Below are 57671 nucleotides of genomic sequence, written 5' to 3'. Positions count from 1 at the left end.
CCCCGCCGCACCCGCCCAGGACGACGGCGCACACCTGGAGCAACTGGCGACGTACGGCGATCCCGGACGTGACCCCCGGATGCGGGTGGTGAGCGTCGCCCACCTCGCTCTCGCCCCCGACCTGCCCGCACCCCGGGCGGGCGGTGACGCCAGCAACGCCCGCTGGGCACCGGTGGGAGAGATGCTGGAACGCGGCGGCCACGGCCGCGACGGCGAACCCGTGGCACCCCTGGCCTTCGACCACCACCAGATCCTGGCCGACGGCGTGGAACGCGCCCGTTCCAAGATCGAGTACTCGTCGCTGGCCACCGCCTTCTGCCCGCCGGAGTTCACCGTGGGCGAGCTGCGCCGCGTCTACGAGGCGGTGTGGGGCGTGGCCCTGGACCCGCGGAACTTCCACCGCAAGGTCACCGGCACCCCAGGGTTCCTCGTGCCCACGGGTGGCACGACCACGCGCCAGGGCGGCCGTCCGGCCCAGCTCTTCCGGGCCGGCGGAGCGACACTCCTGAACCCGCCGATGCTGCGTCCGGAGGTGTGAGGGGCGAGTCCTGGGCCACGACCGTGCGCCGCCAGAAAAACCGGACATAGCGCGTTATCTTGCTTCGGGTGATCCAGGCCATCGGACTGACCAGCAACCCCCGCAAAGAGTCTCCCCCCGCCGTCGACGACGTCTCCTTCGAGGCGTGCGCGGGCCGCGTCACCGTGCTGCTCGGAGCGTCGGGCGCCGGCAAGACGACAGCGCTCAGACTCATGCTCGAACTGCAACACGGCCGCGGCGTCACCTACTTCAGAGGCCGCCCCCTGCGCCGTATCGCCCACCCCTCCCGCGAGGTCGGTGTCCTGCTGGGTGACGTGCCCGGCCACCCCGCCCGTACGGTCCGCGGCCACCTCCGCATGCTGTGCGCGGCGGCCGGCGTCCCGGTGCGGCGCGCCGACGAAGTCCTGGAAGCGGTCGGGCTCGTCAGCCTGCGCGACGAACGCCTGGGCACCCTGTCCCGCGGCATGGACCGCCGCCTCGGCCTCGGCTGCGCCCTGCTGGCCGACCCGCACACGCTCGTCCTCGACGATCCGGCCGCCGGGCTCTCCGCCCGCGAGAGCCGATGGCTGCACGGCACACTGCGCGCGTACGCGGTCCAGGGTGGGACGGTGCTGCTCACCACGGCCGATCCCAAGGAGGCCGCACGCGTCGCCGACCACGTCGTGACACTGGAGCACGGCAGGCTCGTCGCCGACCAGCAGGCGTCGGACTTCGCCCGCACCCGGCTGCGCCCCAGGGTCGCCGTCCGCAGCCCCCACGCCGCCCGCCTCGCCGCGCTTCTCACCAAAGAGGCCCGCGCCACTCATCGCTCCGTCGAGGTGGTCCACGAGGGCGGCAACCGCCTGGCCGTGTACGGCAGTACCTGCGCTGTCGTGGGCGACACCGCCTTCCGTCACGGAATCCTCGTCCATCAACTGGCGGACGAGATCGGCGACATGGGTGCCGGAGCCGGTGCAGGAGCCGGCGCCGGGGCCGATGGGGATGCTGACGACGAGGAGGCGGACGGCACGGACGCCGCCACCGCCACCACCTCGGTCGCAGGCGGGAACACGGCGGCTGCGGCGGCGGGCGAGCGGGACCGAGACCACTGCCCGGCCGGCCGCCCGGAAGCGGCCGAGGTAGCGGCCGAGGAAGGGGCGGAATCCGCCCAGCCCGCCCACTCGTCCCCGGCGCCCCGGCCACACCTGCGTGCCGATCCCGGCGACGCGCTGTCTCCCCTCCCGCCCCCCATTTCCGTCCGCTCCGCCCCCAGCCCCCTGCGCCCCCTGCGCTACGAGATCCGGCGGACCGTCGGCATCGGTACCGTATTCCTGACGGGCGCTGTCGTACTCCTCGTGTCCGCCGTCACCGCCGTCATCCTGGCCCGCGTCGGGCACACTCCGCAGCCGCGGCTGCTGGCCGCCTGGCCGAGGGAACTGCCACTGCCGCCCGCGGCGCTCGGCGCGGGGCTGCTGGGGGCGCTCGCCTTCGGCGACGAGTTCCGCCACCCCGCGCTGGCGGTGGACCGGGGCACCGTGCCGCGCCGGCTGGGACTGCTGGGCGCCAAACTCCTGGTCTCCGCAGTCGTCGCGCTGCTGCTGGCCGTCCTCACGGTCGGCTGTGACGCCGAAGTGCTCCACGTGTTCTACGGACAGGAGTTCTCCAGGGTTCCCGCCGACTGGGTCGCACTGAGCACGGGTTGGGCCGGCCTGGTGATCGGATGCGCCTGGGCGGGCGTGCTGGCCGCGGGCGTCTTCCGGTCCACCACCGCCGGTCTCGCGGCCGTGGTCACCGTTCCGGTGCTCGTCGTCCCGCTCGTGCGCGAGGTCTGGGACGGCGGTTCGGTACGGACCGCCGCCGGTCTCCCCCTGCGGGTGCGGGAGGTACTCCTGGCGCAGTGGCCCTTCGGCGGAGAGCGCTACGTGGCCGCCGCGCTGCGCGCGCTCGGCCAACCTGTGGCCGGCGCACTGGCGTTGTCGCTGACCGCTCTGCTCTGCGCTTATCTGCTCACCTCCCGGCGCGGCAGAGTCCGATGACGACCGTCCGGGGCGCCGCCGGTCCGGGCCTGTACGCAACTCCCCCGGGGAAAGCCCATTTCTTTCCGATAAGGCGTCAATTGCGACGGGGTGAGCGATCACCCTTTCGTGTGCTTTTCACCAAAGACCTCAAGGGAGTTGAGCTGAACGCCGACAAAGGAAGCGTGAGTACCCTTGCGCACACCATGATGACCGCCGCCCGCTCCGCCGACTCCGGCCTCGCGTCCCCGGGCGAATTCGACCGCTACCCCTACGCGGAGGCGCCCGCCGTCGACCGCGTCGGGATCCCCGCCTGGGAAGGAGTCGATGCCGAGCTGGGCCGCGTGGGCCGGCGCACCGCGGGCAACCGCGGCCGCGGACTGCACGGGCAACTTGTTCAGCAGCTCGGTCAGATGATCGTCTCCGGCGACCTGGGTGCCGACCGCCCGCTGGTGCCCGAGGAGATCGGCCAGCGTTTCGAGGTGTCCCGCACCGTCGTCCGGGAGTCGCTGCGCGTTCTGGAGGCCAAGGGCCTGGTGAGCGCCCGCCCCAACGTCGGCACGCGCGTGCGCCCCGTCAGTGACTGGAACCTGCTCGATCCCGACATCATCGAGTGGCGGGCCTTCGGGCCACAGCGCGACGACCAGCGCCGCGAGCTGAGCGAGCTGCGCTGGACGATCGAGCCGCTCGCCGCGCGCCTGGCCGCCGGACACGGGCGGGAGGACGTGCAGCAGCGCCTCACCGACATGGTCGCCATCATGGGCCACGCCATGGCCCAGGGCGACGCGCTCACCTTCTCCCGCGCCGACGCCGAATTCCACTCCCTCCTGATCCAGATCGCCGGCAACCGCATGCTGGAACACCTCTCCGGCATCGTGTCCGCCGCCCTCCAGGTCTCCGGCAATCCGGTCACGGGCTGTGACCGACCGAACGACGCGTCGCTGGCGCAGCACGGCCGGATCGTCGACGCGGTCGGCGCCGCCGACGCCACGGCGGCCGAAACGGCCATGCGTCAACTGCTCACCGTCCACCCCGAGGTGGAGCGGGTGGTGCCCGCCCCCCGGGAACACTGACCGCGTTCCGCCGGAGCGGCGCGTTCGGGCACGCCACCCCCCTCCCGTGGCGGTGCCCGGCCGGTTCGCCGTCGCCGCCGACCCCGCAGCGCCGCCCCGGCGCCGCGGGGTCGGCGGTCTGGCGACGGACCCCTGCCCGTTCCGCGGCCTCTCCGTGTCCCGTCGCTTCCCGGTCCCGCTTCTGGCCGGACCGGTGTCGTCTGTGACCCGTTATGTAAATATTTGAAAGTTTCCGCACGCTTATGGGGTGTGACTCGGGCCACGCGGATTGGGCGTAACGCTCGTGGAGGCCACGCGATGACCTAAGAGGCAGCAGCCGCGGAGGGAATACAGGCGCCGTTCACGGCGCTGTGCATCTCCCCGGCCTCCGCCCGCGCCGTCGGCCCATCCCCAAGCCGGCGGTCGGCTCCAGTCCGCCGTGGACGGGGCCGGAAGCCGTTCCCAACGTCCCGAGAGGTTGTTCGTGTCGGCCAGCACATCCCGTACGCTCCCGCCGGAGATCGCCGAGTCCGTCTCTGTCATGGCTCTCATTGAGCGGGGAAAGGCTGAGGGGCAGATCGCCGGCGATGACGTGCGTCGGGCCTTCGAAGCTGACCAGATTCCGGCCACTCAGTGGAAGAACGTACTGCGCAGCCTCAACCAGATCCTCGAGGAAGAGGGTGTGACGCTGATGGTCAGTGCCGCGGAGCCGAAGCGCACCCGAAAGAGCGTCGCAGCGAAGAGTCCCGTCAAGCGCACCGCCACCAAGACGGTCGCGGCCAAGACGGTGACCAGCAGGAAGACCACCACCGCCGCCACTGCGGCGCCGTCCGCCGCCGACCCCGCCGGCGAGGACGAGACCACCGCCAAGAAGACGGCGGCGAAGAAGACCACCGCCAAGAAGGTCGCGGCGAAGAAGACCACCGCCAAGAAGACGGCCGCGAAGAAGACCACCTCCAAGAAGGACGAGGGCGAGCTTCTCGAGGGGGACGAGGCGGTCGAGGAGACCAAAACCGGGGACGAGCCGGAGGGCACCGAGAACGCGGGCTTCGTCCTGTCCGACGACGACGAGGACGACGCGCCGGCCCAGCAGGTCGCCGCCGCCGGTGCCACCGCCGACCCGGTCAAGGACTACCTCAAGCAGATCGGCAAGGTCCCGCTGCTCAACGCCGAGCAGGAGGTCGAGCTGGCCAAGCGCATCGAGGCGGGCCTGTTCGCCGAGGACAAGCTGGCCAACGCCGACAAGCTGGCGCCGAAGCTCAAGCGCGAGCTGGAGATCATCGCCGAGGACGGCCGCCGCGCCAAGAACCACCTCCTGGAGGCCAACCTCCGCCTGGTGGTCTCCCTGGCCAAGCGCTACACCGGCCGCGGCATGCTCTTCCTGGACCTCATCCAGGAGGGCAACCTCGGTCTGATCCGCGCGGTGGAGAAGTTCGACTACACCAAGGGCTACAAGTTCTCCACGTACGCCACCTGGTGGATCCGGCAGGCGATCACCCGCGCCATGGCCGACCAGGCCCGCACCATCCGCATCCCCGTGCACATGGTCGAGGTCATCAACAAGCTCGCGCGCGTGCAGCGCCAGATGCTCCAGGACCTGGGCCGCGAGCCCACCCCGGAGGAACTGGCCAAGGAACTCGACATGACCCCGGAGAAGGTCATCGAGGTCCAGAAGTACGGCCGCGAGCCCATCTCCCTGCACACCCCGCTGGGCGAGGACGGCGACAGCGAGTTCGGCGACCTCATCGAGGACTCCGAAGCCGTCGTCCCGGCCGACGCGGTCAGCTTCACCCTGCTCCAGGAGCAGCTCCACTCGGTGCTCGACACCCTGTCCGAGCGCGAGGCGGGCGTCGTCTCCATGCGCTTCGGCCTCACCGACGGTCAGCCGAAGACCCTCGACGAGATCGGCAAGGTGTACGGCGTCACGCGCGAGCGGATCCGCCAGATCGAGTCCAAGACCATGTCGAAGCTGCGCCACCCGTCCCGCTCCCAGGTGCTGCGCGACTACCTCGACTGACCCGTGCCCGTGCGGGCGACAGGCCCGGTCCCCTGCGGGGGGCCGGGCCTGTCGCCGTGTCCGCCGACCGCGCAGGACGATGGCCGTCGCCCCGGGGGTGCGGGGCGGCGTCGAGTGAATCACTCTGGGTGTTTCCTGACCACCGTGGAGTGAGGAGCCCCTATGCGCCGTCCTTCCGCCCGGGCGCTGGCCCGGCCGCTGGTTCTGGTGGTCGCGGCGTCCGGCATACCGCTCGCGTCCGCCGAGCCCGCCACCGCCGACAGCGTCGTCGTCGGGGGTTTCCCGGTCGACGTGGCCGACAGTCCGTGGACGGTGGCCCTGTCCAGCCGTGACCGGTTCGGGGGTACGCGGGCGGGACAGTTCTGCGGGGGAGTGGCGGTCGGCCGGACCACCGTCCTCACCGCCGCCCACTGCCTCGGGCAGGACGTCCTGGGAGCGGCGCCGCGGAGCATGCGCGACCTGAAGGTCGTCGCGGGCCGTACGGACCTGCTCTCGGAGCAGGGCGCGGAGATCCCCGTGCGCGAGATCTGGGTGAATCCGGCGTACGACGACGCCGGCAACTCCGGCGACTTCGCCGTCCTCACCCTCTCCCAGGCCCTGCCGCCCGGATCCGCCGCCACGGCGGCGGCCACCGGCGACCCCGCCTACCTGCCGGGAACGGGCGCCGTGGTCTACGGGTGGGGCGACACCTCGGGCGCCGGCGACTATCCGAACAGCCTGCGGGGTTCCCACGTGCGCGTCCTGCCCGACGCGCTCTGTGCGCAGGCGTATCCGGGCAGTGCGGAGGGCCGTTACGGCAGCGCGGACATGCTCTGCGCCGGGGAGGGAGCCGGGGGCCGCGACGCCTGCCAGGGGGACAGCGGCGGGCCGCTGATGGCCCAGGGGAAACTCATCGGACTGGTGTCCTGGGGAAGCGGCTGCGGACGGTCGGGAAAACCCGGGGTCTACACGCGCGTCTCCGCCGTCCTACGGAGCCTGGGACGGGCGTCCGGGGAGACGGTCGCGCCGACCGGTCGCAGGGCGCGACGCGCCGCCTGAGGGCCGCCGAGGACGGACCTGAGTCGCATGCGGGTATACGGGCGAGGGCGGTCACCTCCCGAGGGAGGTGACCGCCCTTACACCGGCCTGGGCCGGTCTCGCTCGTCGTCGGACGCGATGTGTCAGCGCTCGTCTTCGGATGTACTTTCCGGAACGGAGGTCAGGCGCTCGCTCTCGTCCTGTATCTCAGCGGCGATCTTCTTGAGTTCCGGCTCGAACTTGCGGCCGTGGTGGGCGCAGAAGAGCAGTTCTCCGCCGCTCAGCAGGACGACGCGCAGGTATGCCTGAGCGCCGCAACGGTCGCATCGGTCAGCGGCCGTCAGCGGGCTCGCGGAAGTCAGAACAGTAGTCACGTCGCCTCTTCTCTAGCTCGACGAGCTGTCGTACCAGGGTCAACATCCAACCAGCCCCAAAACGTTCCCGCTCGTGGCTTTTTCTCGAAAAAACTTTCCGAGAAGGCTGACTGTTGCCGGTTGGCGGCGAATGTGCCGTATTGCGTGTCTCTGTGTCTTACGGGTTCGCGCAGTCGGTCGGGGGTCGGTCCCACCGGCTGGGTTGCCGGGTTGTTCATGAGGACGTGCCCGGAGCCTAAATGGTTCATGCCTCGAAGGGAACGTGATGTGTACTTCACTCCATCGAGGGATCGAACGAGCGTGCGACGCTGGACTAGGGTAAGTCCGCGACGAGGGTGGCGTTACAAGGGCTCTACCAGGGCTGGGTACCCTCTGAGCGGTGAACCAAGCCGCGCCCTTACCCAACAGGGCCCCATCTGAAATTCAGCGAGGAGCGAACCGCGTGACCGCCGAGACGTCCGTGCCGTCCACTGCGCTGCTGGCAGGAGCAGACCGGGACGGGTCCAACTACACCGCGCGGCACCTGCTCGTCCTCGAGGGGCTCGAGGCCGTGCGCAAGCGACCCGGCATGTACATCGGGTCCACCGACAGCCGTGGCCTGATGCACTGCCTGTGGGAGATCATCGACAACTCCGTGGACGAGGCCCTCGGTGGCTACTGCGACCACATCGACGTGATCCTCCACGACGACGGCTCGGTGGAGGTCCGCGACAACGGCCGCGGCATCCCGGTCGACGTCGAGCCCAAGACCGGGCTCTCCGGTGTCGAGGTCGTCCTGACCAAGCTGCACGCCGGCGGCAAGTTCGGCGGCGGCTCCTACGCCGCCTCCGGCGGTCTGCACGGCGTCGGCGCCTCCGTGGTGAACGCCCTCTCCGCCCGGCTCGACGTCGAGGTGGACCGCGGCGGGCAGACCCACGCCATCAGTTTCCGGCGCGGTGTCCCCGGCGCCTTCGCCGCCGCGGGCCCGGACGCCAAGTTCGAGGTCGAGAGCGGACTGCGCAAGGCCAGGAAGATTCCCAAGTCGCGCACCGGCACGCGCGTGCGCTACTGGGCCGACCGGCAGATCTTCCTGAAGGACGCCAAGCTCTCCCTCGACACGCTGCACCAGCGGGCCCGGCAGACCGCGTTCCTGGTGCCCGGCCTGACCATCGTGGTGCGGGACGAGTTCGGACTGGGCGAGGGCGGCAGCAAGGGCGAGGAGTCCTTCCGCTTCGACGGCGGCATCAGCGAGTTCTGCGAGTTCCTGGCCAAGGACAGGGGCATCTGCGACGTCCTCCGCCTCACCGGGCAGGGCAGCTTCAAGGAGACGGTCCCCGTCCTCGACGAGCGCGGCCAGATGACGCCCACCGAGGTCACCCGCGAACTCGGCGTCGATGTGGCGATGCGCTGGGGGACCGGCTACGACACGACGCTCAGGTCGTTCGTCAACATCATCGCCACCCCCAAGGGCGGCACCCACGTCGCCGGCTTCGAGCAGGCCATCGCCAAGACGATGAACGAGGTGCTGCGCGCCAAGAAGATGCTGCGCGTCGCCGAGGACGACATCGTCAAGGACGACGCCCTCGAAGGACTCACGGCGGTCGTCACGGTCCGGCTCGCCGAGCCGCAGTTCGAGGGGCAGACCAAGGAGGTGCTCGGCACCTCGGCGGCCCGCCGCATCGTGAACACCGTGATCACCAGGGAGCTCAAGGCGTTCCTGACCTCCACCAGGCGCGACGCCGCGCAGCAGGCCCGGGTCGTCATGGAGAAGGCCGTCGCCGCGGCCCGCACCCGCATCGCCGCGCGTCAGCACAAGGACGCCCAGCGCCGCAAGACGGCCCTGGAGTCCTCCTCGCTGCCCGCCAAGCTGGCCGACTGCCGCAGCGACGACGTGGACCGCAGCGAGCTGTTCATCGTCGAGGGGGACTCCGCGCTCGGCACCGCGAAGCTCGCCCGGAACTCCGAGTTCCAGGCGTTGCTGCCGATCCGGGGCAAGATCCTCAACGTCCAGAAGTCGTCCGTGACCGACATGCTGAAGAACGCCGAGTGCGGCGCGATCATCCAGGTCATAGGGGCCGGCTCCGGGCGCACCTTCGACATCGACACGGCCCGCTACGGCAAGATCATCATGATGACCGACGCCGATGTCGACGGTTCTCACATCCGGACGCTGCTGCTGACCCTGTTCCACCGCTACATGCGGCCCATGGTCAAGGCGGGCCGGGTCTTCGCCGCCGTGCCGCCGCTGCACCGCATCGAGATCGTCCAGCCGAAGAAGGGTCAGGACAAGTACGTCTACACGTACTCGGACCGCGAGCTGCGCGACAAGCTGATGGAGTTCCAGAGCAAGGGCGTGCGGTACAAGGACTCCATCCAGCGGTACAAGGGTCTGGGCGAGATGGACGCCGATCAGCTCGCGGAGACCACCATGGACCCGCGCCACCGCACCCTGCGCCGGATCAACCTCAGCGACCTCGAGGGCGCCGAGCAGGTCTTCGATCTGCTGATGGGCAACGACGTCGCTCCCCGCAAGGAGTTCATCTCCAACTCGGCGGCGACGCTCGACCGGTCACGGATCGACGCGTAACCGGACGGCGGCGCGCCCGCCCGGCCGCGGATGCGGGAGTGCTGCTCGCCCGCGACCTCGATGTCGCCATCCTGGTGAGCCTCGCCTTCGCGGTCGCCGTCTGGGCGGTCTACGGCGGCCTCGTCCCGGCGGTGCTGCTCGTCCTGCTCTCGCCCGTGGTGCCGGGCAGCCCGGAATCCCTCTTTCCGGGCGTCGACTTCCGGTACTTCCCGCTGCGGAACCCCGGACTGGTATCGATCCCGGCGGGTTCCCTGGCCGGCCGGCTCGGTACGGCCACCTCGCGGGAGACGCCGGACGAGGCCAGGCACGCCGGGACGGAGGCGCGGGCGCTGACGGGAGCGGGAGCCGCGTGACGGTGCTCCCGGAGCACCTTGGGCAGGCGTTGTCCCGTATCGCCGGTCAGCCGCGGGTCACCCACACATAGCGGTGTTCCGGGCGGCCCGCGTCGCCGTACCTGAGGGTCAGCCGGGCCCGTCCGGTGCGCTCCAGGAGTTTCAGATAGCGCTGGGCGGTCTGCCGGCTCACCCCCGTCAGCTCCGCGATCTCCAGGGCGGACAAGGGGCCGTCGGCCCGCATCAGGGACTGCCGTACCGCCTCCGCCGTGGTGGGGGAGTGCCCCTTGGGCAGCCCCGGCTCCGACACGGACGACAGGGCACCGAAGATGCGGTCCACCTCGGCCTGCTCCGCCTCGCCGCCGCCGTCGAGGGTGCGCCGCAGGACGGCGTACGCCTCCAGTTTGGCGCGCAGGCCGGCAAAGGCGAACGGCTTGACCAGGTACTGCAGGGCGCCCTGCCGCATCGCCGCCTGCACGGTCGACACGTCCCGCGCCGCGGTCACCATGATCACGTCGGTCTGGTGGCCCCGCCGGCGCATTTCGCCGACCACCTCCAGACCGGTGTGGTCGGGCAGGTAGTGGTCGAGCAGGACCAGGTCGACACGGGGGAGCGCCGCCAGGGCGCGCAGTGCCTCCCCGGCGGTGTGCGCCTGGCCGGCGACGTGGAAGCCAGGCACCTTCTCGACGTAGGCGGCGTTGACCCGTGCGACCCGGGTGTCGTCGTCCACGACCAGGACCTCGATCACCGTGACTCCTCCTCGACAGCGGTGCCGGCGGACGCGGCGGGTACGGTCCGGGGAGCCGGTGCGGCCAGCGCCTCGGGCAGGACGACGGTGAACTCGGCGCCGCCGCCCGGCGCCTCCCCCACCGTCACGCTGCCGCCCTGACGCTCGGCGAGCCGGCGCACCAGGGGCAGCCCGAGGCCGCGTTCGCGGTGTGCGGGCGGCTCCTTGGTGCTCCAGCCCTCCGTGAACACCGCCGCACGGTGTTCGGGCGCGACACCCGGACCCGTGTCCCGCACCTTGAGGACGACGGTCCGCGCCCGCGTACGCAACTCGACCTCCACGCGTGCGTGTGTCGTGCCCGCGGCGGCGTCGAGGGCGTTGTCCACCAGGTTGCCGACGACCGTGACGAGCCCCCGGGGGTCCACCAGACGGTCCGGCAGCCGCGTGCGGTCCGACACCCACAGGGCGACCCCGCGTTCGGCCGCGACGGTCGCCTTGCCGACCAGCGCGGCGGCCAGCAGGGGATCGGTGATCCGTTCGGCGATCTGCTCGGCGGTGGCCCGGTGGTCGCCCACCACCTCGCCGATGTACTCCACGGCCTCCTCGTACATCTCCAGTTCGAGCAGGCCCAGCAGGGTGTGCATGCGGTTGGCGTGCTCATGATCCAAGGCGCGCAGGGCGTCGGTCAGACCACGCGTGGAGTCCAGCTCCCGGCCGAGCTGCTCCAGCTCGGTGCGGTCGCGCAGGGTGGCGACGGCGCCGCCGTCGTCGGTGGGCATGCGGTTGGCGACCAGGACGCGCCGGCCGCGCACGGTCAGCAGGTCCGTGCCCGGCACCCGGCCGGCCAGCACGTCGGCCGTACGGCCCGCGCCGAGCGCCTCGTCGGGCAGCAGCCCGACGGCCTCGCCGCCGACGCCCAGCAGACGCTGCGCCTCGTCGTTGAGCAGCCGGACCCTCCCGCCGCGGTCCAGTGCGACGACGCCCTCCCGGATGCCGTGCAGCATGGCCTCGCGTTCGGCGAGCAGCGCCGCGATGTCGGAGAAGGCGAGGTCCCGGGTCTGCCGCTGGACCCGGCGGGAGATGAACCAGGCCGCGAGCGCACCGACGGCCAGCGCACCACCGGCGTACGCGAACAGCCCGGGGACGGCATGGACCAGACGGGCCCGGACGCTGTCGTACGCGATGCCCACCGAGACCGCCCCGACGACCCCGCCGCGCTCGTCGCGCAGCGGTACCTTGCCCCGGGCCGAGCGGCCCAGGGTGCCGTCGTCGATCTCCATCACCTCGCGCCCGGCCAGCGCCCGGCCCGGGTCGGTCGACACGGTCTCGCCGACCCGCCCCGGATCGGTGTGCGACCAGCGCACGCCCCGCCGGTCCATGATCACCACGTACTCCGCCCCGGTGGCCGCCCGGATCCGCTCCGCCTCCCGCTGCACGGGCCCGTCCGCCGAGGCGGGGGTGGCGCCGAGGTCGGCGGCGATCTGCGGTTGCTCCGCGGTGGTCTGCGCGATCGCCAGCGCCCGGCGCATCGCCTGGTCGTCCAACTGATCCCCGAGCGGCGCGAGGAACAGCCCGGTCGCGAGCACCGCGACCCCGGCGGCGATCGCCAACTGCATCACCAGTACCTGCGAGAACACCCGCCGCGGCAGACCGAGGCGCCGACGGCGTGCGGGAGGACCGGGACTCATGCCCACGACGGTACGTGGCCGCGCGCCGGGCGGTGCAGGGGATGTGACCGATCTCCCGGACCGTGCCCCGCCACCACCCCGTGACCGTGCCCCGCCAGCGCCCCCGGACCGTGCCCCATCCCCCCGGACCGTGCCCCACCAGCGCCCCCCGACCGTGCGCTGTGCGCCCCCAGCCGGGGCCCGCGTCCCTCCGCCACCCCCGCTCCTCGCGCGGGGTCAGCTCGCGAGTGCCGACGCCATGGCCAGTTCGCGGACCTCGGTCGCGTCCATCCGCGCGGGTGAGCCGAGGACGGAGGCCCCGCAGCTCTCCGGGCGCGGCGGCGCCGCCGCGCCCTGGGCGACGGCGACCCGCCAGTGCCGTCCGTCGGTGTGGGCCACGATCACCTCCCAGTGCGGCGCCGAGCCGTCCGTCCGCACGACGCTCAGCGCCCCGGCGGCCGCCTCACCCGCCGCCGCCCGCACCGCCAGCTCGGCGGCCTGCGCCGGACGCTCCCAGGCCGAGCGGCCGCGGCAGCCCGCCGTGACGATCCGGCCCTCGTGCGCCCCGCGCAGGATCTCCCGCACCGCGGGAGCGTCGACCCTGCCGTACGCGTAGCCGTACGGCAGGACCAGCACGGTCGGGGAGAAACGGTGGCCGCCCAGATGGGTGACCTCCCAGACGCCCTCGGACCCGGACCCGGAGGCGGCCAGTTCGGCGGCCAGCGGTCGGCCGAGCAGAGCGCAGCACCGGTCGCGCCTGCCGTTGGTGCAGACCAGGGCGAGGGGGTCGCCGGTGTGCGGCCCACCCCGCAGCACCGCGTCGAAACCGCGGTGGTCCCCCCTGCCGAGCGCGGCGAGGTCGAGGTCGAGCAGGCGCGCGGGGTCGGTCACCGCGGCGGTGCGCAGCCAGGAGTTCCCCGGTGCCGTGTGGGCGGCGTACACCCGGCGCTCGGCGGCAGAACCGCCGGAGTCCGCGTGCCGCCCGGGACGGCGGATGAGCGCCAGGCGTACGCCCGTGCCGTGGGCGCCCTGCTCCAGCGCCCGGCCCAGTGCCGGATCGAGGTGGCTCGACGTGAGCGCCTTGGCGCCCCAGGGGCCGGCCTGCTCCAGCAGCAGCCAGGTCGTCGCGGTGGCCGCGGTTCCCGCGACGGGCTCGTCGAGATCACGGGAGACGGCTGAGCACGTACTCACAGAGGTGAGCCTAACCTGACTTGACCGTCGGCTCATTCCGGCGGCGCGCGGAAAACCGCCGGGGGAGTGACCCCCGGGCCCCGGCCGGCGAACGGTAGGCGGCGGGTGCGACAGGCGGGCGTCGGTGAGACGGGCGTCCGTCGGACGGTGGCGCCGGGACACCCGAGGGGCCGGGACACCGGGACACCGAGGGGCCCGGTGCCGTTCTGGCGCCGGGCCCCGGGGAGAGAGGTCGAGCAGGGACGGGGTGCCGGGCTGCTCGCCGGAGGGTCGGTCCGGCTCGGGCAACGGTGGGTGCGGCCGGGGACGTGGACGGTGTCGTCAGGCGTCGGGGATGTCCGCCTTGGCGCGGATCAGGGTTTCCCGGCTCACGACGACGATGCGTTCGTAGTCCGCGCGGGAGGCGTCGGCTGGCAGCTCGCCCTCCAGCGCCTCGGTGGCCTCGGTGCCGATGACGGCGAAGTTCCCGTCACTCAGCTCGAACAGGTCGGGGCAGTTCGCTCCCGAGTTGCTGCCCCGAGCTCTCGGAGGCACACCGATGCGGCGCACGATCTTCAAGGTGGTACCGGTCCTTAAGGAATGGTGGCTTGTGCTGGCAGAAAGGTACTTGCTCCAGGAGGTGTGTGCGGATGGACGTGCCAAAGACACTCAGCCGGGTCATCGAGGTGGACGAGTTGACCCGGCGCCGAACTGGTGTCACTCCGCCGGCGGGGTGCCCACGACCCACCACTCCTCCGTGTCGGCCTCGTCCAGTTCTTTCACCAGGGCGTCCACCAGGCGTCCGATCCTCGCCTCGTCCGACGTCTGCTTCAGCGTGGCCCGCTGGGCCCTCGACGCCTCCCAGTACTCACGGAAGAGCGGACTCTGGAAGAACTCGCGCAGGTGCTTGAGCAACTCCTCGACGTCCAGCAGCCCGGCCCGGTACAGGTGGAAGAGGTACGCGTACCACGCGTTCGCGTACAGGAACTGGCGACGCTTCGCCGCGGGGATGCTCCCGTCGTAGGTGTCGATCACCGCGGCGAGGGACGGGTCGTCGATGGCCCTGGCCAGGAGTTCCCAGTGCATGCGCTGCTGGTGTGCCAGGGCGGTGCGCCGGACGGACAGCTCCTCCAGTTCCAGTCGCCGCTCTCGCAGCCGGACGGCGGAGAGACGGCGCTGACGCGCGGTCAGGGTCGCGGCGGCCGCGGCGAGTACGACACCGAGCGCGGTGGGGCCCACCCTCTCCGTGAAGACTTTCCGTGTAGCCATGTCAACCCCCGATTCAGGCGACCGCCCGCCGGTCGTCGAGTGCGGGTCGGCTGACGGGGACCGGCGAGCGATGGCGGCGCTTGCCACCTCCAGAGTGCCGAGCGGCTCTGACCGGCGGGGAGGCGGAGAGGCGGCGCACAGAGGGAAGCGGGGTCGCACAGGTACCGGCGCCGTGTCGGACATCTGCCCCGCGGACACGGCCGACAACCGTGCGCGCCGCCCGGTGCCGGCGGCTCGTATCCTGGGGTCGGCATTCGGCCACCGCGGGTCTGCCGGACCGGGTGCCGGGGTACGCGCAGGCAAGGAAGAGGTCGCACAGTGGGGCAGAACCCGAGCCCGCAGATCCCGGTCGTCATCCTCGCCGGATTCCTCGGCTCCGGAAAGACCACACTGCTCAACCATCTCCTGCACCGTTCCAAGGGCAGCCGGATCGGGGCGATCGTCAACGACTTCGGGGCGATCGAGATCGACGCGATGGCGGTGGCCGGCGCGCTCGGCGACTCCACCGTCTCGCTCGGCAACGGCTGTCTGTGCTGCGCCGTCGACCCCGGTGAACTCGACGTCTACCTGGAGCGGCTGGCCCGGCCGGACGCCGGCGTCGACATCATCGTCATCGAGGCCAGCGGCCTCGCCGAGCCGCAGGAACTGGTGCGCATGCTGCTCGCCAGCGAACTGACGGGGATCGTCTACGGCGGTCTGGTCGAGGTGGTCGACGCGGCCGAGTTCGACGACACGCGGGTCCGGCACCCGGAGATCGACCGGCATCTCGCCCTCGCCGACCTCATCGTGGTCAACAAGACCGACCGGACCGAGCACGCCGAACGAGTGCTCGACCTCGTCGTCTCGCTCGCCGACGGGGCGGCCGTCGTGCCCGCCACCCACGGCCGCGTCGACCCCGAGTTCCTCTTCGACTGCCGGCCGGGCGAGGAGCGCGTCGGGCAGCTCACCTTCGACGACCTGCACGACCACACCGGCTCCGGCGGCCACGCCGAGCACCTGCACGCCGCCTACGACAGCCTGTCCTTCGTCTCCGACGTGCCGCTCGACCCGCGGCGGCTGATGCGCTTCCTCGACAGCCGGCCGGAGGGCCTGTACCGCATCAAGGGGTACGTCGACCTCGGCCCGTACGACGAACGCAACCGGTACCTCGTGCACGCCGTCGGGCGCTTCCTGCGCTTCTATCCGGAGCCCTGGGCTCCGGCCGGGGAACGACTCACCCGACTGGTCCTCATCGGCTCCGGCCTCGACGCGTCCACCGTGGCCAAGGAACTCCAGGAGTGCCGCAGCGACACCCCGCACGCCGACGAGCACGGCATGTGGGGCGTCCTGCGCTACGTACAGGACCCGGAGGAGGCGCCGTACCCCGAGGAGCCGGAGGAACCGACGCCCTAGGGGGACAGAACAACTTGACGTCTGCCCCCACGCGCCCCCCTCGCCGGCGCCCGGGCGAACCGTCCTGCACCGGCGCCCGGGCGGACACCGCTACGCCGGGCCCGCCACCACCGACACCGTCTTCGCCAGTGACACCCCCGAGCCGTCGCGGCGCGGGTCGATCTCCGGGAGCGGGACCGGCGTACCGTTCTTCTGCGCGGCGCGGGCCGGCGCGGGGCCCACCCAGGCCAGGGAGAGGCAGTCCTCGCCCTTCAGGAACCGCTGGCAGCGCACTCCGCCCGTCGCGCGGCCCTTGCGCGGGTACTGGTCGAACGGGGTCAGCTTGGCCGTGGTCTGCACCGAGTCGTCCAGGGTGCCGCGCGAGCCCGCCACGGTGAAGACCACCGCGTCCGCCGCCGGGTCGACCGCGGTGAACGAGATGACCTTCGCGCCCTCGGTGAGCTTGATGCCCGCCACCCCGCCCGCCGGACGGCCCTGCGGACGCACCTGCGCGGCCTGGTAGCGCAGCAGTTGCGCGTCGTCCGAGACGAAGATCAGGTCCTCGTCGCCGGTGCGCAGCTCGACCGCGCCGACGATCCGGTCGCCCTCCTTGAGGGTGATGACCTCCAGCTCCTCCTTGTTCCCCGGGTAGTCCGGCACCACCCGCTTGACGACGCCCTGCTCGGTGCCGAGCGCGAGGCCCGGCGACGATTCGTCCAGCGTGGTCAGGCAGACCACCGTCTCGTCGTCCGCCAGGGAGACGAACTCCGCCAGCGGGGCGCCGCCCGACAGGTTGGGCGGCGCCATCTCCCCGGGAAGCTGCGGGAGGTCGACCACGTCGATCCGAAGCAGGCGGCCCGCCGAGGTCACCGCGCCCACCTCGCCCCGGGCCGTGGCCTGCACCGCCGACACGATCACGTCGTGTTTCACCCGCTTGGCGCCCGCTTCCTTCGGGAAGGGCGCGCCGTCGGCCGTACGGGCCAGCAGCCCGGTGGAGGAGAGCAGCACCCGGCACGGGTCGTCCGCCACCTGCAGCGGCACCGTGGTCACCGGGGCGGTCGACGACTCCAGCAGGACCGTACGCCGGTCGGTGCCGAACTTCTTCGCCACCGCGGCCAGTTCCGCCGAGACCAGCTTGCGCAGCTCCGCGTCGGAGTCGAGGATCCGGGTCAGCTCCTCGATCTCGGTGCTGAGCCGGTCCTTCTCGGTCTCCAGCTCGATCCGGTCGAACCGGGTGAGCCGGCGCAGCGGCGTGTCCAGGATGTACTGCGTCTGCACGTCGCTCAGCGAGAAGTGCTCGATCAGGCGCTGCTTGGCCTGCGCGGAGTTGTCGCTGGACCGGATCAGGCGGATGACCTCGTCGATGTCCACCAGCGCGACGAGCAGGCCCTCCACCAGGTGCAGCCGGTCCCGCTTCTTGGTGCGGCGGAACTCGCTGCGCCGGCGCACCACGGTGAACCGGTGGTCCAGGTAGACCTCCAGCAGCTCCTTGAGGCCCAGCGTCAGCGGCTGGCCGTCCACCAGGGCGACGTTGTTGATGCCGAAGGACTCCTCCATCGGCGTCAGCTTGTACAACTGCTCCAGGACCGCCTCCGGCACGAAACCGTTCTTGATCTCGATGACCAGACGCAGTCCGTGCTGGCGGTCGGTGAGGTCCTTGACGTCCGCGACGCCCTGGAGCTTCTTCGAGCCGACCAGGTCCTTGATCTTGGCGATCACCTTCTCCGGGCCGACCGCGAACGGCAGCTCGGTGACGACCAGGCCCTTGCGGCGGGCGGTCACGGTCTCCACCGTCACCGTCGCGCGGATCTTGAACGTGCCGCGGCCCGACGCGTAGGCGTCCCGGACACCCGGCAGGCCGACGATCCGGCCGCCGGTGGGCAGGTCCGGGCCCGGTACGTGCTTCATGAGGGCTTCGAGGTCGGCGCCGGGATACCGGATCAGATGCCGGGCGGCGGAGATCACCTCGCGCAGGTTGTGCGGCGGCATGTTGGTGGCCATGCCGACGGCGATGCCCGAGGCCCCGTTGACCAGGAGGTTGGGGAAGGCGGCGGGCAGTGCCTGCGGCTCCTGCTCCTGGCCGTCGTAGTTCGGGGCGAAGTCGACGGTGTCCTCGTCGATCGACTCCGTCATGAGACTGGTCGCCTCGGTCATCCGGGCCTCGGTGTACCGCATGGCGGCCGGCGGGTCGTCGTTGCCGAGCGAGCCGAAGTTGCCGTGGCCGTCGACCAGGGGGACGCGCATCGAGAACGGCTGGGCCATGCGCACCATGGCGTCGTAGATCGACGCGTCGCCGTGCGGATGCAGCTTGCCCATCACCTCGCCGACGACCCGCGCGCACTTCACGTAGCCGCGCTCGGGCCTGAGCCCCATCTCGTTCATCTGGTAGACGATGCGGCGGTGCACCGGCTTGAGGCCGTCGCGCGCGTCCGGCAGAGCACGGGAGTAGATGACCGAGTACGCGTACTCGAGGAAGGAGCCCTGCATCTCGTCGACGACGTCGATGTCGAGGATCTTCTCCTCGTACGGGTCGTCGGGCGGCGGGGTCTTCGTACTACGGCGGGCCATCGCTGACGGCTCCTTGCTGAAGCGTGAACGGTGATCTGACGCGGTCCATTGTGGACCGGGGCACTGACAGTGGCCGACCAGGACCCGTCGCGGGCGGTCGGCCCGGTGCTGCCCGCAGAGTACGCCCTCGGCCGGGGAGGACTCGCAGGGGACGCCGGGCGGACCCGCCCGGCAGGTCCGTTCCGTGCTCGCTCTCGGCGTACGGGAACCGGGAACTTCACCGGCACTCCGCACGCTTGCATACAGTGGCAGGATCGGCAGGAATCCAGCAGTTCCGACCAATGATGCCGATCAATGAAGCCGACCAGGTTTCCACCCGGGATTCCACCCGAGGTTTCGCGATCGAAGGGACGTACATGCCCATGGGTCACACGGCCACAGCCGAGGCAGGCTCCGGCGGGCTGACAGCGACCGAGCACCGGCTGGCCAACGGCCTGCGCGTGGTGCTCTCCGAGGACCACCTGACCCCGGTCGCGGCGGTGTGCCTCTGGTACGACGTCGGCTCGCGCCACGAGGTCAAGGGCCGTACCGGCCTGGCCCACCTCTTCGAGCACCTGATGTTCCAGGGTTCCGCCCAGGTCAAGGGCAACGGCCACTTCGAGCTGGTGCAGGGCGCCGGCGGTTCGCTCAACGGCACCACCAGCTTCGAACGCACCAACTACTTCGAGACCATGCCGGCCCACGAGCTGGAGCTGGCGCTCTGGCTGGAGGCCGACCGCATGGGCTCCCTGCTGGCCGCCCTGGACGAGGAGTCCATGGAGAACCAGCGCGACGTCGTCAAGAACGAGCGCCGCCAGCGCTACGACAACGTCCCCTACGGCACGGCGTTCGAGAAGCTCACCGCCCTCGCCTACCCGCAGGGCCACCCGTACCACCACACCCCGATCGGCTCGATGGCCGACCTGGACGCGGCCACCCTGGAGGACGCCCGCGCGTTCTTCCGTACCTACTACGCGCCGAACAACGCGGTGCTCTCGGTGGTCGGCGACATCGACCCCGAGCGGACGCTCGCCTGGGTGGAGAAGTACTTCGGTTCCATCGCCTCGCACGACGGCAAGCCCGCCCCGCGCGACGGCTCCCTGCCCGAGGTCATGGGCGAGCAGCTCCGCGAGGTCGTCGAGGAGGAGGTCCCGGCGCGCGCGCTGATGGCCGCCTACCGCCTCCCGGAGGACGGCACCCGCGCGTGCGACGCGGCCGACCTCGCCCTCACCGTCCTCGGCGGCGGCGAGTCCTCCCGGCTCTACAACCGCCTGGTCCGCCGTGACCGTACGGCCGTGGCGGCCGGTTTCGGCCTGCTGCGCCTGGCCGGCGCGCCCTCGCTGGGCTGGCTGGACGTGAAGACCTCCGGCGACGTCGAGGTGCCGGTCATCGAGACCGCCATCGACGAGGAACTCGCCCGGTTCGCCGAGGAGGGCCCCACGGCCGAGGAGATGGAGCGCGCCCAGGCCCAGTTGGAGCGCGAGTGGCTGGACCGGCTCGGCACGGTCGCGGGCCGCGCCGACGAACTCTGCCGGTACGCCGTCCTGTTCGGTGACCCGCAGCTCGCCCTGACCGCCGTGGGCCGCGTGCTGGAGGTGACGGCCGAGGAGGTCCAGGAGGTCGCCAAGGCCCGGCTGCGCCCAGACAACCGCGCGGTGCTCGTCTACGAGCCGACCGCCCCCGAGGCCGGGGCCACCGACGAGACCGACGCGTCGGACCGCACCGACGAGAACGACGAGAACGAGGAGGCGGCCAAGTGACCGAGCTGGCCACCATGGAGTTCCACCCCCGGCCGCAGTCGGGCGAGCCCAAGCCCTGGGCCTTCCCGGCCCCCGAGCGGGGCACGCTGGACAACGGCCTGACGGTCCTGCGCTGCGACCGCCCCGGACAGCAGGTCGTCGCCGTCGAGATCCAGCTCGAAGCGCCCCTGGAGGCCGAACCGGCCGGCCTGGACGGCGTCGCCACCATCATGGCGCGGGCCTTCTCCGAGGGCACCGACAAGCACTCCGCCGAGGAGTTCGCCGCGGAGCTGGAGCGCTGCGGGGCCACCCTGGACGCGCACGCCGACCACGCCGGCGTACGGGTCAGCCTCGAAGTGCCCGTCTCCCGCCTCGCCAAGGCGCTCGGCCTGGTCGCCGACGCCCTCAGGGCGCCCGCGTTCGCCGACAGCGAGATCGAGCGGCTGGTGCGCAACCGCCTCGACGAGATCCCGCACGAGCTGGCCAACCCCTCGCGCCGGGCCGCCAAGGAGCTGTCCCGGCAGCTCTTCCCGGCCGACTCGCGCATGTCGCGCCCGCGCCAGGGCAGCGAGGAGACGGTCGCGGGCATCGACTCCTCGGCCGTACGCGCCTTCTACGAGCGGCACGTCCGACCCGCCACCGCCACCGCCGTGGTCGTCGGCGACCTCACCGGCATCGACCTGGACGCGCTCCTCGGCGACACGCTCGGCGCCTGGACCGGGCCCGCGGCCGAGGCCCGGCCGGTGCCGCCGGTCACCTCCGACGACACCGGACGGGTCGTCATCGTGGACCGTCCCGGTTCCGTCCAGACGCAGCTCCTCATCGGCCGCACCGGACCGGACCGGCACGACCGCGTGTGGCCCGCCCAGGTGCTCGGCACGTACTGCCTGGGCGGCACCCTCACCTCCCGCCTGGACCGCGTCCTGCGCGAGGAGAAGGGCTACACCTACGGCGTGCGGTCGTTCGGGCAGGTCCTGCGCTCCGCGCCGGACGGCACGGGCGCCGCGATGCTCGCCATCAGCGGCTCCATCGACACCCCGAACACCGGTCCCGCCCTCGAGGACCTGTGGACGGTGCTGCGCACGCTCGCCGCGGAGGGTCTCACCGACGCCGAACGCGACGTGGCCGTGCAGAATCTGGTGGGCGTGGCGCCGCTGAAGTACGAGACCGCGGCGGCCGTCGCGGGCACGCTGGCCGACCAGGTCGAGCAGCACCTGCCCGACGACTTCCAGGCGACGCTGTACCGGCAACTCGCCGCGACCGGCACCGTCGAGGCCACCGCGGCCGTCGTCAACGCCTTCCCGGTGGACCGCCTGGTGACGGTCCTGGTGGGCGACGCGGCGCAGATCAAGGCGCCGGTCGAGGCCCTCGGCATCGGTGAGGTCACCGTCGTGCCGGCCGAGTAGCACCGCGCGTGCGGCGGCCCCGGTGACCCTTGTGTCACCGGGGCCGCCTTTTGTCCGTATTGCGGCGGAGGTTGCCTGTCTGCTCTGTGGGATGCGCGACAAAAAACCTGATGCGTTTGGGAAATGAACACACTCCCGCTTAGCTTCGTCCCGGCTGTTCGTCAGGCAGTGCGCCGCGCCCGCGGCACCGGACAGTCATCGCCGAGTCCCCGTACGGCGCGAGCCAGGGGAGCCGGGGACCCAACAGTCCCTGGGGTGAATCGGACGCCCGCGCGTGCGCGAGGGGGTCCGTAGGAGACCTTCCTGCTCCGAACCCGTCAGCTAACCCGGTAGGCGAGAGGGAAGGAAAGGACCAGCCAGTACATGGCGTTCACGCGCGCCGCCGGGAAGCACCGTCGACCCGGCCGGATGCACCGCACGACCACCCGCGCGGCGGGTGTCGCGGCCCTCGCCACCACCGGCGTCATAGGCACCCTCGCGGCGCCGGCGCTCGCCTCCGAGCCGGTTCCCGAGCAGACCGGTCTCACCCCCGTCATCACCATCGGTGACTCCATAGCCGAGCAGATCGACGCCCAGGCCGCCGCCCAGCGGCAGGCCGCCGAGGACGCCGAGGCCGAGCGCAAGGCCCAGGAGGCCGCGCGGGAGCGGGCCGCCGAGGCGGCCGAGCAGGCCGCGAAGGAGGCGCACGAGGCCAAGGAGCGCGCCGCCCGCGCGGCCGAGCGCAAGCTCCTGAACACCTACGTGGCGCCGATCAGCAGCTCCTACGTGTCCACCGCGTACCGGGCCAGCAGCGGACTGTGGTCCTCCGGCACCCACACCGGCATCGACTTCCACGCCGCCTCCGGCACCTCCGTGCACGCCGTCGGCGCCGGCACGGTCGTCGAGGCCGGCTGGGGCGGCGCCTACGGCAACCAGGTCGTCGTCAAGATGCACGACGGGACGTACACGCAGTACGGCCACCTGTCGTCCATCGGCGTCTCGGTGGGCCAGTCGGTCACCCCGGGGCAGCAGATCGCGGTCTCCGGCTCGACCGGCAACGTCACCGGACCGCACCTGCACTTCGAGGCCCGTACCGGCGCGGAGTACGGGACGGACATCGACCCCGTGGCGTACCTCCGCTCGCACGGCGTCTCCGTCTGACGGCACGTTCCGCGGCATCCGAAAGCACCCGAAAGCCCCGGCTCACCGAGCCGGGGCTTTCGGCGTTCCGCCGGCCGGTGACCGAAGGTGACCAAAAAAGAGCCATGGATTCCGGCTCGGCATCGGAAATTCCGCCCCATTGCCATAGAGTCACTGAACACGCGTCAATCGTCGACGTTTCACGGGGATTAAGGCGGAGGTCGGTCATGCGTATTCCGGCGCATTCGGTGTGCACGGCGATCCGGGACGACATCGTCGCGGGTGTCTACGAGCGCGGCAGCCGGCTCACCGAGGAACTGCTCGCGCGCCGCTACGGCGTCTCCCGCGTCCCCGTGCGCGAGGCCCTGCGCACCCTGGAGGCCGAGGGCTTCGTGGTGACCCGGCGCCACGCGGGCGCGTGCGTGGCGGAACCGACCGAGCAGGAGGGCGCCGACCTCCTGGAGATGCGCCTGCTGCTGGAGCCGCTGGCCGCCGCGCGGGCCGCCCAGCGCCGCACCGAGGCCCATCTGAAGGTGCTGCGGGGTCTCGTCCGGCTGGGCCAGGAGCGGGCCAGGCGGGGCTACAGCGACGATCTGCGCTCCCTGGGGGGCTGGTTCCACGAGACGCTCGCCCAGGCCGCCGGCAGCCCGGCCCTGACGTCGACGCTGACCCAGTTGCGGCACCGGATCGCCTGGATGTACGCCGTGGAGGCGGCGGCCGGTCCGGTGGAGTCCTGGGCGGAGCACGGCGCGATCGTGGACGCGGTGGCCCGCGGCGACGCCGAGCGCGCCCGGACGCTCACCTCCCACCACGGTGAGCGGTCGACCGCGGCGCACCGCCTGCGCTTCGCCGCGGGAGCCGAACGCGCGGAGCGTGTGAGGAACTCGCAACGTGCCGTAAACACACCGAGCCTGCGGCATTAACACAAACGCCGTATACAAAGAAGAGGAATTCGGCGGGGTCCTTTTCTGCTGCTCTGCTACTCGCGTCTGCGGCCATTTCCCGATGGGTCGGACGCATTTCCCGCGGCCCTGCCACGTAAAAGGCGGGACCGAGTCGTCCGGTGACCCGGATCGGCTCGGCCCCGCCATTTGCATAAGGCGTTCAGGTGTTCAGACGGTCTCGGGAAGCTCCTCGAGCCCCTCGGCGACCAGCTTCGCCAGGCGCTCCAGCGCGGCGTCCGCGCCCTCGGCGTCCGAGGCGAGGACGATCTCCTCGCCGCCCTGGGCGCCCAGGCTCAGGACGGCCAGCATGGAGGCCGCGTTGACGGGGTCACCGTCGGCCTTGGCGATCGTCACGGGAACACCGGTGGCCGTGGCGGCCCGGACGAAGATGGAGGCGGGGCGGGCGTGGAGACCCTCGGCCCAGCCGACGTTGACGCGGCGCTCAGCCATATGTTGCTGCCCTTCAGGTGATCAGGGTTGTCTGTCTGGCGATCAAAGTTGTCTAGACCAGTTTCCCACACCGTGGCGCACGCCCCCGGAGCGGCCCGTTTTGCGGGCGCGCGGACCGGCCGCGGCCCCCGGTCCGGCCCCCTCGCCCCCACAGCCTGCCCCGCGCCGTTGTCGTACGCGAGCCGTACTCTGGGGCCCATGCAGACCTCGTCGGACCGGCACGAGTACCCCGCCCACTGGGAAGCCGACGTGGTGCTGCGCGACGGCGGTACCGCGCGTGTGCGCCCCATCACCGCCGACGACGCCGAACGCCTGGTCAGCTTCTACGAGCAGGTCTCCGACGAGTCCAAGTACTACCGCTTCTTCGCCCCCTACCCCCGCCTGTCCGCCAAGGACGTCCACCGCTTCACCCATCACGACTTCGTGGACCGGGTGGGGCTCGCGGCCACGGCGGGCGGCGAGTTCATCGCGACCGTGCGCTACGACCGGATCGGCCCCGACGGCACGCCCGCGCGCGCCCCGGCCGACGAGGCCGAGGTCGCCTTCCTCGTCCAGGACGCCCACCAGGGGCGGGGCGTCGCCTCCGCCCTCCTGGAGCACATCGCCGCCGTCGCGCGTGAGCGCGGCATCCGGCGGTTCGCCGCCGAGGTGCTGCCCGCCAACAACAAGATGATCAAGGTGTTCACGGACGCCGGGTACACCCAGAAGCGCAGCTTCGAGGACGGTGTCGTCCGCCTGGAGTTCGACCTCGAACCCACCGACCGCTCCCTCGCCGTGCAGTACGCGCGGGAACAGCGCGCCGAGGCGCGGTCCGTGCAGCGGCTCCTCGCCCCCGGCTCCGTGGCCGTCATCGGCACCGGCCGCACCCCGGGCGGCGTGGGCCGCACCCTCCTCGGCAACATCCGCGAGGCCGGCTTCACCGGCCGCCTCCACGCGGTGAACCGCGCCTTCACCGAGGAGCGGCGGGAGTTCGACGGCGTACCCGCCCACCGCTCGGTACGGGACATCGACGGCCCCGTCGACCTCGCGGTCGTCGCCGTCCCCGCCGCACAGGTCCCCGAGGCCGTCACCGAGTGCGGCGAGCACGGCGTGCAGGGGCTGGTGGTGGTCTCCGCCGGGTACGCCGAGAGCGGCCCCGAGGGACGCGAGCGCCAGCGCGCCCTCGTGCGGCACGCGCGTACGTACGGCATGCGGATCATCGGGCCCAACGCCTTCGGCGTCGTCAACACCTCGCCCGCGGTCCGGCTCAACGCCTCCCTCGCCCCCGAGATGCCGCGCACCGGCCGCATCGGGCTCTTCGCCCAGTCGGGCGCCATCGGCATCGCCCTGCTCTCGCGCCTGCACCGGCGCGGTGGCGGCGTCACGGGCGTCACCGGTGTCTCCACCTTCGTCTCCTCGGGCAACCGCGCCGACGTCTCCGGCAACGACGTCCTGCAGTACTGGTACGACGACCCGGACACCGACGTCGCCCTGATGTACCTGGAGTCCATCGGCAACCCGCGCAAGTTCACCCGGCTGGCACGCCGGACGGCGGCGGCCAAACCGCTGGTCGTGGTGCAGGGGGCCCGCCACGGCGGCCCGGCGCCGCAGGGGCACGCGGTGCGCGCGACCAGGCTGCCGCACGCCACGGTCTCCGCCCTGCTGCGGCAGGCCGGCGTGATCCGGGTCGACACCATCACCGAACTGGTCGACGCGGGCCTGCTGCTGGCCCGCCAGCCGCTCCCCGCCGGGCCCCGGGTCGCGATCCTCGGGAACTCCGAGTCGCTCGGCCTGCTGACCTACGACGCGTGCCTCTCGGAGGGGCTGCGACCGCTGCCCCCGCTCGACCTGTCGACGGCCGCGGCACCGGAGGACTTCCACCGGGCGCTCCGCCACGCTCTCGCCGACGACACCTGCGACGCCGTGGCGGTGACCGCGATCCCGGCCCTCGGCGAGGGCTCGGCGGGCGACGCCGCGCTCGCCGAGGCCCTGCGGTCGGCGGCGGCCGAGTTCCCCGCCAAGCCGGTCCTCGTCGTCCACGTCGAGCTGGGCGGCCTCGCGGAGGCCCTGTCCGCCGCGACGAGCACCGCCCCCCAGTCCGCCACGGCCCCGCGCCCCACCACCACCGCCCCCGGCTCCCGCCCCGCCCGGCCCGCGGCAGGCACCTCGCCCCCCGACAGCCCCCGGCCCCCCGACAGCCCACGGCCCCCCGACAGCCCCCGGCTCCCCGAAGGCACCCACCTCATCCCCGCCTACCCGGCCGCCGAACGCGCGGTGCGCGCCCTCGCCCAGGCCGTCGCCTACGGTCAGTGGCGCCGCGACGCGGCCGACCCCGGCAAGGTCCCGGAGTTCGAGGACGTCGACGAGAAGGGCGCCGCCGCCCTGATCGGGGGCCTCCTCGCACGCGGCCAGGGCCTCACCCTCGGCCCGGAGGACACCTGCGAACTCCTCGGCCGCTACGGCGTCCGTCTCCACCGCGCGCTGCCCGCCCCCACCCCCGACGAGGCGGTCGCCGCCGCGCGTGCCCTCGGCCACCCCGTCGCCCTCAAGGCCACCGCCCCGCACCTGCGCCACCGGGCCGACCTGGGCGGCGTACGCCTCGACCTCGCGGACGAGGAACAACTGCGACGGGCGTACACGGAGTTGACCGAGCTGTTCGGCTCGCCCACCGAACTGCGGCCGGTCGTACAGGCGATGGCCCCCCGCGGCGTCGACACCGTCGTACGGGCCGTCATCGACCCGGCCGCCGGGGCCGTGCTCTCCTTCGGCCTCGCCGGGGCCGCCACCCAGTTGCTCGGCGACATGGCGCACCGGCTGATCCCGGTCACCGACCGGGACGCCACCTCACTCATCCGTTCGATCCGCACCGCGCCCCTGCTGTTCGGCTGGCGCGGTTCGGCCCCGGTCGACACCGCCGCCCTCCAGGAGCTGCTCCAGCGCGTCTCCCGCCTGGTCGACGACCATCCGGAGGTGGTGGCGGTCACCCTGGAGCCGGTGGTGGTCGCCCCTCGGGGGCTCAGCGTCCTCGGCGCCTCCGTCCGCCTCGCGCCGCCCCCGGCCCGCGACGACCTCGGCCCGCGCACGCTCCCGGCGTACTGAGCGCGCGCCGGCCGCACCGGCACGGTCCCCGGCCGTGCCGGGCAGTCGGTGGGCCACCGTAGGATGGACGTCATGGCCAAGACCAGTACGACGACCCAGGGGCTGCGAGCGGCGATCGAGCGCAGCGGCTACTACCCGGCCCTCGTGGCCGAGGCGGTGGAGGCCGCGGTGGGCGGCGAGCCCGTCCGGTCGTACCTGGTCCACCAGGAGACCACGTTCGACCAGAACGAGGTGCGGCGGCACGTGACCGTGCTGGTCCTCACCGACAACCGCTTCATCGTCAGCCACACCGACGAGCAGGCCGCCGACGACACCTCCCCGACGCCGTACGCCACGACGTCCACGGAGTCCGTCAAGATCGGCCGGATCTCCTCCATCGTCGTCAGCCGGGTGGTCGCCAACCCCGAGCAGTACAAGCCGGGCACCCTGCCCCGCGAGATCGTGCTGACCATCGGCTGGGGCGCGGTCTCCCGCATCGACCTGGAGCCCGCCGCCTGCGGTGACCCCAACTGCGAGGCGGACCACGGCTACACGGGCAGTTCGACCGCCGACGACCTCAGCCTCCGGGTCAGCGAGGCCGGCGACGGTCCGGAGACGGTGCGCCAGGCGCTCGACTTCGCACAGGCCCTCTCCGAGGCGACCGCGGACGCCGGCCACTGATGGCACAGCCCACCGCCTGGGACACCCACCCCGAACCCCTCCCCGTCGCCTCCGCGCCCGTCCCCGAGTACGGCAGCGGCTCCCTCGCCGACCTGCTGCCCACGCTGGCCGCCGGCATGGAGGTGCCCGGCATGGCCGCCACGATCGAGGAACTGGCCCCGGCCGACCGCAACTGCGTCTTCCTGATCGACGGCCTCGGCTGGGAGCAGCTCCGCGCGCACCCCGAGTACGCCCCCTTCATGACCTCCCTCCTGGGCAGCTCGCGCGGCGGCACCGGACGTCCGGTCACCGCGGGCTTCCCGGCGACCACCGCGACCTCCCTCGCCTCCGTCGGCACCGGCCTGCCCCCCGGCGCCCACGGTCTGCCCGGCTACACCGTGCGCGATCCGGACACCGGCGCGCTGATGAACCAGCTCCGCTGGCAGCCGTGGACCGACCCGCACGCGTGGCAGCCCCGCCCCACCGTCTTCCAGCTCGCGCACGAGGCGGGTGTGCACGCCGTGCAGGTCTCGGCCCCGACCTTCCAGCACACCCCGCTGACCAAGGTCGCGCTCAGCGGCGGCACCTTCCACGGCCGGCTCTCCGGCGAGGAGCGCATGGACCTGGCGGCCGAGCAGCTCGCCGCCGCCGACCGCTCCCTGATCTACACCTACTACGCCGAGGTCGACGGCGCGGGCCACCGCTTCGGCGTCGACTCGGACGCCTGGCGCGGTCAGCTCGGCCGCGTCGACCGGCTCGTCCAGCGCCTCGCCGAGCAGCTCCCGCCGCGCAGCGCGCTCTACGTCACCGCCGACCACGGCATGGTCGACGTGCCCTTCGACGAGGACCACCGCGTCGACTTCGACGAGGACTGGGAGCTGCGCGCCGGCGTCGCCCTCCTCGGCGGCGAGGGCCGCGCCCGGCACGTCTACGCCGTCCCCGGCGCCCACGACGACGTGCTGGCCTGCTGGCGCGAGGTGCTCGGCGAGCAGTTCTGGATCGCCTCACGGGACGAGGCGATCGCGGCGGGCTGGTTCGGCCCGGAGGTGGAGGCACGGGTGTACGGCCGCCTCGGCGACGTGATCGCCGCCGCGCGGGACGACGTCCTGCTCATCGCCTCCGAGCGGGAGCCGAAGGAGTCGGCGATGACCGGCAACCACGGCTCGATGACCCCCGCCGAGCAGCACGTACCGCTGCTCGAAGTACGTTCCTGAGCCCCACCACCGTCTCTCCCGCCCTACCGGAAGGTGTTTCACCCGTCATGCCCGAGCTGGTGTTCTTCTCCGGAACCATGGACTGCGGGAAGTCCACGCTGGCCCTGCAGATGGAGCACAACCGCTCGGCGCGCGGTCTGGCCGGCATGATCTTCACGCGTGACGACCGCGCGGGCGAGGGCAAGCTCTCCTCGCGGCTCGGCCTGGTCACGGACGCCGTGGAGGTGGCGGACGACACCGACCTGTACGCCTACCTCGTCGGCCACCTCTCGCGCGGCGGACGCGCGGACTACGTGATCGCGGACGAGGCGCAGTTCCTGGCACCCGAGCAGATCGACCAGCTCGCACGCGTGGTGGACGACCTCGACCGGGACGTCTACGCCTTCGGCATCACCACCGACTTCCGCTCCAAGCTGTTCCCGGGCTCCCAGCGGCTGGTGGAGCTGGCCGACCGGGTCGAGGTGCTCCAGGTGGAGGCGCTGTGCTGGTGCGGGGAGCGCGCCACGCACAACGCCCGCACGATAGGCGGCGTCATGGTCGTCGAGGGCGCCCAGGTGGTCGTCGGCGACGTCGACCAGTCCGTGGACGTGATCGGCTACGAGGTGCTCTGCCGGCGCCACCACCGGCGTCGCGCGACCGCCGCGACGGCACACGCGGCGGCACTCTCACCGGACGTGCTCCCGATGTCGCCCGCCTGAGACCGAGCCCGTCCGAGCCGGAGCCCCCGCCTCACCGCGCGCTCTGCAGCAGCGCGAACCGGGCCCCCTCCGGATCGGCCACCATCACCACGCGTCCCTGCGCGGTCTCCCGCACCGGCCGGACGACCCGCCCGCCGAGGTCGGTGAGGTGCGCCGCGGCCTCGGTCACGTCCGCCGCCTCGAAGTACGTCACCCAGTGCGGCCCCCGGTCGCGGGGCAGGGCGGTGCCCACCCCGTGGATGCCGGCCACCGGCCTGCCGCCGGCCCGCAGGTTCACGTAGTCGAAGCCGGCGGCGAGCACCGCCTCCTGGCGGAGGCCGAAGGCCGTCTCGTAGAACTTGGCGACGCTTGTCGTCTCGTAGGTCACCAGCTCGTTCCAGGCGGGTGTGCCGGGCGGGCCGGAGAGCGACGTGCCGAGGTGGTCCGCCGCCTGCCAGATGCCGAAGACGGCGCCCGCCGGGTCGGAGCCGATCGCCATCCGTCCGGCATCGGCGGCGTCCAGTGGTCCCACGGCGACCGTGCCGCCGCTCAGCCGGACGGTGTGGGCCGTGCGGTCCACGTCGTCCGAGGCGAGGTACGGCGTCCACGCCAGGGGAAGATGCCGGTCCGGGGGCAACTGGCCGATGCCCGCCACCTCCCGCCCGTCCAGCAGGGCCCGCACATAGGGGCCGAGCTGCTGGGGGCCGGGCTGGAACTCCCAGTCGAACAGCGCGGAGTAGAACGCCTGGGTGGCGGCCAGCCCGTGCACCATCAGACTCACCCAGCAGGGCGTGCCGGGCGTGTGCCGGGCGTGCTGATCGCCGTGCCGGCCGGCGGACCCCGGTGCCTCGGTCATCGTCACTTCCTTCTCGGCCCCTCGCGGTGGCCGGGTCGTTTCCGCTCCGACGGCCCCCGTGCCGAGACCGGCACCGACCGAGGACCGGCACACTCCGGTGGTGCCGGTCCGGCCCTTCCCGGCTGGGAGAACGCACGCCGGGCGGATACCTGTCCGCTTCCGGGCGACGGTTGACGGGTGTCGATCGGCTGTACAGCTTGTGCCCGATCCCGTACGCATGGTGATCGAGCGTGCACGGCGGGCAGATTAGCCCGACATCGACACGGCGGCCAGCCGGTACGCCAGGATGGTGCCCATGAACGCCATCATCTCCGCAACCGAACTCGCGAGCGACCTGGCGGGTCCGCGCCCGCCGGTCCTGCTCGACGTCCGCTGGCAGCTCAGCGTGGCCAAGACCGCCGGTGAGCCCGTGTTCGACGGCCGGGCCGAGTACGCGTCGGGCCACCTCCCCGGCGCCGTCCACATCGACCTGGACCGGGAGCTGGCCGCCGCGCCCGGGGCGGGCGGCAGGCACCCGCTGCCCGGTCTCGCGGAGTTCGGCGCCGCCATGCGCCGGGCGGGTGTGTCGGCCGGCCGGCCGGTCGTCACGTACGACGGCGGCCAGGGCTGGGCGGCGGCCCGCGCGTGGTGGCTGCTGCGCTGGACGGGTCACCCGGACGTGCGAGTCCTCGACGGCGGGTTGCCGGCCTGGCCGGGCCCGCTCAGCACCGACGAGCCGTCGCCCGCGCCGGGTGACTTCGAGCCGGTGCCCGGCGCGACGGGGCTGCTGGACGCCGACGGCGCCGCGGCGCTGGCGCGGTCCGGGCTGCTGCTGGACGCCCGCGCGGGGGAGCGGTACCGGGGTGAGGTCGAGCCGATCGACCCGGTCGGCGGTCACATCCCGGGCGCGGTCTCCGCACCGACCGCGCGGAACACGGCCCCCGACGGAAGGTTCCTGCCCGCCGGGGAACTCCAGGCCCGCTTCAAGGAGCTGGGCGCCGGCGGGGACACCGAGGTGGGCGTGTACTGCGGCTCGGGCGTCTCCGCCGCCCACGAGGTACTGGCGCTGACGGTGGCGGGCATTCCGGCCGCGCTGTACGCGGGTTCCTGGTCGGAGTGGTCCGCGGACCCGCGCCGCCCGGTCGCCACGGGGCCGGAACCGCAGTAACCGCCGGAGCCGGCCGGACCCCGGCCACACGGAGCAGGGGCCGCTCCCCGGCGGGAGCGGCCCCTGCTCGGCCCGCCTGACGCGGCGATCACACCGACGCGAGCACCGGTGCCAGCCGTGACCGGCACCCGCCCGCGCGTACGGCTACTCCTGCTTCTTGCGCCGTGTCCCGAACACGATCTCGTCCCAGCTCGGCACCGCCGCCCGGCGGCCGGGCCGGACCCCGTCCGCCTCGGCCTGGCGGTCGGTGGAACCGACGAGCCGGTCCCGGTGGCTGGTCACGGAGCGCGGCATGAGCACGTCGGCGTAGGCGGAACCGGCACCGGCGGACGCCGCGGGGGCCGGGGGCTCCTCGGCCTCCGGTTCCTCCGCCGGCTCCTCCACGGGCTCGGGCGTGGCAGCCGGACGCTCCGGCACCACCAGGTCGCCCCGGAAGCTCGGCACCGCCTCCAGCAGGCTGGTCAGCGAGTCCCGCTCGCCGGCGCCCTCCTCCATGACCTCCGCGGCCGGGGGCAGGCCCGGCCGCTCCCGGTCGAGGGGCCGGTCCAGCGGCCGGTCGCGCGGGAGCCGGGCGATGCGCGGGACGAAGGGGAAGCTGGGTTCGGGCGCGGCGAGATCGTCGGACTCGCCGATCAGCGAGCGCGCCTCGTCGTCGACGGCCTGGACGAGGCGACGGGGCGGGTCGTACGTCCAGCTCGCCGAGTGCGGCTCACCCGCGACCAGGTAGACGAGCAGCACCTCCCAGGTCCCGTCGTCACGGCGCCAGGAGTCCCACTGGACGGTGTCCTTGTCGGCGCCGCGCAGCAGCAGCCGCTCCTGGACGGCCTCGCCCAGCGGCGGCCCGGAGTTCTCCCCGGGGCGCCGGACGGGTGTCTTACGGGCCCGCTCGGCCATGAAGGCGCGCTCGGCCAGTACGGGACCTTCGAAGCGGCGGACTCGATCGACGGGGATGCCCGCCATCTGGGCGACCTCTTCCGCGGTCGCCCCGGCTCGTATACGCGCCTGGATGTCGCGGGGGCGGAGATGGCTCTCCACCTCGATCTCGATCTGGCCCAGGCGGGGACGATCACCGCGCACGGCGGCGCGCAGCCGCTCGTCGATCGGAAGGGTGTACTCCGTCGAGTCCGCAGCCTTCAGCACCAGCCGTGTGCCGTCATTCGAGACGGCCACGACACGCAGTTCGGGCATGGGGACCTCCCGGGTGGTGCCTGCCGACGTCACGTGCGTCGCTGCTTCCGCTCTGTCGAGTGTGGCCTGCCCGGGTGCAGCCTGCCACAACCTTGCCGGGTTGCCCGGCGTGTCGGGCACTGGCCCGGACTCGCCGTTATGGCACGGTTACCTATTCGCAACGCTGAGTGACCAACTGCCTCACCCTGTGCACGCAGTCCCCCTCCCGGCGGTCCTCGCAGGCCGCGTTCTCCCTGACAGGAGACCGATGCCCAGGGCTCGCCACAGTACTCCATTTGGGCCAAGTGCGTGGTTCGGCGCGCCGCCCGACTTCCGGGGCGCACTCCCTCGCGACTGCCCCGGACCCACCCTTTCGATCTTGCGCGTGGCGAACTTCACGCAATCACCAGAAACGGAACTTAAGGTTCTGGCCGCACGTCCCTCTAGTGCAGTCATGGAAACAGGCAGGAAAGACGGGAAGGTCCGGTGATGCGGGAAAGGTCCGAAGGCGTGGACGGGACGCCGATCCTGGACGGGAGTCCGGGCGAACCCGGCGGCGCGGAGGAGCGCGGACGGATCGACCTGAGCGTGCCGCAGGTCGCGGGCAGTGCCCTGTCGGCGGTGATCGCCGCCAAGCTGGCCTCCTCCTTCGGCGTGTACGGCACGATCCTCGGTGCCGGACTGATCAGCGTGGTCGCCACCTGCGGCGGCTCGGTCTTCCAGCACTTCTTCAAGCGCACCGGAGAGCAGTTGCGGGTCAGGCGCCCCGCCGAGCAGCCCCGGGCGGGCGGCCGGGCGGCCGTCGCCGCGAGCGGCTCGTGGCCGTCACCGCCCACCGGTGAGTTCACCCCGGGCACGGTCTACCGCGCCCGGGTCAGGGGCTGGAAGCGGCCGCTGCTCGCGGCGGCCCTGGTCTTCGGCGTCGCCATGGGCGGCATCACCGCCTACGAACTGCTCTCCGGCCACAACCTGAGCGGCGGGGGGAGCACCACGGTGAGCAACGCCCTCTCCGGCCACAGCGCGTCCTCCTCCGGCACGGACGGCTCGGACGAGGACGAGCCGGACGGCACCGGCGGGTCGCCGGACACCTCGCCCTCCCCGGCGCCGGGGGAGTCCGGCGCCACCGGCTCCGGCGACGACGCCCCGACGGCCGCCCCGTCCGGATCGCCGAGCACCGGGGCGAGCGGCGTGGCCCCGGGCAGCGGCTCCGCGGCACCGGACGGCCCGGCCTCCGGGACGACCCCGGCGCCGAGCGCCACCGACGGCGGCCAGGCCTCCGGCGACGGCGCGACCGCCGGCCCGGGCACCTCCGCTACGGCCCCAGCACCCTCCGCAAGTGATCGTTCAGAAACCGGCGATCAGGGTCCAGACGGTCTCGAAGCGCCGTGAACTCGCCGAAGCGCGGATACACCCGGGAGAGGTACCCGGCGTCCCGGGTGTGCACCTTCCCCCAGTGCGGCCGGCCCTCGTGCGCGGTGAAGACGCGCTCGGCGGCGCTGAAGTACGGCCCATAGGGCGTGCCCCGGAACATGTGGACGGCGATGTAGGCGGTGTCCCGGCCGGAGGCGGTGGAGAGGGTGATGTCGTCGGCCGGTGCGGTGCGCACCTCGACGGGGAAGCTGATCCGCAGCGGGGAGCGGTCCACCATCGCCTTCAGCTCGCGCAGCGTCTCCACCACGGCCGCGCGCGGCACCGCGTACTCCATCTCTACGAAGCGCACCCGGCGCGGTGAGGTGAAGACCTTGTACGGGATGTCGGTGTAGGTACGCGCGGAGAGCGCCCTGCTGGAGATCCGGGCCATCGGCGGCACCGCGGCGGGCGCGGCGCGCCCCATCCAGTTCGCGGCCTGGAAGACGCCGTTGGAGAGGAACTCGTCCTCGAACCAGCCCTTGAGCCGCCCGACCGGCCGCTCGGGCCCGGCGCTGCGGTTGTTGCGCTTGGTGTTGGTGTTCCCGGTGTGCGGGAACCAGTAGAACTCGAAGTGCTCGTTCTCCGCCCACAGGGCGTCGAAGTCGGCGAGGACCCGGTCCAGCGGCATCGGCTCCTCACGCGCGGTGAGCAGGAAGAGCGGCTCGACGGCGAAGGTGAGCGCGGTGACGATCCCGAGGGCGCCGAGGCCGATCCGGGCGGCGGCGAAGATCTCCGGGTGCTCGTGCGCGGAGCAGGTACGGACCGAGCCGTCCGCGGTGACCAGTTCGAGGCCCCGGATCTGGGCGGCGATCGAGGCGGAGTCGCGGCCCGTGCCGTGGGTGCCGGTGCCGGTCGCCCCCGAGACGGTCTGCTCCATGATGTCGCCCATGTTCGTCAGCGACAGCCCCTCACGCGCGAGGGCCAGGTTGAGCCGGCGCAACGGGGTGCCGGCCTCCACGGTGACGGTCATGGCTTCGCGGTCGATGTGGCGGATGCCGGTCAGCAGGTGAGGACGTATCAGCACGCCGTCGGTGGCCGCTATGGACGTGAACGAGTGCCCGGCGCCCACCGCCTTGACCGTCAGCCCGTCCTCGGCGGCGCCGCGCACCGCGTGGGCCAGTTCGTCGACCGAGGCGGGGGCGACCTCCCGCGCGGGGCGCGAAGTGACGTTTCCGCCCCAGTTACGCCATGTGCCGTTCCTGCCGCTCGCTGTGCTGCTCAACGGTCCCTCCCCGACGCGGGGCCGGCCGTGTGAGCCGGCGGTACCCGAGGAAGCCGACCGTGACCGCGACGGCCCCGGCCACCGCCGGAACCCCGTACCCCGCGCGCGCACCGGCCGTGTCGATCACCCAGCCGCCCGCGGAGGAGCCGAGCGCGATGCCGACCGCGAGCCCGGTGCTCACCCAGGACATGCCCTCGGTGAGCTGCGCGCGTGGTACGTGCTCTTCGATGAGGGACATGGTCGTGATCATCGTGGGAGCGATGGACAGACCCGCAACGAACAGCGCCACGGCCAGAAACGGCAGGCTTCCGACCAGTAGGAGGGGGATCATACTCACGGCCGTCGCGCAGACCCCCAGGAGCCAGCGGCGTTCCGGCGCTCCCGCGAAGCGCATCAGCCCGAACACCATGCCCGCCACGCACGACCCCGCCGCGTACACCGCGAGGACGAGGCTGGCGGCGGCCTTGTGACCCCGCTCCTCGGCGAAAGCGACGGTGACCACGTCGATCGACCCGAAGACCGCGCCGGTCGCGACGAACGTGGCCACGAAGACCTGGAGCCCGCGCGAGCGCAGCGCGCTGCCGCCGCCGCGCTCCGCGCGCGGGTGCGGCACCGGCTCGGTGGCCCGCTGCGAGGTCAGCCAGAAGACGCCCACCGCCAGGAAGCAGGCGGCCAGCAGCGGCCCGGCCTCGGGGAACCAGGCGGTGGACAGGCCGATGGAGAGGATCGGCCCGAAGATGAAGCAGACCTCGTCCACCACGGACTCGAAGGAGTACGCGGTGTGCAGCCGGGGGGTGCCCCGGTACAGGGCCGCCCAGCGGGCCCGGACCATCGCGCCGAGACTGGGCACGCACCCTATGCCGACGCAGCACACGAACAGCAGCCAGTCCGGCCACCGGAAGTGCGCGGTGAGCAGCAGCCCGGTCGCCGCGGTCAGCGAGACCAGCGTCGCGGGCCGCAGCACCCGCCGCTGCCCGTAGCGGTCCACCAGCCGTGAAACCTGGGGGCCGCACACCGCGGCCGCCAGCGCGATGGTGGCGGAGAGCGCGCCGGCCAGCCCGTAGCGGCCGGTGAGCTGCGACACCATGGTCACCACGCCGATGCCCATCATCGACAGCGGCATGCGGCCGAGGAAGCCCGCGGTGGAGAAGGCCGTGGAGCCGGGGGCGGCGAACAGGGCGCGGTAGGGGCTGGGCAACGGGGTCTCCGAAGGCGGATCGGCGCGGCCGAGGACGTGCGACGGCAGCTCAGTAAGGTGCGAACACAACCGATACAGCTTACCGACGGGTCGGACTCCGCGCATCCTCCAGAACTGGCCGTCGCGGCAGCCCCGGGCTGTTCCGGACGGCCCGCGCGGCACCGGCCGCGCGGGCCCCGGCACGCGGGACCCCCCCCGCCTTGCTCGTGCTGTCAGTGCGGGGTGGCAGGATCGGAGCCATGCCAGACGTGCTCGACGCCTCCCCCTACGACGCCCTGCTCCTGCTCTCCTTCGGCGGTCCGGAAGGTCCCGACGACGTGGTGCCGTTCCTGGAGAACGTGACGCGCGGGCGCGGCATCCCCACCGAACGGCTCAAGGAAGTCGGTCAGCACTACTTCCTGTTCGGCGGGGTCAGTCCGATCAACGACCAGAACCGCGCCCTGCTCGACGCCCTGCGCGAGGACTTCGCCGAGCACGGCCTGGACCTGCCCGTCTACTGGGGCAACCGCAACTGGGCGCCCTACCTCACGGACACCCTGCGCGACCTGGTCCGCGACGGCCGGCGCCGCGTCCTCGTCCTCGCCACCAGCGCCTACGCCTCCTACTCGGGCTGCCGGCAGTACCGCGAGAACCTCGCCGACGCCGTGGCCGCCCTGCGCGAGGAGGGCCTGGAGCCCCCCGCGATCGACAAGCTGCGCCACTACTTCAACCACCCCGGTTTCGTGGAGCCGATGACCGAGGGCGTGCTCCGGTCCCTGGCCGACCTCCCCGAGGAGCTGCGGGACGGCGCCCACCTCGCGTTCACGACCCACTCCATCCCGACCGCCGCCGCGGACACCTCCGGCCCGCCCGAGGCACACGGCGACGGCGGCGCGTACGTACGCCAGCACCTGGACGTGGCCCAGGTGATCGCCGACGCCGTCCGTGAGCGCACCGGCGTCGACCACCCCTGGCAGCTCGTCTACCAGTCCCGCTCCGGCGCCCCGCACATCCCGTGGCTGGAGCCGGACATCTGCGACCACCTGGAGGAGCGGCACGCGGCCGGGGCCCCGGCGGTCGTCATGGCACCGATCGGCTTCGTCTCCGACCACATGGAGGTCCTCTACGACCTCGACACCGAGGCCGAGGCGAAGGCCGGGGAGCTGGGGCTGCCGGTGCGCCGCTCGGCGACGGTCGGTGCCGACCCCCGGTTCGCCGCCGCCGTCCGCGACCTGGTCCTGGAGCGCGCCGCCGCCGAACGCGGCCGGCCGGTCACGCCGTGCGCCCTCGGCGCGCTCGGGCCCTCCCACCACCTGTGCCCGGTGAACTGCTGCCCGGCCCGCGCGCCGCGCCCCGCCGCCGCCGGCGCCGACAGCCCCTACGCCTGAGGAACGCCGTGACCGACGTGACCGACCCCGAGACCGACCCCGCGCACACCGAACTGCTCCGGATCGCCCAGGAGGCCGCCCGCCGCGCCGGCGAACTGCTGCGGGACGGGCGCCCCGCCGACCTCGCGGTCGCCGCCACCAAGTCCAGCCCGATCGACGTCGTCACCGAGATGGACATCGCGGCGGAGAAGCTGATCACCGGGCTGATCGCCGACCGGCGCCCGGACGACGGCTTCCTCGGCGAGGAGGGCGCCTCCTCGGAGGGCACCAGCGGCGTCCGCTGGGTGATCGACCCGCTCGACGGCACCGTCAACTACCTGTACGGGCTGCCCACCTGGGCCGTCTCCATCGCCGCCGAACAGGACGGCGAGACCGTCGCCGGGGTGGTCGCCGCCCCGATGCGCCAGGAGACGTACCACGCGGTGCGCGGCGGCGGGGCCTGGGCGACCGGTGCCCGGGACGGCGAGCGCCGGCTCACCTGCCGGCCCGCGCCGCCCCTGGACCAGTCCCTGGTCTCCACCGGCTTCAACTACGTCACCGAGGTCCGCGCCCACCAGGCCGACGTCGCCCAGCGGCTGATCCCGCTGCTGCGCGACATCCGGCGCGGCGGCTCGGCCGCCATCGACCTGTGCGACCTCGCGGCCGGCCGCCTCGACGGCTACTACGAGCGCGGACTGCACCCCTGGGACCTCGCCGCGGGCGACCTCATCGCCCGGGAGGCGGGCGCGCTGACCGGTGGACGCCCCGGAGAGCGCCCCGGACGGGAACTGACGGTGGCCGCCACTCCCGGCGTCTTCGGGCCCCTCCAGCGCCTCCTGGAGGACCTCGGCGCCTGGCACGACTGACCGGGCCCGCCCCGGAAAAAGCCGTACCCCGGCGCTGGATTCGCCGGGGTACAGCTCTGTGCGCTCGCGGGGCCGTTCAGAGGCTGAACACGCCTACCTCCACGCCGTGCTCGGCGGCGAGGCGGTGAAGGTCGTCCAGCTCGCCGAGTTCGACGTCGACAAGGAACTCGTCGCCCTCGTCACGGGCCCGCGAGAGGTCGGACTCGGTCGTCTTTATGCGCTGCAGAAGTCCTGTGGTGAAAGCGTCCATGCTGCGCCCCCTCGTCCTGGGTCGTGGGTCGGGTCGGTGGCACGGGGGTGTGCCGGTTCGGGAGGGGCGATCACGTCGTCACAGGTGCCCAGCGCCGCGCGGCCGGGCGGCGACGGTGCCGGACACCCACGCCCGCCCTGCGGCGAACGGTCGCTGCGCACCGCTGGTCGTGCGGTACAGGCAGAGCGTGATCGCGGGGTGTAAAGCCGTCCTCCCCCCGCTCCCTTCCGTGGAAACCTCAACCGCACGAGAAAATCCGGCATTCCCGAGCCGCACCGGCACTCGGCCCGGAACCGGGTCCCGGCCTCCCTCCCGGGCCACTTCCCGGCCTCCCTCCCGGCCTCCCTCCCGGGCCACTTCCCGGCCCGCTCCCGCCTTACCGCCGACTTATGACCGAAAAGGGCAGGATGGAGGTCAACACACCCACCGGACCCCTGGCCGCGTGCGCCCGTCTGGCGCCGCCGCGCGGGGACAGAGGAAGGACAAGCGACGTGCGCGTACTCGTCGTCGAGGACGAGCAACTGCTCGCCGATGCGGTGGCCACCGGCCTGCGCCGGGAAGCCATGGCCGTCGACGTCGTGTACGACGGAGCGGCCGCCCTGGAGCGCATCGGCGTCAACGACTACGACGTGGTCGTCCTCGACCGCGACCTCCCGCTCGTCCACGGCGACGACGTCTGCCGCAGAATCGTCGAACTCGGCATGCCCACCCGCGTGCTGATGCTCACGGCCTCCGGCGACGTCAGCGACCGGGTCGAGGGGCTGGAGATCGGCGCCGACGACTACCTGCCCAAGCCCTTCGCGTTCAGCGAGCTGATCGCGCGCGTGCGCGCCCTCGGGCGGCGCACCAGCGTACCCCTGCCGCCGGTGCTGGAGCGCGCCGGGATCAAGCTCGACCCCAACCGCCGCGAGGTCTTCCGCGACGGCAAGGAGGTGCAGCTCGCGCCCAAGGAGTTCGCCGTCCTGGAGGTCCTCATGCGCAGCGAGGGCGCGGTCGTCTCGGCCGAGCAGCTCCTGGAGAAGGCGTGGGACGAGAACACCGACCCGTTCACCAACGTCGTCCGGGTGACCGTGATGACCCTGCGCCGCAAGCTGGGCGAGCCGCCGGTGATCGTCACCGTGCCCGGCTCCGGCTACCGGATCTGATCGCCCGTGGCCGCATCACCCGCGCCTCCCCAGGCGCCGCCGAAGCCCACCTGGGACCCCCGCCCGGCCGCCCCCTTCCCGTGGCTGCGCCCGACCATCCGGATAAGGCTCACGCTGCTGTACGGCGGCATGTTCCTGATCGCCGGCATCCTGCTGCTGTCGATCATCTACCTGCTGGCGGCCCAGGCGCTGAACCCGGGCAGCGACCTGCCCTTCAAGATCACTGAGGGCAAGGTCACCAGCAGCATCTGCAACCTGCCGGACCAGGCCCCGCCCAGCGAGTTCAACACCGCGATGAACGCGTGCGTCAACGAGGAGCGCCAGCACGCCCTGGACAGCCTCCTCAGCCGCTCCCTGCTGGCCCTGCTCGGCCTCGCCGTGATCGCCTTCGCCTTCGGTTACGCCATGGCCGGCCGCGTTCTGTCGCCGCTGGGCCGCATCACCCGCACCGCACGCGCGGTGGCCGGCTCCGACCTCTCCCGCCGGATCGAGCTGGACGGCCCGGACGACGAGCTGAAGGAGCTGGCGGACACCTTCGACGACATGCTGGCCCGCCTCCAGCGGGCCTTCACCGCCCAGCAGCGCTTCGTCGGCAACGCCTCGCACGAGCTGCGCACGCCGCTGGCGATCAACCGCACGCTCCTGGAGGTGCACCTCTCCGACCCGGGCGCCCCGGCGGAGCTGCAGCAGCTCGGCAAGACCCTGCTCGCCACCAACGAGCGCAGCGAGCAGCTCGTGGAAGGGCTGCTGCTGCTGGCCCGCAGCGACAACCAGATCGTCGAGCGCAAGCCCGTCGACCTCGCCGAGGTGGCCGGCCAGGCCGTCGACCAGGTGCACGCCGAGGCGGAGGCCAAGGGCGTGCGGCTCCACGGCCGGCGCACACCCGCCGTGGTGCAGGGCAACGGCGTACTGCTGGAGCGCATCGCCCTGAACCTGGTGCAGAACGCCGTCCGGTACAACGTCACCGAGGACGGCTGGGTCGAGGTCACCACGGAGGTGGAGCACGGCCAGGCCGTCCTGGTGGTCACCAACACGGGACCCGTGGTGCCGGCGTACGAGATCGACAACCTCTTCGAGCCGTTCCGGCGGCTGCGCACCGAGCGCACGGGCAGTGACAAGGGGGTCGGCCTGGGGCTGTCCATCGCGCGTTCCGTGGCCCGCGCGCACGGCGGGCACATCTACGCCCAGCCGCGGGAGGGGGGAGGACTCGTGATGAGGGTGACCCTGCCCGTCTGAGACGGGCCGCCGATCTGAGATCATTGCGCCGATCACCTCACCGGCATCCGAGGATGTTCGCTTTTAGCGGAATTTTCGGGTTACCGCTCCGGTGCTCACCTGTGTGATCGATCACAATGGCGGATTTTCCACTCTCCACTCTCCGTGATCATGCACCCTGTCCAAAAGCCGGGAAAGTCCTGGTTTTTAGGGGTCTTGATCACGGGAAGTACACGGTGAGACGCCTTTGAAGTGCGGCATTCGGACCGTGTACGGTCCGCATCGCCATCCAACCCGAGCACTCCTGCGGTGTCCGGTTGGGTGTCGATTGAGTAACAGACCTTGATGTGAGGCAAAATCTCCGCCTCAGGTCGGGCACAAGTCCGGCCTCTCACGCGTTACGTGCGCTGGAGACACCGCGAACACCCAGAGGGGGAGAGCGACCATGGCAACCGATTACGACACTCCACGCAAGACCGACGACGACGTCGACTCGGACAGCCTGGAAGAGCTGAAGGCACGCCGGAACGACAAGTCCGCTTCGGCCGTGGACGTCGACGAGTTCGAGGCCGCGGAAGGACTCGAACTTCCCGGAGCCGACCTCTCGAACGAGGAGCTGGCGGTCCGGGTACTGCCCAAGCAGCAGGACGAGTTCACCTGCATGAGCTGCTTCCTGGTACATCACCGCAGCCAACTGGCCCGAGAGAAGAACGGCCAGCCCATCTGCCGCGACTGCGACTGAGGCGGGGTCGGCCGTGACTGGCTCGACCTCTCCCTGGAAGCGCCGCTTCGCCAAGGGCGGAGCGGACCAAGGGCCGCAGGACGGCCCGAACCGCGCGCGTGACGACGAGCGGGGCCCGGCCACCACGGACGCGGCCTCGCTCGAACCGGCGGACCACCGGGGTGACCTCCCGGCGCCGGTACCGGCCCCCGCGCCCGCTGCCCGACGCCGGGCGGCGGTGTTCCGGGACAAGGCCACCGAAGGCGTCCGCAAGGGCGGTGGCCGTGCCAAGGCCGCCCTTGCGCTCCTCGCCGACCGCGTCATCGACATCGCCCCGCGGATCCCCGTACGGGACCTGGCGGCGCTCCGCAGGCAGTTCCCCGGCCTCGGGCCCGAGGAACTGGCCGACAAGCTGGTGGCGGGGGCCACCAGAGCCACGGCGACGGTCGGCGCGGGGATCGGCGCCGCCGCGATGCTGCCCGTGCCCCCGGCCATGCCGACCGAGCTGGCCGCCGAGGTCACCGGCGTCGCCGCGATCGAGCTGAAGCTGATCGCCGAACTCCACGAGGTCTACGGCGTACGACCGCCCGGCGGCCTCTCGCAGCGCTCCACCGCCTACCTGAACTCCTGGTCGGAGGAGCGCGGCATCGACGTGACCAAACCGGCCACGCTCGGCACGGCGATGAACGGCCACATGAAGCGCCAGCTCCGCCAGCAGATCATGAAGCGGATGGTGCGCAACCTGCCGAACCTGATGCCGTTCATGGTCGGCGCCGCGGTGGGCGCCGTGATGAACCGCCGCGACACCGGCAGGCTCGCCGCCCGCATCCGGAGCGACCTGCGCAAGGCGCAGGTGCCGTGGGACGCCCTGCCCGCCCTGCCGCCCCTGGAGACCCCCGGAAACGCCCTGGAGATGGGCGACGCCCTCAAGGACCTCGCGCACCCCGAGCGGCCCGAGCCCCCCGAGGGGCACGGCGGCGGAGACGACCGCTGACCCCTGCCGGGGCGCCGCCGCCTAGCCGGCGGCCTTGGCCGCCTCGATGGCCTCGGCCAGGCGCTCCGGCTCGCGGGTCGACAGATACAGGTACGGCGTCGGGTCCTCGGGGTCGGTGACCTCCACCCGCAGCGCCGTCGGAATGTACGCGCGCAGCAGCAGGAACGCCCGGGTGTCCGCCTTGTACGTGCGCCAGGCGCGGGCCTCCTCGGCGTCCATCACCTCGGAGCCGCCCAGCGCCGTCACCGGGATCTTCGCCTCGCCCGCGATCAGCGAGTCGCCGACGACCCGGATACGGATCGCGCCGTAGGAACTGGCGGCGACCGCCGCCACGGCGGTGCCGCCGGCCAGCCCGCCGAGCATCGGCAGGGTGCCGAAGGGCAGCAGGACGATGGCGAACGCGAGACCCACCATGAAGGAGATCAGCCACCAGGAGCGGGGCGCGGTCAGGCGTTCTTCGTACGGGGCGGCGGAGAGCTGCATGGCGTCAAGCTTGGCACGGCGACGACGGGGGGCCGCGGCCAGGGCGGCCCGGGCCGGGACCGGCCGGGCACGGCGGTGGCGGGGGAGCGACGGGCGGGTAAGGTCTGCGGCTGTGAGTGGTACTTCCCCGGCTCTTCAGCCCCCCGCCGACGCCGTGCGGCCCGTCCGGCACGCCGACGCCCCCGCCCCCGGCGAACTGCTCGGCGCCCACTACGGCCAGTGCTTCGGCTGCGGCGGCGACCAGGCCCACGGACTGCACCTCCAGGCACGCGCGGGCGAGGGCGTGACGATCACCGCCGAGTTCAGCGTGCGCCCCGCCCACCAGGGCGCCCCGGGACTCGCGCACGGAGGAGTGCTGGCCAGCGCCCTGGACGAGACCCTCGGCTCGCTGAACTGGCTGCTGCGCACGATCGCGGTCACCGGCCGGCTGGAGACCGACTTCCTGCGGCCGGTGCCCGTCGGCGCCACACTGCACCTCCAGGCCGAGGTGACGGCGGTGGCGGGACGCAAGATCTACTCCACCGCGACCGGCCGGATCGGCGGCCCCGACGGCCCCGTCGCCGTCCGCGCCGACGCCCTCTTCGTCGAGGTCAAGGTCGCGCACTTCACCGACAACGGCCGCCCGGAGGAGATCCGGGCCGCGATGGACGACCCGGACCAGCTCCGCCGCGCCCGCGCCTTCGAGGTGAACCCGTGAGCCGCGCTCCGCTGGAGGTCCTGCTCCGGCGCGTCGACCCGGACGTACCGCTTCCGGCGTACGAGCACCCCGGGGACGCGGGGGCGGATCTGCGGACCACCGTCGCCCACGAGCTGGCGCCCGGTGAACGGGCCGTGCTGCCCACGGGTGTTTCCGTGGCGCTGCCCGAGGGGTACGCGGCCTTCGTGCACCCTCGTTCCGGCCTCGCGGCCCGCTTCGGTGTCGCCCTCGTGAATGCCCCGGGGACGATCGATGCCGGGTACCGTGGGGAGATCAAGGTGATCGTGGTGAATCTCGACCCGCGCGAGGCCGTGCGGTTCGAGCGCTTCGACCGGATTGCCCAACTGGTCGTCCAGCAGGTCGAGAGGGTCCGCTTCCGCCAGGTCGCGGAGCTTCCCGATTCGGCACGGGCCGAGGGGGGCTTCGGGTCCACCGGCGGACACGCCGGGGCGGGCCCGGCAAGCGGCACAAGCGGTCAGGTCGCCGAAGGCGGCCCGACGGGTGGGAATCGATACGCTTCGGTCGTATCCGACCGGGAAGGACAGTGACGTGTTCGGACGTCGCAAGAAGAGGGATGCCGCCGAGGACGCGGCCGGCGAGACCGAGCAGGTCGTCGACAGCGTCGACACCGAGGCGGACGACCGGGGCGCCCGCGTGCGGCTCGAACCCGAACCGCGGCCCGACGGACCCTGGGACAGCACCGAGGTCCGCGACCCGGCCGAGGGCCGGGTCGACCTGGGCGGCCTGTTCGTACCGGGCGTGGACGGCATGGAACTGCGTGTGGAGGTCGCGGGTGACGCGATCGTCGCGGCCACGGTCGTGCTGCGCGACAGCGCCGTACAGCTCCAGGCGTTCGCCGCACCCAAGCGCGAGGGCATCTGGGGCGAGGTGCGCGAGGAGATCGCCGCCGGCATCACCCAGCAGGGCGGCATCATCGACGAGGTCGAGGGCCCGCTCGGCTGGGAGCTGCGCGCTCAGGTGCCGGTGCAGTTGCCGGACGGCACGAGCGGCTTCCAGGTGGTGCGGTTCATCGGCGTGGACGGCCCCCGCTGGTTCCTGCGCGGGGTCATCTCCGGCCAGGGCGCGGTGCAGCCGCAGGCGGCCGGGCTGCTGGAGCAGATCTTCCGGGACACGGTCGTGGTCCGCGGCGAGGGCCCGATGGCGCCCCGCGACCCGATCGTCCTGAAGCTGCCGAACGACGCGCAGATGGTCCCCGAGAACGTCCAGCAGGAGGAGGGCTCGCGCTTCTCCGGCGGCATGGGCCAGCTCCAGCGCGGACCGGAGATCACCGAGGTCCGGTAACCGCCGTACCCGCGTGCGACGGCCGCCCCCGCGAGGCGGCTCACGCGCGAGAAAAGGGCCGCGCCCCGGGAGGGGACGCGGCCCTTCGCCATGCACGCGGCGCGCGGCCCTTCGCCATGCACGCGGCCGCACGCCCCCCACGTACGGGGCTGCGCGCCCCGCGAGCTTGCAGCCGCACGCCCCCCTCGTACGGGGCCGCACGCCCCCTTGTACGCGGCCGCACTCCCGTGACCTGCCGGGCCGTCCGACCGTCAGGGTTCCGTCAAGGACGGGCCGCCGCGCGCCCGCGGCCCGAATTGCCCGGTTCGCTCGCCGTAGGGTCGACGCTGCGCAGTCGGCGCCGACCGGAAGACAATGAGGCCATGGGACGCGGCAAGCTTCGGATCTACCTCGGTGCGGCACCGGGCGTCGGCAAGACGTACGCGATGCTCGCCGAGGCCCACCGCCGGGTGGAACGCGGTACCGACTGCGTCGTCGCCTTCGTGGAGCACCACGGCCGCCCCCGCACCGAGGTGATGCTCAGCGGCCTGGAGGAGGTTCCGCGCCGGGTACTGGAGCACCGCGGCGCCCGCTTCACCGAGATGGACCTGGACGCCGTCCTGGCCCGGCACCCCAAGGTGGCGCTCGTCGACGAGCTGGCCCACACCAATGTCCCCGGCGCGCGCAACGCCAAGCGCTGGCAGGACGTCGAGGAACTCCTCGCGGCCGGGATCGACGTGGTCTCCACCGTCAACATCCAGCACCTGGAGTCGCTCGGCGACGTAGTGGAGTCGATCACGGGCGTACGGCAGCAGGAGACCGTGCCGGACGAGGTGGTCCGGCGCGCGGACCAGATCGAGCTGGTCGACATGTCCCCGCAGGCGCTGCGCCGGCGCATGGCCCACGGCAACGTCTACCGCTCCGACAAGGTCGACGCGGCCCTCTCGAACTACTTCCGTCCCGGCAACCTCACCGCCCTGCGCGAACTGGCGCTGCTCTGGGTGGCGGACCGGGTCGACGCCTACCTGAAGCAGTACCGCAGCGACCACCGGGTCTCCAGGATCTGGGGTTCGCGCGAGCGGATCGTGGTCGGCCTGACCGGTGGTCCGGAGGGCCGCACCCTGATCCGCCGGGCCGCGCGGCTCGCGGAGAAGGGCGCGGGCGGCGAGGTGCTGGCCGTCTACATCGCCCGCAGCGACGGCCTGACCTCGGCCTCTCCGAAGGAACTGGCGGTGCAGCGCACCCTGGTGGAGGACCTCGGCGGCACCTTCCACCACGTCGTCGGCGACGACATACCCGCCGCCCTGCTCGACTTCGCCCGGGGCGTCAACGCCACCCAGATAGTCCTCGGCTCCTCCCGCCGCAAGACCTGGCAGTACGTCCTCGGCCCCGGCGTCGGCACCACCGTCGCCCGCGAGTCCGGACCCGACCTCGACGTGCACATCGTCACCCACGAGGAGGTCGCCAAGGGCCGCGGGCTGCCGGTGGCCCGCGGTGCCCGGCTGGGACGCTCCCGGAGTCTGTGGGGCTGGCTCACGGGCCTCGGCGGACCGCTGCTGCTGACCCTGTTCCTCGACAGCGTCCACCTCGGCCTCGCCAACGACGTCCTGCTCTACCTCGCGCTCACCGTCGCCGCGGCCCTGCTGGGCGGGCTCTACCCCGCGCTCGCCTCGGCCGCCGTCGGCTCCCTGCTGCTCAACTGGTTCTTCACCCCGCCGCTCAGCCGCATCACCATCTCCGACCCCAAGAACATCCTCGCCCTGGCGATCTTCGTCGGCGTCGCGGTCTCGGTCGCCTCGGTGGTGGACCTGGCGGCCCGGCGCACCCACCAGGCCGCCCGGCTGCGCGCCGAGTCCGAGATCCTCTCCTTCCTCGCCGGCGACGTGCTGCGCGGCGAGACCAGCCTTGAGGCCCTCCTGGAACGGGTCCGGGAGACCTTCGTGATGGAGTCGGCCGCCCTGCTGGAGCGGGAGAGCGAGGTGGCCCCCTGGACCTGCGCGGGCCGGGCAGGCTCCGGGCCGCCCGTCGGACGGCCCGAGGACGCGGACGTGGACATGCCCGTCGGCGACCACATGGCGCTGGCCCTGACCGGCCGGGTGCTGCCCGCCGAGGACCGCCGGGTGCTCGCCGCGTTCGCCGCGCAGGCCGCCGTCGTACTGGACCGGCGGCGGCTGCGCGAGGAGGCCGACCAGGCCCGCGCGCTGGCCGAGGGCAACCGCATCCGCACCGCCCTGCTCGCCGCCGTCAGCCACGACCTGCGCACCCCGCTCGCCGGGATCAAGGCGGCCGTCTCCAGCCTTAGGTCCGACGACGTGGCCTGGTCCGAGGAGGACGAGGCCGCGCTCCTGGAGGGCATCGAGGAGGGGGCGGACCGCCTGGACCACCTGGTGGGCAACCTGCTCGACATGTCCCGCCTGCAGACCGGCACGGTCACCCCGCTCATCCGCGAGATCGACATCGACGAAGTGGTCCCGATGGCGCTCGGCGGCGTACCCGACGCCGAGGTGGAGCTGGACATCCCCGAGACGCTGCCCATGGTCGCCGTCGACCCCGGCCTGCTGGAGCGGGCGGTCGCCAACCTGGTCGAGAACGCCGTCAAGTACAGCCCGCCCGGCACCTCCGTCCTGGTCGCCGCCAGCGCCCTGGGCGACCGCGTCGAGGTACGGACGGTGGACCGCGGGCCGGGCGTGCCCGACGAGGCCAAGGAGAGGATCTTCGAACCCTTCCAGCGGTACGGGGACGCCCCGCGCGGCGCCGGCGTCGGCCTGGGCCTGGCCGTGGCCCGCGGGTTCGCCGAGGCCATGGGCGGCACCCTGGACGCCGAGGACACCCCCGGCGGCGGCCTCACCATGGTCCTCACCCTGCGCGCGGCCCGCCCCGCCCCGCAGCTCATCGGCTCCACCGGCCCCACCGGCGCCACCACGGAAGAAAGGCCGCCCCCATGCTGAGCCCGACCGGGGACACCCCTCGGACGCCCACGCGGGTGCTCGTGATCGACGACGAACCGCAGATCGTCCGCGCCCTGGTGATCAACCTCAAGGCGCGCCACTACGCGGTCGACGCGGCCCACGACGGCGCCACCGCGCTCCAGCTCGCGGCCGCCCGGCACCCCGACGTCATCGTCCTCGACCTGGGCCTGCCCGACATGGACGGCGTGGAGGTGATCAAGGGCCTGCGGGGCTGGACCCGGGTGCCGATCCTGGTGCTCTCCGCCCGGCACTCCTCCGACGAGAAGGTCGAGGCGCTGGACGCGGGCGCCGACGACTACGTCACCAAGCCCTTCGGCATGGACGAGCTGCTGGCCCGCCTGCGGGCCGCCGTCCGCCGGGCCGAACCCGTCCCGGGCGGCGAGGACGAGGTGGTCGTGGAGACGGCGGACTTCACCGTCGACCTCGCCGCGAAGAAGGTCGGCCGGAACGGGAAGGACGTACGGCTGACGCCCACCGAGTGGCATCTGCTGGAAGTACTGGTACGCAACACCGGCCGCCTGGTCGGTCAGAAACAGCTCCTCCAGGAGGTCTGGGGGCCCTCGTACGGCACGGAGACGAACTACCTGCGGGTCTACATGGCACAACTGCGCCGCAAGCTGGAGGCGGACCCGGCCCACCCGCGGCACTTCATCACGGAGCCGGGCATGGGCTACCGGTTCGAGAGGTGATCCCTCCGGTTCCCTCCGGTTCCCTCCGGTTCCCTCCGGTTCCCTCCCGAGGGGACGCGTGGCTGTCGGCGGGTCCCGGTAGGCTTCAGACATGAGCGCTGTCCCTCGTTCCGACAAGCCGGTGGGCCGGTTCCGGCGCATGTTCGACCGGCTCTCCTCCTCGCAGGAAGACCTGGAGCGCGCGGAGCTTCGGGAGGACGCCGCCACCGCGGGCTGCACCCGCATCGGCGACTGCCGGGACCGGCAGATCGTCACGGTTACTGGTACGTTGCGCACGGTCACGCTGCGCCCGCGCGCCGGCGTCCCCGCGCTGGAGGCCGAGATGTTCGACGGCACCGCCGCTCTGGACGTCGTGTGGCTGGGCAGGCGTTCCATCGTGGGCATAGAGCCGGGGCGCAAGCTCATCGCATCGGGCCGGATCTCGATGAGCCGGGGCCGCCGGGTGCTGTTCAATCCCAAGTACGAACTGCGACCCCTCGGACGGGAGTAGCCGGTGACGTCCCTCGACAAGCCGACCGGAGACACTGAAGCGGATGACGCCCGGGCGGTGACGGAGGCCGCCCTCTTCGAAGCCTTCGGCGGCGTGCGGGGCATGGTCGAGACGGTCCTGCCGGGCCTGCTCTTCGTCACGATCTTCACGATCAACAGCGACCTGCACCTCTCGGCGATCGCGGCGCTGGCCGTCTCGCTGGTGCTGGTCGCGGTCCGCCTGGTGATGAAGGACACCGTCAAGCACGCCTTCAGCGGCGTCTTCGGTGTGGCCTTCGGCGTCGTCTTCGCGATGATGACCGACAACGCCAAGAACTTCTATCTGCCCGGCATGCTCTACACCCTCGGCCTGGCCCTGGCGTACATCGTCACCACGCTGGCCGGCGTGCCGCTGATCGGCCTGATCCTCGGCCCGGTCTTCAAGGAGAACCTCTCCTGGCGCACCCGCAACCCGGGCCGCAAGAAGGCGTACGCCAAGGCGAGCTGGGCCTGGGGTCTGATCCTGCTCGCCAAGTGCGCGGTCCTCTTCCCGCTGTACTGGTGGGCGGACACGGAGTCGCTGGGCTGGGTCCTGGTCACCCTGAAGATCCCGCCCTTCCTGCTCGCCGTCTGGCTCACCTGGGTCTTCCTCGCGAAGGCCCCCGCGCCCATCGACGTGTTCGCGGAGATGGAGGCGGCGGAGAAGGCCGAGCAGGCCGAGCAGGAGCGGGGCGAGGAGGAGCGCGCCGCCGGGCGGGACCGTACGGACGGCGTCCTCAGCGGGGCGAGGGAGCCGGCCGTCGACGACACGCCGGGGCTGGCCGCCGACGGGGAGACCGGCCCGGCGGACTCCCGCGGCGGCAGGCACCGCGGGCCCCGCAAGGGGTGACGCCGGGGGCACCGGCCTGCCCCCGGCAGGGGGAAGGGTGAACGCCTGGCATAGGGAACGGCGAACGCTGGACGGCGAACGTGGCGGAGGGGGCGACCCGGGAATTCCGGATCGCCCCCTCCGTCGTACGCCGTGCTCCTTGAACCTGTGAGCCCGTGCTCCGTGGGCCCGTGAGCCTTGAGGCGGGTGAGGCGGGTGAGGCGGGTGAGGCGGGTGAGGCGGGTGAGGCGGGTGGGGCGGGTGAGCCGGTCAGCCCGCGGTGCTGCCGCGACGGGCCGACAGCAGGTCCTCCAGTTGCTCCTCGCGGGCCTGCGCCGCCACGAACAGCAGTTCGTCGCCGGCCTCCAGGGAGTCCTCCAGGGACGGGGCCATCACGCGGGTGCCGCGGATGATGGTGACCAGGGAGGTGTCCTCGGGCCACTCCACGTCGCCGACCTGGGTGCCGGCCAGCGCCGACTCCTCCGGCAGGGTCAGCTCCACGAGGTTGGCGTCGCCGTGGCTGAAGCGCAGCAGCCGGACCAGGTCGCCGACGCTGACGGCCTCCTCGACCAGGGCGGACATCAGACGGGGGGTGGAGACGGCCACGTCGACGCCCCACGCCTCGTTGAACAGCCATTCGTTCTTCGGGTTGTTCACCCGGGCGACGACGCGCGGGACGCCGTACTCGGTCTTGGCCAGCAGGGAGACGACCAGGTTGACCTTGTCGTCGCCGGTCGCGGCGATGACGACGTTGCAGCGCTGGAGCGCCGCCTCGTCCAGGGAGGTGATCTCGCAGGCGTCGGCGAGCAGCCACTCCGCCATCGGCACGCGCTCGACCGAGATCGCGGTCGGCGCCTTGTCGATGAGCAGGACCTCGTGGCCGTTCTCCAGCAGTTCGCCGGCGATCGAACGGCCGACCGCACCGGCTCCGGCAATGGCGACCCTCATCAGTGACCGCCCTCCTCTTCGGGACCCTTGGCGAACGCCGCCTCGACCTTGTCGACCTCGTCGGTGCGCATCATCACATGCACCAGGTCGCCCTCCTGCAGCACCGTCTGCGACGTGGGCAGGATCGCCTCGCCGAGCCGGGTCACGAACGCCACGCGCACGCCGGTCTCCTCCTGGAGCCGGCTGACCTTGTGGCCGACCCAGGAGACGGCCGTGTGCACCTCGGCGAGCTGGACCCCGCCGGTCGGGTCGCGCCACAGCGGCTCGGCGCCCGAGGGCAGCAGGCGGCGCAGCATCTGGTCGGCCGTCCAGCGGACGGTGGCGACGGTGGGGATGCCCAGGCGCTGGTAGACCTCGGCGCGGCGAGGGTCGTAGATGCGGGCGGCGACGTTCTCGACGCCGAACATCTCGCGGGCCACCCGGGCGGCGATGATGTTGGAGTTGTCCCCGCTGGAGACGGCGGCGAAGGCGCCCGCCTCCTCGATGCCCGCCTCCCGCAGGGTGTCCTGGTCGAAGCCGACGCCGGTGACCCGGCGGCCGCCGAACGAGGAGCCCAGGCGACGGAAGGACGTCGGGTCCTGGTCGATCACGGCGACCGTGTGCCCCTGCTGTTCCAGGGTCTGGGCGAGAGCGGAGCCCACTCGCCCGCAGCCCATGATGACAATATGCATCGCGTCACACCGTGCTTCCGACAGGTCCGCTGACCCTCGTGGATGTCGTGCCCATGTCTCTCTTTCGGCTCACCTGGCGACGTGGCGCGGCCCATGCGGGCCCGCGGGGGAACATCATGCCGGTGACCGGCACCCCCCGTCGGTCCCGGGGCCCGGGAAGCCGGGTTCCCGGCCCGGGACCAACGTATCGGCCCCGGGTGGGGGCGGGGGAAGGGAAACCGTCAGCGGGGCTGGGCAGGTGGGAATGGCCCGCGGGAAGGGGGCGGCGGGAACGGCCCGTGGAGACGGCCCGGCGGGGACGGGCCGACGGGAGGCCGCCCGGCGGTCATCCGTCGGCGGAGGCCCGGCGGCGGCCGATGCTGCGGACGGAGGCGACGGTCAGGATGCCGAGTCCGACGAGGGCGGCGGCGGCACCGATCAGCTCTGCGGTCGCGGGCATGTGACCTCCTGGGTCGACAACGGGCGGAAGGCGGGCGGATCTTGCCGGAAACCGGTTCTCTGTCATGACCGACAGTTCTTGTCATATAGGCATGCGAACTCCGTGACTGGCCACGCGAAGCCCGCGACCTGCGCAAACCGCAGCCGAACGGCCCGCCGAATTCACCCGGAGAGCAGAGGGGAGAGCAGAGGGGAGAGGAACGAGAAGCCACTGAGGAGGGTCTGAGGAGGGTCTGGAGGCGGCGCTGCGGGGGTGGCGGGTGGGCGGCCCCCCGTTCGAACGCTTACGATCCTCTGTTGTGTCCAAACTGACCGACGTGCCCAAGCGGATCCTGATCGGGCGCGCACTGCGCAGCGACCGGCTGGGCGAGACGCTCCTGCCGAAGCGCATCGCCCTCCCCGTCTTCGCTTCCGACCCGCTGTCCTCCGTGGCGTACGCACCCGGCGAGGTGCTGCTGGTGCTCTCCATCGCGGGCGTGTCGGCGTACCACTTCAGTCCCTGGATCGCGGTCGCGGTCGTGGTGCTGATGTTCACCGTGGTCGCCTCCTACCGGCAGAACGTCCACGCCTACCCCAGCGGCGGCGGCGACTACGAGGTGGCCACCACCAACCTCGGCCCCAAGGCGGGCCTGACCGTGGCGAGCGCGCTGCTGGTCGACTACGTCCTGACCGTCGCCGTCTCCATCTCCTCCGGCATCGAGAACCTCGGCTCCGCGATCCCGTTCGTCGTCGAGCACAAGGTCCTCTGCGCCGCCGCCGTCATCCTGCTGCTGACACTGATGAACTTGCGCGGGGTCAGGGAGTCGGGCGCCCTCTTCGCCATCCCGACGTACGTCTTCGTCGCGGGCGTCTTCACCATGATCGCCTGGGGCGCCTTCCGCGGCCTCGTGCTCGGCGACGCGATGCACGCGCCGACCGCGGACTACCAGATCAAACCCGAGCACCAGGGCCTGGCCGGCTTCGCGCTGGTCTTCCTGCTCCTGCGCGCCTTCTCCTCCGGCTGTGCGGCGCTCACCGGCGTCGAGGCGATCTCCAACGGTGTACCGGCCTTCCGCAAGCCGAAGTCGAAGAACGCGGCGACCACGCTGGCCATGATGGGCCTGCTCGCCGTCACCATGTTCTGCGGAATCATCGCGCTGGCGGCCACCACCAAGGTCCGGATGGCGGAGAACCCGGCCGTCGACCTGATCCACAACGGGGTCGCGGTCGGCGCCGACTACGTGCAGAACCCGGTGATCTCCCAGGTCGCCGAAGCGGTGTTCGGCAAGGGCAGCTTCCTGTTCATCGTGCTGGCCGCCGCCACCGCCCTGGTCCTCTTCCTCGCCGCGAACACGGCGTACAACGGCTTCCCGCTGCTCGGCTCGATCCTCGCCCAGGACCGCTACCTGCCCCGCCAGCTCCACACCCGCGGCGACCGCCTCGCCTTCTCCAACGGCATCGTGCTCCTGGCCGGCGCGGCCATGCTCCTGGTGTGGATCTACGGCGCCGACTCCACCCGGCTGATCCAGCTCTACATCGTCGGCGTCTTCGTCTCCTTCACGCTCAGCCAGATCGGCATGGTCCGGCACTGGAACCGCCACCTGGCCACCGAGCGGGACCAGGCCAAGCGCCGCCACATGGTCCGCTCCCGGGCGATCAACGCCTTCGGTGCCTTCTTCACCGGCCTGGTGCTGGTCGTCGTCCTGCTCACGAAGTTCACGCACGGCGCCTGGGTCGCCCTGCTCGGCATGTGCATCTTCTTCGCCACGATGACCGCGATCCGCCGCCACTACGACCGCGTCGCCGCGGAGATCGCGGCCCCGGACACCCCCGGCGAGGACACGGTGCGGCCCTCCCGCGTCCACTCCGTCGTCCTCATCTCCAAGATCCACCGCCCGGCCCTGCGCGCCCTGTCCTACGCCAAGCTGCTGCGCTCGGGCACCCTCGAAGCGCTCAGCGTCAACGTCGACGCGACCGAGACGAAGGCGCTGCGCGACGAATGGGAGCGGCGCGGCATCGACGTACCCCTGAAGGTCCTGGACTCGCCGTACCGCGAGGTCACCCGGCCGGTCATCGAGTACGTCAAGAGCCTGCGCAAGGAGTCGCCGCGCGATGTCGTCTCGGTGATCATTCCCGAGTACGTCGTCGGCCACTGGTACGAGCACCTGCTGCACAACCAGAGCGCGCTGCGCCTCAAGGGCCGCCTGCTGTTCACCCCCGGCGTGATGGTGACCTCCGTCCCCTACCAGCTCGAATCCTCCGAGGCCGCGAAGAAGCGGGCCCGCAGGCGCCAGGACTGGAACGCGCCCGGCGCGGTCCGCCGCGGCCCCGCGGCCCACCACGACCGGACGAAGGAGTCCTCACCGTCCGCGTAGACTGGTGGGCTGTTGTCCCCACGGTTTGGAGTCACCCCGCCATGCAGGCAGAAGAGAAGAAGTCGCTGGTCGGGGAGGAGTACGAGGTCGAGATCGGCCCCGTCGCCCATGGTGGCCACTGCATCGCCCGTACGTCCGAGGGGCAGGTGCTGTTCGTGCGGCACGCGCTGCCCGGCGAGCGGGTCGTCGCCCGGGTGACCGAGGGCGAGGAGGGCGCGCGGTTCCTGCGCGCGGACGCCGTCGAGATCCTGGACGCCGCCAAGGACCGCGTCGAGGCCCCCTGTCCCTACGCCGGCCCCGGCCGCTGCGGCGGCTGCGACTGGCAGCACGCCAAGCCGGGCGCCCAGCGCCGCCTCAAGGGCGAGGTCGTCGCCGAGCAGCTCCAGCGCCTGGCCGGGCTCACGCCCGAGGAGGCCGGCTGGGACGGCACGGTGATGCCGGCCGAGGGTGACAAGCTGCCCGCCGGCCAGGTCCCGTCCTGGCGCACGCGGGTGCAGTACGCCGTCGACGTGGACGGCAACGCCGGCCTGCGCCGCCACCGCTCGCACGAGATCGAGCCGATCGAGCACTGCATGATCGCGGCGGAGGGTGTCAGCGAACTGGGCATCGAGCAGCGGGACTGGATCGGCATGGCCTCGGTGGAGGCGATCGCCGCGACGGGATCGCAGGACCGCATGGTGATCCTGGAGCCGCGGCCCGGCGCCCGGCTCCCGCTCGTCGAACTGGACAAGCCCGTCTCGGTCATGCGGGTGGAGGAGAAGGACGGCGGCGTGCACCGCGTGCACGGCCGTGCCTTCGTCCGCGAACGCGCCGACGACCGCACCTACCGCGTCGGCAGCGGCGGCTTCTGGCAGGTCCACCCGAAGGCGGCCGACACCCTCGTGCGGGCCGTCATGCAGGGCCTGTTGCCGCGCAAGGGCGACATGGCACTCGACCTGTACTGCGGCGTCGGCCTCTTCGCCGGCGCCCTGGCCGACCGCGTCGGCGACACGGGCGCGGTCCTCGGCATCGAGTCCGGCAAGCGGGCGGTGGAGGACGCGCGGCACAACCTCGCGGCGTTCGACCGCGTCCGCATCGAACAGGGCAAGGTGGAGGCCGTGCTGCCGCGCACGGGCATCTCCGAGGCGGACCTCGTGGTCCTGGACCCGCCACGAGCGGGCGCCGGAAAGAAGACGGTGCACCACCTGTCGTCCCTGGGCGCGCGAAAGATCGCATACGTGGCCTGCGACCCGGCAGCCCTGGCCCGGGACCTCGGGTACTTCCGGGACGGGGGGTATCGGGTGCGGACTCTGCGGGTGTTCGATCTGTTTCCGATGACGCATCATGTGGAGTGCGTGGCGATTCTGGAGCCTATCCCGAGGGGCGCCTGACCTGCGGTTTTGTTGCTCTACTGGGTTGCTCGACCTGTTTCCCTCCGTGCAGCGGTTCACTCGGGCGGGTCGATCCTGAGAGCTATCTGACCTGCGAGTTCGTGAGGAATGCGCTGCATCGGGGCGATGCTTCAGATGTCTCTTCGGGGATTCCTGACGCTCGGACGACGGTCGTAATGGCGTCTCTACCGAGCCTTCGCGTTAGCGGTGCCAGCGACCGCCTGGTTCCGCGTTCGCGGAGTCGAGAGCGCCGTTGATACCACCCTGGTATCATGGTCGTATGGCGATGACACTCCGACTCCCCGACGACCTTGACGCGAAGCTCACCGAGCGAGCTCGCCGGGAGGGCCGCAGTAAGCAGGAACTCGCCATCGAGGCCATCCGTGACGCCCAGAACCGGGCCGAGCTGAAGGTCGATGACGTCTTGGTCGAGCTCATGGACAGTGATGCGGAGATCCTGGACTACCTGAAGTGACCGGCGTGCGCTACATCCAGATCGACGAAATCCTGGCCATCGCCCGCACGGTCAACGGCACCGAGCACAGCGTGCGTGACATGGGCCTTATGGTGTCGGCGATTGAGAGACCTCGGACGAACGTGTTCGGAGTCGAGCTGTATCCCACGCTGCACGAGAAGGCTGCGGCGCTGCTGCACTCCGTCGCCCGCAATCACGCGCTGATAGACGGCAACAAACGCACCGCCTGGCTCGCCATGCGTGTCTTCCTGCGGTTCAACGGCGTCAGTGCCAGTAGCGTCCCGCCGCCCGTCTCCGTTGCCGGCCCGTTCGTCGAGGACGTTGCGCAGGACAACATGGATGTACCGGCCATCGCCAAGCGCCTGGCGGCCTGGTTCCCCGTTTCGTGACGTTCGACGACGTGAGGGCAGGGCACGCGCGTGCCCTGCTCAGGTCAAGCCGGAATGGGACGCTGTGTACTGGAAGGCGTGGCTCCCTTTAGACACCGTTTCTAATGGCGTGATCACTCGTTGAGTC

The 57671-nt window shown here is 72.3% G+C and carries 50 protein-coding genes, 1 pseudogene and 1 riboswitch (1 of these 52 running past the window's edge); of the genes and pseudogenes, 35 read left to right on the top strand and 16 right to left on the bottom strand.

The genetic code is table 11. From position 1 onward, the window contains the following. The 5 genes from ABEB00_RS30725 to ABEB00_RS30705 form a co-directional block, all read left to right on the top strand. Window positions 1-538: the 3' portion of an NUDIX hydrolase gene (locus ABEB00_RS30725; protein ID WP_345623900.1), read on the top strand. Its footprint begins 221 nt before the window's first position; only the last 538 of its 759 coding nucleotides appear in the window; its start codon lies off the left edge, out of view; the stop codon is at window positions 536-538. 68 nt (window positions 539-606) lie between these two features. Then, entirely contained in the window at window positions 607-2553 is a 1947-nt protein-coding gene (locus ABEB00_RS30720) for an ABC transporter ATP-binding protein (protein WP_345623898.1), read from the top strand. A gap of 164 nt (window positions 2554-2717) precedes the next feature. Further along, a complete protein-coding gene (locus tag ABEB00_RS30715; protein WP_345623896.1) occupies window positions 2718-3605 on the top strand; it encodes a FadR/GntR family transcriptional regulator in 888 nt (295 codons plus the stop codon). Between the two features lie 463 nt (window positions 3606-4068). Continuing rightward, complete coding sequence (locus ABEB00_RS30710; RefSeq protein ID WP_345623893.1) at window positions 4069-5601, top strand: RNA polymerase sigma factor; 1533 nt, start codon at window positions 4069-4071, stop codon at window positions 5599-5601. A gap of 162 nt (window positions 5602-5763) precedes the next feature. After that, window positions 5764-6639, top strand: coding sequence for a S1 family peptidase (locus tag ABEB00_RS30705; RefSeq protein WP_345623890.1), 876 nt, complete (start codon window positions 5764-5766; stop codon window positions 6637-6639). A 122-nt stretch (window positions 6640-6761) separates the two neighbouring features. Here ABEB00_RS30705 and ABEB00_RS30700 read toward each other — a convergent pair whose 3' ends face one another. Then, window positions 6762-6992 (bottom strand): DUF7455 domain-containing protein, encoded by a 231-nt coding sequence (locus ABEB00_RS30700; RefSeq protein WP_345623887.1) that lies wholly within the window; start codon window positions 6990-6992, stop codon window positions 6762-6764. A gap of 442 nt (window positions 6993-7434) precedes the next feature. Between ABEB00_RS30700 and ABEB00_RS30695 the strand changes: the two genes are divergently transcribed. Both ABEB00_RS30695 and ABEB00_RS30690 read left to right on the top strand, forming a co-directional pair. After that, a complete protein-coding gene (locus ABEB00_RS30695; protein WP_345623885.1) occupies window positions 7435-9558 on the top strand; it encodes a DNA gyrase/topoisomerase IV subunit B in 2124 nt (707 codons plus the stop codon). Window positions 9559-9599: 41 nt separating this feature from the next. Continuing rightward, window positions 9600-9911, top strand: a pseudogene (locus tag ABEB00_RS30690) (cation acetate symporter); the annotation flags it as partial. A gap of 46 nt (window positions 9912-9957) precedes the next feature. Here the strand turns inward: ABEB00_RS30690 and ABEB00_RS30685 are convergent. The 5 genes from ABEB00_RS30685 to ABEB00_RS30665 form a co-directional block, all read right to left on the bottom strand. Beyond that, entirely contained in the window at window positions 9958-10638 is a 681-nt protein-coding gene (locus ABEB00_RS30685) for a response regulator (protein ID WP_345623883.1), read from the bottom strand. Then, on the bottom strand, window positions 10635-12305 hold the full coding sequence (locus tag ABEB00_RS30680; protein WP_345623881.1) for a sensor histidine kinase: 1671 nt from the start codon (window positions 12303-12305) through the stop codon (window positions 10635-10637). Before ABEB00_RS30680 ends, ABEB00_RS30685 begins: the two co-directional genes overlap by 4 nt. A 216-nt stretch (window positions 12306-12521) precedes the next feature. Further along, window positions 12522-13475 (bottom strand): ferredoxin family protein, encoded by a 954-nt coding sequence (locus ABEB00_RS30675; protein WP_345623879.1) that lies wholly within the window; start codon window positions 13473-13475, stop codon window positions 12522-12524. A gap of 321 nt (window positions 13476-13796) precedes the next feature. Continuing rightward, window positions 13797-14033: a hypothetical protein gene (locus tag ABEB00_RS30670; RefSeq protein WP_345623877.1), complete on the bottom strand. Its 237-nt coding sequence runs from the start codon at window positions 14031-14033 to the stop codon at window positions 13797-13799. Window positions 14034-14171: 138 nt separating this feature from the next. Then, the gene (locus ABEB00_RS30665) at window positions 14172-14723 is read right to left on the bottom strand and encodes a DUF6082 family protein (protein ID WP_345623875.1); all 552 of its coding nucleotides are present in this window, start codon (window positions 14721-14723) and stop codon (window positions 14172-14174) included. A gap of 318 nt (window positions 14724-15041) precedes the next feature. Here ABEB00_RS30665 and ABEB00_RS30660 point away from each other — a divergent pair, with 318 nt between their 5' ends. After that, the gene (locus tag ABEB00_RS30660) at window positions 15042-16115 is read left to right on the top strand and encodes a CobW family GTP-binding protein (protein WP_345623872.1); all 1074 of its coding nucleotides are present in this window, start codon (window positions 15042-15044) and stop codon (window positions 16113-16115) included. 90 nt (window positions 16116-16205) lie between these two features. On the opposite strand, the gene ABEB00_RS30655 is transcribed toward ABEB00_RS30660, so the two are convergent. Next, complete coding sequence (locus ABEB00_RS30655; RefSeq protein WP_345623870.1) at window positions 16206-18662, bottom strand: DNA gyrase/topoisomerase IV subunit A; 2457 nt, start codon at window positions 18660-18662, stop codon at window positions 16206-16208. A gap of 356 nt (window positions 18663-19018) precedes the next feature. Between ABEB00_RS30655 and ABEB00_RS30650 the strand changes: the two genes are divergently transcribed. From ABEB00_RS30650 to ABEB00_RS30635, 4 genes are all read left to right on the top strand, one after another. Then, window positions 19019-20401 (top strand): M16 family metallopeptidase, encoded by a 1383-nt coding sequence (locus tag ABEB00_RS30650; protein ID WP_345623868.1) that lies wholly within the window; start codon window positions 19019-19021, stop codon window positions 20399-20401. Then, entirely contained in the window at window positions 20398-21786 is a 1389-nt protein-coding gene (locus ABEB00_RS30645; RefSeq protein ID WP_345623866.1) for a M16 family metallopeptidase, read from the top strand. The genes ABEB00_RS30650 and ABEB00_RS30645 overlap by 4 nt, the downstream gene beginning before the upstream one ends. Before the next feature lie 189 nt (window positions 21787-21975). After that, a riboswitch (cyclic di-AMP (ydaO/yuaA leader) is annotated at window positions 21976-22137 on the top strand. Window positions 22138-22149: 12 nt separating this feature from the next. Then, window positions 22150-22926, top strand: a complete 777-nt coding sequence (locus ABEB00_RS30640) for a M23 family metallopeptidase (protein WP_345623864.1) — start codon at window positions 22150-22152, stop codon at window positions 22924-22926. Between the two features lie 206 nt (window positions 22927-23132). Continuing rightward, window positions 23133-23828 (top strand): GntR family transcriptional regulator, encoded by a 696-nt coding sequence (locus ABEB00_RS30635; protein WP_345623862.1) that lies wholly within the window; start codon window positions 23133-23135, stop codon window positions 23826-23828. A 189-nt stretch (window positions 23829-24017) separates the two neighbouring features. Here the strand turns inward: ABEB00_RS30635 and ABEB00_RS30630 are convergent, their stop codons facing one another. Beyond that, window positions 24018-24299: an HPr family phosphocarrier protein gene (locus ABEB00_RS30630; RefSeq protein ID WP_345623860.1), complete on the bottom strand. Its 282-nt coding sequence runs from the start codon at window positions 24297-24299 to the stop codon at window positions 24018-24020. Between the two features lie 198 nt (window positions 24300-24497). Between ABEB00_RS30630 and ABEB00_RS30625 the strand changes: the two genes are divergently transcribed. From ABEB00_RS30625 to ABEB00_RS30610, 4 genes are all read left to right on the top strand, one after another. Beyond that, window positions 24498-27377, top strand: a complete 2880-nt coding sequence (locus tag ABEB00_RS30625) for a bifunctional acetate--CoA ligase family protein/GNAT family N-acetyltransferase (RefSeq protein WP_345623858.1) — start codon at window positions 24498-24500, stop codon at window positions 27375-27377. A 63-nt stretch (window positions 27378-27440) separates the two neighbouring features. Then, window positions 27441-28037, top strand: coding sequence for a DUF5998 family protein (locus ABEB00_RS30620; protein ID WP_345623855.1), 597 nt, complete (start codon window positions 27441-27443; stop codon window positions 28035-28037). Further along, window positions 28037-29230 (top strand): alkaline phosphatase family protein, encoded by a 1194-nt coding sequence (locus ABEB00_RS30615; protein WP_345623852.1) that lies wholly within the window; start codon window positions 28037-28039, stop codon window positions 29228-29230. The genes ABEB00_RS30620 and ABEB00_RS30615 overlap by 1 nt, the downstream gene beginning before the upstream one ends. Window positions 29231-29277: 47 nt before the next feature. Beyond that, window positions 29278-29928 carry a thymidine kinase gene (locus tag ABEB00_RS30610; RefSeq protein WP_345623850.1) on the top strand — a complete coding sequence of 217 codons (651 nt, stop codon included), beginning with the start codon at window positions 29278-29280 and terminating at the stop codon, window positions 29926-29928. Window positions 29929-29959: 31 nt separating this feature from the next. On the opposite strand, the gene ABEB00_RS30605 is transcribed toward ABEB00_RS30610, so the two are convergent. Continuing rightward, the gene (locus ABEB00_RS30605; RefSeq protein WP_345623848.1) at window positions 29960-30763 is read right to left on the bottom strand and encodes a VOC family protein; all 804 of its coding nucleotides are present in this window, start codon (window positions 30761-30763) and stop codon (window positions 29960-29962) included. 295 nt (window positions 30764-31058) lie between these two features. Between ABEB00_RS30605 and ABEB00_RS30600 the strand changes: the two genes are divergently transcribed. Further along, window positions 31059-31910: a sulfurtransferase gene (locus ABEB00_RS30600; protein WP_345623846.1), complete on the top strand. Its 852-nt coding sequence runs from the start codon at window positions 31059-31061 to the stop codon at window positions 31908-31910. 144 nt (window positions 31911-32054) lie between these two features. Here the strand turns inward: ABEB00_RS30600 and sepH are convergent, their stop codons facing one another. After that, window positions 32055-33098: a septation protein SepH gene (sepH, locus tag ABEB00_RS30595; protein WP_345623844.1), complete on the bottom strand. Its 1044-nt coding sequence runs from the start codon at window positions 33096-33098 to the stop codon at window positions 32055-32057. A gap of 489 nt (window positions 33099-33587) precedes the next feature. Here sepH and ABEB00_RS30590 point away from each other — a divergent pair, with 489 nt between their 5' ends. Continuing rightward, a complete protein-coding gene (locus tag ABEB00_RS30590) occupies window positions 33588-34466 on the top strand; it encodes an ICP22 family protein (RefSeq protein ID WP_345623843.1) in 879 nt (292 codons plus the stop codon). Here ABEB00_RS30590 and ABEB00_RS30585 read toward each other — a convergent pair. Next, window positions 34390-35709 carry a D-arabinono-1,4-lactone oxidase gene (locus tag ABEB00_RS30585; RefSeq protein ID WP_345623842.1) on the bottom strand — a complete coding sequence of 440 codons (1320 nt, stop codon included), beginning with the start codon at window positions 35707-35709 and terminating at the stop codon, window positions 34390-34392. The two genes, ABEB00_RS30590 and ABEB00_RS30585, sit on opposite strands and share 77 nt — an antisense overlap. After that, window positions 35669-36907: an MFS transporter gene (locus tag ABEB00_RS30580; protein WP_345623841.1), complete on the bottom strand. Its 1239-nt coding sequence runs from the start codon at window positions 36905-36907 to the stop codon at window positions 35669-35671. The genes ABEB00_RS30585 and ABEB00_RS30580 overlap by 41 nt, the downstream gene beginning before the upstream one ends. 239 nt (window positions 36908-37146) lie before the next feature. Here ABEB00_RS30580 and ABEB00_RS30575 point away from each other — a divergent pair, with 239 nt between their 5' ends. Further along, entirely contained in the window at window positions 37147-38274 is a 1128-nt protein-coding gene (locus tag ABEB00_RS30575; protein ID WP_345623840.1) for a ferrochelatase, read from the top strand. Between the two features lie 17 nt (window positions 38275-38291). Beyond that, on the top strand, window positions 38292-39119 hold the full coding sequence (locus ABEB00_RS30570; RefSeq protein ID WP_345623996.1) for an inositol monophosphatase family protein: 828 nt from the start codon (window positions 38292-38294) through the stop codon (window positions 39117-39119). A gap of 76 nt (window positions 39120-39195) precedes the next feature. On the opposite strand, the gene ABEB00_RS30565 is transcribed toward ABEB00_RS30570, so the two are convergent. Then, complete coding sequence (locus ABEB00_RS30565; protein ID WP_345623838.1) at window positions 39196-39369, bottom strand: hypothetical protein; 174 nt, start codon at window positions 39367-39369, stop codon at window positions 39196-39198. Between the two features lie 491 nt (window positions 39370-39860). Here ABEB00_RS30565 and ABEB00_RS30560 point away from each other — a divergent pair, with 491 nt between their 5' ends. From ABEB00_RS30560 to ABEB00_RS30545, 4 genes are all read left to right on the top strand, one after another. After that, a complete protein-coding gene (locus ABEB00_RS30560; protein WP_007387794.1) occupies window positions 39861-40514 on the top strand; it encodes a response regulator transcription factor in 654 nt (217 codons plus the stop codon). Window positions 40515-40520: 6 nt separating this feature from the next. Next, window positions 40521-41750: a sensor histidine kinase gene (locus ABEB00_RS30555; RefSeq protein WP_345623837.1), complete on the top strand. Its 1230-nt coding sequence runs from the start codon at window positions 40521-40523 to the stop codon at window positions 41748-41750. A 424-nt stretch (window positions 41751-42174) separates the two neighbouring features. Next, entirely contained in the window at window positions 42175-42471 is a 297-nt protein-coding gene (locus ABEB00_RS30550) for a DUF4193 domain-containing protein (protein WP_003993510.1), read from the top strand. A 13-nt stretch (window positions 42472-42484) separates the two neighbouring features. Then, a complete protein-coding gene (locus tag ABEB00_RS30545) occupies window positions 42485-43444 on the top strand; it encodes a hypothetical protein (RefSeq protein WP_345623836.1) in 960 nt (319 codons plus the stop codon). 21 nt (window positions 43445-43465) lie between these two features. On the opposite strand, the gene ABEB00_RS30540 is transcribed toward ABEB00_RS30545, so the two are convergent. After that, the gene (locus ABEB00_RS30540) at window positions 43466-43927 is read right to left on the bottom strand and encodes a DUF3093 domain-containing protein (protein ID WP_345623834.1); all 462 of its coding nucleotides are present in this window, start codon (window positions 43925-43927) and stop codon (window positions 43466-43468) included. Between the two features lie 112 nt (window positions 43928-44039). On the opposite strand from ABEB00_RS30540, the gene ABEB00_RS30535 reads away from it, so the two are divergent. The 7 genes from ABEB00_RS30535 (at window position 44040) to ABEB00_RS30505 (ending at window position 50920) form a co-directional block, all read left to right on the top strand. Beyond that, on the top strand, window positions 44040-44624 hold the full coding sequence (locus ABEB00_RS30535; RefSeq protein ID WP_345623833.1) for a PaaI family thioesterase: 585 nt from the start codon (window positions 44040-44042) through the stop codon (window positions 44622-44624). Further along, window positions 44621-45172: a dUTP diphosphatase gene (gene dut, locus ABEB00_RS30530; protein ID WP_345623831.1), complete on the top strand. Its 552-nt coding sequence runs from the start codon at window positions 44621-44623 to the stop codon at window positions 45170-45172. Before ABEB00_RS30535 ends, dut begins: the two co-directional genes overlap by 4 nt. Before the next feature lies 1 nt (window position 45173). After that, window positions 45174-45926 carry a DUF3710 domain-containing protein gene (locus ABEB00_RS30525; protein WP_345623829.1) on the top strand — a complete coding sequence of 251 codons (753 nt, stop codon included), beginning with the start codon at window positions 45174-45176 and terminating at the stop codon, window positions 45924-45926. Between the two features lie 362 nt (window positions 45927-46288). Then, the gene (locus ABEB00_RS30520) at window positions 46289-48853 is read left to right on the top strand and encodes an ATP-binding protein (RefSeq protein ID WP_345623827.1); all 2565 of its coding nucleotides are present in this window, start codon (window positions 46289-46291) and stop codon (window positions 48851-48853) included. Then, window positions 48847-49563 carry a response regulator gene (locus ABEB00_RS30515; RefSeq protein ID WP_345623825.1) on the top strand — a complete coding sequence of 239 codons (717 nt, stop codon included), beginning with the start codon at window positions 48847-48849 and terminating at the stop codon, window positions 49561-49563. The genes ABEB00_RS30520 and ABEB00_RS30515 overlap by 7 nt, the downstream gene beginning before the upstream one ends. Window positions 49564-49654: 91 nt before the next feature. Continuing rightward, window positions 49655-50053 (top strand): OB-fold nucleic acid binding domain-containing protein, encoded by a 399-nt coding sequence (locus tag ABEB00_RS30510; protein WP_345623824.1) that lies wholly within the window; start codon window positions 49655-49657, stop codon window positions 50051-50053. Window positions 50054-50056: 3 nt separating this feature from the next. Further along, on the top strand, window positions 50057-50920 hold the full coding sequence (locus ABEB00_RS30505; RefSeq protein WP_345623823.1) for a DUF3159 domain-containing protein: 864 nt from the start codon (window positions 50057-50059) through the stop codon (window positions 50918-50920). Window positions 50921-51169: 249 nt separating this feature from the next. Here ABEB00_RS30505 and ABEB00_RS30500 read toward each other — a convergent pair whose 3' ends face one another. Continuing rightward, complete coding sequence (locus ABEB00_RS30500; RefSeq protein ID WP_345623821.1) at window positions 51170-51847, bottom strand: potassium channel family protein; 678 nt, start codon at window positions 51845-51847, stop codon at window positions 51170-51172. Continuing rightward, a complete protein-coding gene (locus ABEB00_RS30495) occupies window positions 51847-52518 on the bottom strand; it encodes a potassium channel family protein (RefSeq protein WP_345623819.1) in 672 nt (223 codons plus the stop codon). The genes ABEB00_RS30500 and ABEB00_RS30495 overlap by 1 nt, the downstream gene beginning before the upstream one ends. Window positions 52519-53255: 737 nt before the next feature. Between ABEB00_RS30495 and ABEB00_RS30490 the strand changes: the two genes are divergently transcribed. The 4 genes from ABEB00_RS30490 to ABEB00_RS30475 all read left to right on the top strand — a co-directional run bounded on the left by ABEB00_RS30490 (window position 53256) and on the right by ABEB00_RS30475 (window position 57544). Further along, a complete protein-coding gene (locus tag ABEB00_RS30490; protein WP_345623817.1) occupies window positions 53256-55310 on the top strand; it encodes an APC family permease in 2055 nt (684 codons plus the stop codon). A gap of 41 nt (window positions 55311-55351) precedes the next feature. Then, window positions 55352-56680 (top strand): class I SAM-dependent RNA methyltransferase, encoded by a 1329-nt coding sequence (locus ABEB00_RS30485; protein ID WP_345623816.1) that lies wholly within the window; start codon window positions 55352-55354, stop codon window positions 56678-56680. 280 nt (window positions 56681-56960) lie between these two features. After that, the gene (locus ABEB00_RS30480; RefSeq protein ID WP_121749681.1) at window positions 56961-57155 is read left to right on the top strand and encodes a ribbon-helix-helix protein, CopG family; all 195 of its coding nucleotides are present in this window, start codon (window positions 56961-56963) and stop codon (window positions 57153-57155) included. Next, window positions 57152-57544, top strand: a complete 393-nt coding sequence (locus ABEB00_RS30475; protein WP_345623814.1) for a type II toxin-antitoxin system death-on-curing family toxin — start codon at window positions 57152-57154, stop codon at window positions 57542-57544. Before ABEB00_RS30480 ends, ABEB00_RS30475 begins: the two co-directional genes overlap by 4 nt. Window positions 57545-57671 lie beyond the last annotated feature (127 nt).

Source organism: Streptomyces ziwulingensis, assembly GCF_039542605.1.
Taxonomy (GTDB): Bacteria; Actinomycetota; Actinomycetes; order Streptomycetales; family Streptomycetaceae; genus Streptomyces; species Streptomyces ziwulingensis.
Note: the sequence above shows the minus strand (reverse complement) of the source record. Positions and strands in the feature narration are given on the sequence as shown.

What these genes read in the sequence shown, in the direction of transcription:
- ABEB00_RS30665 (WP_345623875.1), bottom strand. Translation starts at nt 14,723, where the DNA reads ATGGCTACACGGAAAGTCTTCACGGAGAGGGTGGGCCCCACCGCGCTC.
- ABEB00_RS30510 (WP_345623824.1), top strand. Translation starts at nt 49,655, where the DNA reads ATGAGCGCTGTCCCTCGTTCCGACAAGCCGGTGGGCCGGTTCCGGCGC.
- ABEB00_RS30550 (WP_003993510.1), top strand. Translation starts at nt 42,175, where the DNA reads ATGGCAACCGATTACGACACTCCACGCAAGACCGACGACGACGTCGAC.
- ABEB00_RS30500 (WP_345623821.1), bottom strand. Translation starts at nt 51,847, where the DNA reads ATGAGGGTCGCCATTGCCGGAGCCGGTGCGGTCGGCCGTTCGATCGCC.
- ABEB00_RS30520 (WP_345623827.1), top strand. Translation starts at nt 46,289, where the DNA reads ATGGGACGCGGCAAGCTTCGGATCTACCTCGGTGCGGCACCGGGCGTC.
- ABEB00_RS30625 (WP_345623858.1), top strand. Translation starts at nt 24,498, where the DNA reads ATGCAGACCTCGTCGGACCGGCACGAGTACCCCGCCCACTGGGAAGCC.
- ABEB00_RS30655 (WP_345623870.1), bottom strand. Translation starts at nt 18,662, where the DNA reads ATGGCCCGCCGTAGTACGAAGACCCCGCCGCCCGACGACCCGTACGAG.
- ABEB00_RS30480 (WP_121749681.1), top strand. Translation starts at nt 56,961, where the DNA reads ATGGCGATGACACTCCGACTCCCCGACGACCTTGACGCGAAGCTCACC.
- ABEB00_RS30575 (WP_345623840.1), top strand. Translation starts at nt 37,147, where the DNA reads ATGCCAGACGTGCTCGACGCCTCCCCCTACGACGCCCTGCTCCTGCTC.
- ABEB00_RS30515 (WP_345623825.1), top strand. Translation starts at nt 48,847, where the DNA reads ATGCTGAGCCCGACCGGGGACACCCCTCGGACGCCCACGCGGGTGCTC.
- ABEB00_RS30540 (WP_345623834.1), bottom strand. Translation starts at nt 43,927, where the DNA reads ATGCAGCTCTCCGCCGCCCCGTACGAAGAACGCCTGACCGCGCCCCGC.
- ABEB00_RS30650 (WP_345623868.1), top strand. Translation starts at nt 19,019, where the DNA reads ATGCCCATGGGTCACACGGCCACAGCCGAGGCAGGCTCCGGCGGGCTG.
- ABEB00_RS30565 (WP_345623838.1), bottom strand. Translation starts at nt 39,369, where the DNA reads ATGGACGCTTTCACCACAGGACTTCTGCAGCGCATAAAGACGACCGAG.
- ABEB00_RS30640 (WP_345623864.1), top strand. Translation starts at nt 22,150, where the DNA reads ATGGCGTTCACGCGCGCCGCCGGGAAGCACCGTCGACCCGGCCGGATG.
- ABEB00_RS30705 (WP_345623890.1), top strand. Translation starts at nt 5,764, where the DNA reads ATGCGCCGTCCTTCCGCCCGGGCGCTGGCCCGGCCGCTGGTTCTGGTG.
- ABEB00_RS30605 (WP_345623848.1), bottom strand. Translation starts at nt 30,763, where the DNA reads ATGACCGAGGCACCGGGGTCCGCCGGCCGGCACGGCGATCAGCACGCC.
- ABEB00_RS30630 (WP_345623860.1), bottom strand. Translation starts at nt 24,299, where the DNA reads ATGGCTGAGCGCCGCGTCAACGTCGGCTGGGCCGAGGGTCTCCACGCC.
- ABEB00_RS30635 (WP_345623862.1), top strand. Translation starts at nt 23,133, where the DNA reads ATGCGTATTCCGGCGCATTCGGTGTGCACGGCGATCCGGGACGACATC.
- ABEB00_RS30615 (WP_345623852.1), top strand. Translation starts at nt 28,037, where the DNA reads ATGGCACAGCCCACCGCCTGGGACACCCACCCCGAACCCCTCCCCGTC.
- ABEB00_RS30680 (WP_345623881.1), bottom strand. Translation starts at nt 12,305, where the DNA reads ATGAGTCCCGGTCCTCCCGCACGCCGTCGGCGCCTCGGTCTGCCGCGG.
- ABEB00_RS30610 (WP_345623850.1), top strand. Translation starts at nt 29,278, where the DNA reads ATGCCCGAGCTGGTGTTCTTCTCCGGAACCATGGACTGCGGGAAGTCC.
- ABEB00_RS30495 (WP_345623819.1), bottom strand. Translation starts at nt 52,518, where the DNA reads ATGCATATTGTCATCATGGGCTGCGGGCGAGTGGGCTCCGCTCTCGCC.
- ABEB00_RS30600 (WP_345623846.1), top strand. Translation starts at nt 31,059, where the DNA reads ATGAACGCCATCATCTCCGCAACCGAACTCGCGAGCGACCTGGCGGGT.
- sepH (WP_345623844.1), bottom strand. Translation starts at nt 33,098, where the DNA reads ATGCCCGAACTGCGTGTCGTGGCCGTCTCGAATGACGGCACACGGCTG.
- ABEB00_RS30620 (WP_345623855.1), top strand. Translation starts at nt 27,441, where the DNA reads ATGGACGTCATGGCCAAGACCAGTACGACGACCCAGGGGCTGCGAGCG.
- ABEB00_RS30485 (WP_345623816.1), top strand. Translation starts at nt 55,352, where the DNA reads ATGCAGGCAGAAGAGAAGAAGTCGCTGGTCGGGGAGGAGTACGAGGTC.